This is a genomic window from Pseudomonas sp. PS01301, assembly GCF_029960215.1.
GTDB lineage: Bacteria > Pseudomonadota > Gammaproteobacteria > Pseudomonadales > Pseudomonadaceae > Aquipseudomonas > Aquipseudomonas coleopterorum.
In genome coordinates, this window is sequence record NZ_JASCPM010000028.1 from 1 (window position 1) to 55,711 (window position 55,711).

Consider the following 55,711-nt stretch of genomic DNA (forward strand, 5'->3'; position numbering starts at 1 on the left):
CGAGCGCCGCGTTCCTGTAGCAGCGGCGCAAGCCGCGTCCGGCCTCACCGCGATACCCCTGACCCACCGCAACCACCGCCGACGCGGCTCGCGCCGCTGCTACAGGAACGGCGCAAGCCGCGTCCGGTTTCACCGCGTGGCATCAGACACACCGCACCCACCGCCGGCGCAAGCCGCGTCCGGCCGCATCGCTTCAGGTCCTGAACCACACCGAACCCCGCTACGATGGCTGGGTCTACTGGATGCTGGCCAGGCCCCGTCACCCTTGCAAATTTGCAGGCATTACCTGCATTAATCTGCATTGAAAGCTGCAAACTTGCCTGTCACGATCACCTGGTCCGCTTATTTATCTCAGGAAATCAATAACAAGCAGGGATTCAGCGATGACAACTCAGGTCTTTCCACCTCCCCAGCGGTCTTCCCTGGGGCTCGATGACCAGGTACTCGGCGATGTCCGTAACCACATCGGCCACTTGACCCTCAACCGCCCCGCCGGTCTGAATGCACTCACCCTCGACATGATCCGCGCCCTACGCGGCTATCTCGACGCGTGGGCGCTGGCCCCGCACATCCATGCCGTGGTGCTGCGCGGTGCCGGCGACCGCGGCTTCTGCGCCGGCGGCGACATCCGCAACCTCTACCTCAGCTATCGCGGCCACGAAGCCCTTCATGAGGTCTTCTTCGACGAAGAATACGCTCTGGACCAGTGCCTGCATCAGTATCGCAAGCCCGTGCTGGCCCTGCTCGACGGCTATACCCTAGGCGGTGGCATGGGCCTGGCTCAGGCGGCCGAACTGCGCGTCGTCACCGAGCGCAGCAAGCTGGGCATGCCTGAAGTGGCCATCGGCTATTTCCCCGATGTCGGCGCCAGCTATTTCCTGAGCCGCATCCCCGGTGAAATCGGTACTTACCTGGGCGTCACCGGGGTCCAGATCGAGGCCGCCGATGCACTCTATTGCGGTCTGGCGGACTGGTACCTGGAAAGCGACCGTTTGACCCTGCTCGATGAGCGCCTGGACAGACTGCAATGGGGCGACAACCCTCTCAAGGACCTGCAGGGCGTCCTCGCCCGTCTCGGCGTGCAAAGCCTGCCCGACGCCCCGCTGCACCGGCTGCGGCCGGCCATCGATCACTTCTTCAGTCAGGACGACTTGACCAGCCTGGTCGAGCAACTGGAAAACGTGAACGTCGCCGACAGTCAGCAGTGGGCGCAGAACACCGCGCAGCTGATGCGCACCCGCTCGCCAGTGGCGATGGCGGTGACCCTTGAACTGCTGCGCCGCGGTCGCCACCTCAGCCTGGACGACTGCTTCGCCCTGGAGCTGCATCTCAATCGCCAGTGGTTCGAACAGGGCGACCTGATCGAAGGCGTCCGTGCTTTACTGATCGACAAAGACAAGAACCCGCGTTGGAACCCACCGACGCTAGACCGGCTCACGCCTGCGCGCATCGAGCCCTTCTTCCAAGGCCTCTGAGGCCGGAGTCTGCCATGCAAGACCTGGAACTGAGCGAAGAACAGATCATGATCCGTGACATGGCGCGCGACTTCGCCCGCGCCGAAGTTGCCCCCTATTCCCGCGCCTGGGAACAGGCCGGCTGGATCGATGACGCCCTGGTGGCGCAGATGGGCGCCCTCGGGCTGCTGGGCATGGTGGTGCCCGAGCAATGGGGCGGCAGCTACACCGACTACGTCGCCTACGCCCTGGCGGTGGAAGAAATCTCCGCCGCCGATGGCGCGCTGGGGGCGTTGATGAGCGTACACAACTCCGTTGGCTGCGGCCCCTTGCTCAACTATGGCAGCCCGGCCCAGCAGGACACCTGGCTGGCAGCGCTGGCCAGCGGCGAGGCTATCGGCTGCTTCTGCCTGACCGAACCTCAAGCAGGCTCCGAGGCGAACAACCTGCGCACCCGCGCCGTGCTCGATGGCGAACATTGGGTCATCGACGGTGCCAAGCAGTTCGTCACCAACGGTCGTCGGGCCAAGCTCGCCATCGTCTTCGCGGTCACCGACCCGGAACTGGGCAAGAAGGGCCTGTCCGCCTTTCTGGTGCCCACCGACACGCCCGGGTTCACCGTCGACCGCAGCGAGCACAAGCTCGGTATACGCGCCTCCGACACCTGCGCCATCACCCTGAGCCAGTGTCGCGTCCCTGCCGCCAACCTGCTTGGCGAGCGCGGCAAGGGCCTGAACATCGCCCTGTCCAACCTGGAAGGCGGCCGTATCGGCATCGCCGCCCAGGCACTGGGCATCGCACGCGCGGCGTTCGAAGCGGCGTTGGGTTATGCCCGCGAGCGCGTGCAGTTCGGCAAGCCGATCATCGAGCACCAAAGCGTGGCCAACCTGCTGGCCGACATGCAGGTGCAGGTCAACGCCGCGCGACTGCTGGTGCTGCATGCCGCACGCCTGCGCAGTGCAGGCCTGCCCTGCCTGTCCGAAGCCTCCCAGGCGAAGCTCTTCGCCTCGGAAATGGCCGAGCGGGTCTGCTCCAGCGCCGTGCAGATACACGGCGGCTATGGCTATCTGGAAGATTATCCGGTGGAGAAGTATTACCGCGATGCGCGCATCACCCAGATCTACGAAGGCTCCAGCGAGATCCAGCGCATGCTGATCGCCCGCGAGCTGCGCAACTACCTACTGTAACTGCGCTGTAATCACCGCATAGCGACAGGGCTGGCTATGGACCAGCCCTGTTTCGATCAATTCCCCTTGAACTGCGGCTCGCGCTTGGCGATGAACGCCGCCATCCCCTCTTTCTGATCTTCGCTGGCGAAGGCGGCGTGAAACACCCGACGCTCGAAACGAACCCCTTCTGCCAAGCTCACCTCGAACGCACGATTGACGCTTTCCTTGACCATCATCGCGATCGGCAACGATTTCGCTGCGATCTGTGCGGCAACCTCCATGGCTTCATCCAACAACCGGTCGGCGGCCACGATGCGGGCCACCAGCCCTGAGCGTTCGGCTTCTTCGGCGCCCATCAGGCGACCGGTCAGGCACAGCTCCATGGCCTTGGCCTTGCCCACCGCATGGGTCAGGCGCTGCGTCCCACCCATGCCCGGCAGCACGCCCAGCTTGATTTCCGGCTGGCCGAACTTGGCGTTGTCGGCGGCCAGGATGAAATCGCACATCAACGCCAGTTCGCACCCACCGCCCAAGGCGAAACCGGCCACGGCAGCGATGATCGGCTTGCGTCGGTTGGCGACCCGGTCGCTCTCGTGAAAGAGATCGTCGAGGTAGATCTGCGGATAGCGCAGTTCGGCCATTTCCTTGATGTCGGCACCGGCGGCGAACGCCTTGGCCGAGCCGGTGAGAACGATGCAGCCGATCTCGCGATCGCGCTCCAGAGCATCCAGGGCCTGATTCAGCTCGTCGATCAACTGAGCGTTGAGAGCGTTCAGCGCCTGCGGGCGGTTGAGCGTGATCAAACCCACGCGACCGCGGGTTTCCAAAAGGATGGTTTCAAAAGCCATGGCCTATCTCCAGGTGGAGGCATTGTCTGCCTCGATGGTTATTGTTGTAGCGATCCATGGACGGCTCCCCGGCCATGATCGTGCGTCGTGTTTGTAGCATTCTGAAACCTGATGCGGGACATTTCTCGTCGCAGCCGGGCACCACCGGGCCATGTCGGCCTCCAATAGGTGCTACGGTGCTGGCCGGCAACACCCTGCAACCGTACGTCCATCCTGCGCCACCGTCCATTCCAGGAGGTCTCCATGCTTCGCCTGTCCCTGCTGGCGCTCGCCAGTGTCTTCGCCCAGCCCCTGCTGGCCGCCGAATCCTCGCCCGCCTACGGTCCCGAACTGCAGGGCTTTGACTATCCGTACACGCTGCAACATTACGCCTTCGAGTCCCAAGGCAAAAGCCTGCAGATGGGCTACCTGGACGTTGCCGCCAATGGCAAGGCCAACGGCCGCACCGTGGTGCTGATGCATGGCAAGAACTTCTGCGCCGCCACCTGGGAAAGCTCGATCAAGGCGCTCAGCGATGCCGGCTACCGAGTGGTCGCACCGGACCAGATCGGCTTCTGCACCTCCAGCAAGCCGGAACACTACCAATACAGTTTCCAGCAGCTGGCCAACAACACTCATGACCTGCTGACCCGCATCGGGGTCAAGGAAGCGGTGATCATGGGCCACTCCACCGGCGGCATGCTGGCGACCCGCTACGCCTTGATGTTTCCCGAGGACACCGAGCGCCTGGCCATGGTCAACCCGATTGGCCTGGAAGACTGGAAAGCCCTGGGCGTGCCCTATCGCAGTGTCGACCAGTGGTTCGAGCGCGAGTCCAAGGTCACCGCCGAGGGCATCCGCAACTACGAGCGCACCACCTACTATGGCGGTCGCTGGAAGCCGGAATACGATCGCTGGGTGGACATGCTCGCCGGCCTGAACAAAGGCCCGGGACATACCTTGGTGGCATGGAACTCGGCGCTAATCTACGACATGATCTTCACCCAGCCAGTGGTCTATGAGTTCAAGGACCTGAAGGTGCCCACCCTGCTGCTGATCGGCGACGCCGACACCACGGCCATCGGCAGCGATATCGCACCGCCCGAGGTAAAGGCACGGCTGGGCAAGTACGCCGTGCTGGGCAAGCAGGCCAGCCAGATGATCCCCCACAGCACTCTGGTGGAGTTCGCAGGCCTGGGCCATGCACCGCAGATGGAAGAACCGGCACGCTTCCACAAGGCCCTGCTCGACTGGCTGGACGCTCCCCAGAAACCGCTCTGACAAGAGGCAATGCCCATGCGAATAGCCGTCATCGACGATTGGCAATCGGTGGCTGAAAACGTGGTCGACTGGACCCCGCTGCAGGCTGTCGGCCAGCTCGACTTCATCCACGATTACCCAGCCGACGGCCGCGCGCTGGCCGAGCGTCTGGCGGCCTATACCGTCATCTGCGTGATGCGTGAACGCACCTGTTTCGACGCAGCCCTGCTCCAGCAGCTGCCGCAGCTCAAACTGCTGGTGACCGGCGGCATGCGCAACGCCGCCATCGACCTGCAGTCCGCAGCCCGACTGGGCATCCAGGTCGCCGGTACCGACAGCTACAAGCATGCGGCGCCTGAGCTGACCTGGGCCCTGCTGATGGCCTTGACCCGTGACCTGCTGGGCGAAGCGAATTCGCTGCGCAGCGGTGGCTGGCAAATCGGCCTGGGTGGCGATCTGCATGGCAGCACCCTGGGCTTGCTGGGCCTGGGTAGCATAGGTGAAAAAGTAGCGCGCTTCGGCCAGGCGTTCGGCATGCGCGTGATCGCCTGGAGCCAGAACCTCACGCGGCAACGCGCCGCCGAAGTGGGCGTGGAGTACGTCGACAAACAGCAGCTGTTCGAACAGGCCGACGTGCTCAGCGTGCATCTGGTGCTCAGCGAGCGCAGCCGTGGGCTGGTCGATGCACAGGCTTTGACGTGGATGAAGCCGGGCGCACGGCTGGTGAACACTTCACGCGGCCCGATCATCGACGAGACCGCGCTGATCCAAGCCCTGCGCGAAGGCCGCCTCGCTGGCGCGGCACTGGATGTGTTCGACGAGGAGCCGCTGCCGCAAGATCATCCGTTCCGCACGCTGCCCAACGTGCTGGCGACGCCACACATCGGCTACGTTACCGGCAACAATTACCGGCTGTTCTTCAATCAGATGATCGAAGACATACTGGCCTGGCATTCCGGCCAGCCCGTGCGCCTGCTGGCCGGCCAGTAACCGCATTCAGTCGATCAATGCCGCCGCGCGCAGTGCAGCAGTCGCTTGTTGCCAGCGCGGATGCTGACGGTACTCGACATTGGCGAAGGCCCGGCCGCGCATGGCAGCGATGCGTGGCGAAGGCTGCACGCCCATGCGCTGGGTAGCGCTCAAGGCCAGTTCGGCCGCAGCGCGGTCGTTGCACACCAGGCCCATATCGCAGCCCGCGCTCAGGGCCGCTTCGATCCGACTGGCAGCGTCACCCACGACGTGAGCGCCGGCCATCGACAGGTCATCGCTGAAAATCACCCCTTCGAAACCCAGTTCGCCGCGCAGAATGTCCTGCAGCCAGCGACGCGAGAAGCCTGCCGGGTTGCCGTCGACCTGCGGGTAGATGACGTGGGCCGGCATGACCGCCGCCAGCTGGCCGGCCAACCGCGCGAAGGGCACCAGATCGCACGCGCGAATCTGTTCCAGGGAACGCTCGTCGGTGGGAATCGCCACGTGGGAGTCGGCTTCGGCCCAGCCATGGCCGGGAAAATGCTTGCCGCACGCTGCCATGCCCGCGGCATTCATGCCTCGGATGAACGCCCCGGCGAGCGCCGTCGCGCGCTCGGGATCACCCTCGAAGGCACGGGTACCGACCACGGCGCTGTGGCCATGATCGAGGTCCAGCACCGGCGCGAAGCTCAGGTCCAGGCCCACAGCTAGCACTTCGGCGGCCATCAACCAGCCACAATGCTCGGCCAGGCCGACCGCGTCGGCATGACGCGCCAGCTCGCGCATGGCCGGCAGACGCACGAAGCCCTGACGCAGACGTTGCACGCGTCCCCCCTCCTGATCCACGGCCAGGATCAGCTCGGGCCGCACGGCGCGGATAGCCGCGGTCAGCTCGCGTACCTGGCGTGGATGCTCGATGTTGCGCGCGAAGATGATCAGTCCGGCGACTTCGGGTTGGCGCAACAGATGTCGGTCCTCGGCGGTTAGCCAAGTGCCGGCGACGTCGACCATCAGGGAGCCTTGCAGACGAGCGATCATGAGGTTTCCTTGTAGAGGGGGATCGGGAGGTTGGCCGTGCAGGCCTCAGGCCTTCACGGCGGCCGGCGTGCTCTTGCTGCGCGGGCGCAGCTGGGCCGCAGCCATGGCCGGGTCGGTCACCGCACTCTGCGCGCGCATGCCCGCCGCTAGGAACGGCACCATCAGGCGCATGACCTGCTCGATCGAGGTGTCCACGCCAAAGTCGGTTTCGGCGATGGCACGCAGCGCCTTGATCCCGGACATGCTGAACGCGGCGGCGCCGAGCATGAAATGCACGCGCCAGAACAGCTCGATGGGCGGAATGCGCGGCGCTGCCTCATTGACCAGCAGCATATAGCGGCGGAATACCTTGCCGTACATGTCTTCGAGGTAACGACGTAGGTGACCCTGGCTCTGGCTGAAGGCCAGGCCCAGCAGGCGCATGAAGATGGACAGGTCGTTGCCACTGCGCGGTTGCACCACCAGGGCCTGCTCGACGAGAATCTCGAGCAGCTCCTCGAGGCTGGCCTTGGGCATCGCACTGGCCTGACGCCGCTCCAGCTCGCGGTCGAGGCTGGCACAGAAAGGCCCGAGGAATCGCGAGAACACCGCCTGGATAAGCGCCTTCTTAGAGCCGAAATGGTAGTTCACCGCCGCCAGATTGACCCCGGCCTTGCTGGTGATCAGGCGCAGCGACGTTTCCGCGAAGCCTTTTTCCGCAAAAAGCTGTTCCGCGGCATCGAGGATGCGTTCAACGGTTTCCGACTGGGCCATGGCAACTCCGCCTGACAAACACTTGTTTGAAACATACGTTTCAAAGCGCCCGACTGTCAAGTCCGAGCAGGCTGTTCGTGGCCATGGGGTCACGTATTAAAGCATACAAATTCATCGCCTTAGCGCAGCATGCGAACATCCACCGATCTCTGCTCCAGAAAACGATGTTGCCAAGCGCAATCCACTGTATATAATCCCAGTCACTGTACAAAAAGACAGAGCCATCCAAATGTTGAAATTGACGCCACGCCAAGCTGAAATTCTCGCCTTCATCAAGCGCTGCCTTGACGACAATGGCTTCCCACCTACTCGTGCAGAAATCGCCCAGGAACTGGGCTTCAAATCCCCCAACGCCGCTGAAGAACACCTCAAGGCCCTGGCGCGCAAAGGCGCGATCGAAATGACCCCCGGCGCCTCACGCGGCATTCGTATTCCCGGCTCCGAGGCGCGCAACGACGATTCCAGTCTTCCAGTGGTCGGCCGCGTTGCAGCGGGCGCGCCCATTCTGGCGCAGGAACACATCGAGGAGTCCTGCAAGATCAACCCGGGCTTCTTTCATCCACGCGCCGATTATCTGTTGCGGGTACAGGGCATGAGCATGCGCGATGTCGGCATCCTCGACGGCGACCTGCTCGCCGTGCACACCTGCCGTGAAGTGCGCAATGGCCAGATCGTCGTGGCCCGTATCGGCGATGAAGTGACGGTCAAGCGGTTCCAGCGCGAGGGCAACAAGGTTTTCCTGGTTGCGGAAAACCCCGACTTCGCACCCATTGAAGTCAACCTCAAGGATCAGGATCTGGTCATTGAAGGTCTGAGCGTCGGCGTCATTCGTCGATAAGGAGGCGTCATGCAGTTTCCCCTTTCATCCCAACAAGCACAGATGTCGCTGTTCGAAGCTTTCATGTCTGCACCGGTGGCGCCGCGATTCAAGGAGGCCGTCGAGTCGCCCTGGACCGTTGCCGAGCCGGATGTATTCAGCGAGATGTCGCTGCGCGGTGCTGCGGGGAACTGCCTGAACCTGCTGGCCCCCATGCTGCGCGAACTGAGCGAGGAGCAGGACGCGCGCTGGATGACCTTGATCGCGCCACCGGCGAGCCTGACCCAGGCCTGGCTGCGCGATGCCGGGCTCAATCGCGAACGGATACTGCTGTTGCAGCCACGGGGCACGCAGAGCGCACAGCAACTGGCGTGCGAAGCGCTGCGTCTGGGTCGTAGTCATACTGTGGTGAGCTGGCTCAATCCGTTGCCGGCCGTGGCCAGGCAACAATTGATCACGGCCGCACGCCAAGGCGGCGCGCAGAGCTTGAACATTCGATTGGGATAGCCAAGAAACACACTGGGTACTGTCCGCCCAGGCAAGCGCGAGGCGCTCGCTGAGCGGCAGCATCAGTGCAGGACGCGCGGCCCGTCGTCCTTGTCGATTTCACCTTCCACCAGTTTGCCGGCCATCTGTACGCCGACACTGAGCATGGCCTTGGCCACTTCCACGTGCTGGCCCTGCAGAAATGCCTTGGCATCTTCGGAAAAATTCAGCGTCACCAGCGAACCTTCGTCCTCGGCACGACGCAACTCGATGCGGCCGTCAGGCAGCTCGACAATCTCAAGAAAGGACGTAGGCATAAGGACATGTTCTCCACGAAAGGCGAGCATTGTAGCAGCGCCACGCTGAATCAGCACTCACTCAACCCTTCTCTGAAGCGAACGGTCAAGCCCCTGAGCTGCTGACGCCAGCTTTCAAGCACCTCGCGACTCAGCTCCGGCTCTTCCACCTCGTCCAGATTGACCGCCTGTATCAACGGCTGGGTCACATCTCCCTTGGGCTTCTTGGGCGCCCTTGGCGGTACGAACAGCGCGCCATGGGCGGCAAGCAACTGCGCCAGCCAGGTATGCGGATGCTGGGCCAGCTCCACCAGTTCACCGAGTTCGGGAATCGATGCGCCATCCAGCGCCTGCGGCGTCAGCAGGGTTTCGGCGCGCGCCGTGCCGGCCTGTGGCAGGCGGTAGTAACCGGCGATCTCATGGCACAGCCCAAGCAAAGCGCCGTAGAGGTGGAACAGCGCCGACTCGCGCTGCGCCTGCAACTGCGCCTGGGCATTGATCGCCTGGCCCTGCTCGGCCTTGCCCATGGCTTCCAGCGCCAGCCCGGCAAAATAGATTTTCTGGTTGGTACGGGTGTAGAGCTCATAGGCCATGGTGGCGGTCTCCGCAATGAACACTGATCGCCTACAGTGTCGGGAACCCGCAGAGCCTGTGCAAGCCACAAATGAAAAAGGCCGCACGGTCCTGGCGGACGGTGCGGCCTGTGTGCAACCAGCGACTCAGCGCTTGTCTTCGACCTTCCAGGTCTTGCCGTCGTAGAAAGCCTTCCAACCGGTCGGCTTGCCCTCGACCTCGCTCTGCACGTACTGCTCCTTGGTCTTGCGGCTGTAGCGGATCACGGTCGGGCGTCCGTCCGGGTCCTTGATCGGCGCATCGAACAGGAAGCTGTACTTGGGATCGATCTCGTCCTTGTGCGGAATGATCTCCAGTACCAGCGGCGCGCGGGTCTCACGGTTCTTGGGGAACTGGCTGGCGGCCAGGAACAGACCCGAAGCGCCGTCGCGCAGCACGTAGGTGTCGTTGACCTTTTCGCACTTGAGCTCGGGCATCTTCACCGCGTCCATTTTCGGCGGCGCCGCTTCGCCGCTCTTGAGCAGCTTGCGGGTGTTCTTGCATTCGGGATTGGTGCAACCGAAGAACTTGCCGAAACGGCCAGTCTTGAGTTGCATCTCGCTGCCGCACTTGTCGCATTCCAGGCTCGGGCCTTCGTAGCCCTTGATGCGGTAGTTGCCTTCTTCGATCTCGTAGCCTGGGCAGTCGGGGTTATTGCCGCAGATGTGCAGCTTGCGCTTCTCGTCGACCAGATAGGCATCCATGGCCGTTGCACAGATCGGGCAGCGATGCTTGCCGCGCAGGATCTGCGACTCGGACTCGCCCTCGTCGTCGGCCGCGATCTCATCGCCCGGAATCAGGTTGATGGTCGACTTGCAGCGTTCCTTGGGCGGCAACGCGTAGCCCGAGCAGCCCAGGAACACCCCGGTGGAAGCGGTGCGGATCATCATCGGACGGCCGCACTCGCGGCAGGCGATGTTGGTGAGGGTCGGCAGGTTGGCGCGCATGCCGCTGTCGGCAGCGCCTGCAACATCGAGCTTGCCCTTGAAGTCGCCGTAGAACTCGTCGAGCACGTTCTTCCAGTCGCGCTCGCCGTGAGCCACGTCATCGAGGTTCTCTTCCATGCCGGCGGTGAAGCCGTAGTCCATCAGGTTGGAGAAGCTCTCGGACAAGCGCTCGGTAACGATGTCGCCCATCTTTTCCGAGTAGAAGCGACGGTTGTGCAGCGCCACGTAGCCGCGGTCCTGGATGGTGGAGATGATCGCCGCGTAGGTCGACGGTCGACCGATGCCGCGTTTTTCCATCTCTTTCACTAGGCTGGCTTCGGAATAGCGCGCAGGCGGCTTGGTGAAGTGCTGGGTCGGGTCAAGGTGCAACAGCTTGAGCTGTTCGCCCTGGTTCATGTCCGGCAGCACATCGTCGTCGCCCGGTTTGCTCATCTGCGGCAGCACACGGGTGTAACCGTCGAACCTGAGGATGCGGCCCTTGGCGCGCAGCTCGAAATCGCCGGCCGCCACGGTGACCGTGGTGGACAGGTACTGGGCAGGCGGCATCTGGCAAGCCAGGAACTGACGCCAGATCAATTCGTACAGACGCTCGGCGTCACGCTCCATGCCGGCCAGCTTGCTGGGATGGGTGTTCACATCCGAGGGGCGAATGGCTTCGTGCGCCTCCTGGGCGCCTTCCTTGCTGCCGTAGACCATCGGCGCTTCGGGCAGGTACTTCTTGCCGAACTCGCTCTCGATGTAGGCACGCGCCATCTGCACGGCGTCCACCGACAGGTTGGTGGAGTCGGTACGCATGTAGGTGATGTAGCCGGCCTCGTACAAGCGCTGCGCCATCATCATGGTCTTCTTCACGCCGTAACCCAGGCGGTTGCTTGCGGCCTGCTGCAAGGTCGAGGTGATGAAGGGCGCCGAAGGCTTGCTGCTGGTCGGCTTGTCCTCGCGCTTGACGATGCTGTAGCTGGCGTCCTTGAGCTTGGCCAGCGCGGCCATGGCCTGGGCTTCGTTCAAGGGCTTGAAGGCCTCGCCGTTCTCGCGGGCGACTTCGAAACGCACCTTGGCGGCCTTGGCCGACGCCAGGTCGGCGTGCACTTCCCAGTACTCTTCGGGGTTGAACGCACGGATCTCGCGTTCACGCTCGACGACCAGCTTCACCGCCACCGACTGCACGCGGCCTGCCGACAGCCCACGGGCGATCTTCTGCCACAGCAGGGGCGAGACCATGTAGCCGACCACGCGGTCTAGGAAACGTCGCGCCTGCTGCGCATTGACGCGGTCGATGTCCAGCTCGCCAGGACGCGAGAACGCCTCCTGGATGGCTTTCTTGGTGATCTCGTTGAACACCACGCGCTTGTAGCGGCTGTCGTCACCACCGATGGCTTCGCGCAGGTGCCAGGCAATGGCTTCCCCCTCGCGGTCCAAGTCCGTCGCCAGATAGATGGTGTCGGCATCCTTGGCCAACCGGCGCAGCTCCTCGATGACCTTTTCCTTGCCGGGAAGAATCTCGTACTTGGCCTTCCAGCCCTGGTCCGGATCCACGCCCATGCGCGCCACCAATTGCTTGCGGGCCTTTTCCTTGGGCGAAAGCGCCGGCGCGTCGCTGGCGGCAGCCTTGCCGCGCTTGGCGGCCGGCTCCTTGCTGGCGCTCGCCGAACCGCTGGTGGGCAAGTCTCGGATATGGCCGATACTCGACTTCACCACGTACTGGTCACCCAGATACTTGTTGATGGTCTTGGCCTTAGCCGGGGATTCCACAATGACCAGCGATTTGCCCATGGATCGGAAAATTCCTGAATTCTTGAAATGAAAGGCATGCGGCGCCTTGCGAGGCCCCGCTATATATAGTGGTGAGAACCTGAGGTCAAGCGCCGGGGCTCAAGCGGTCGGCGCCTGCGGAACTGAAAACAGGCTGGGTTCGGCTTCGATCAAAGCAAAGCGCGGGACGCTCTCGCCGTCAACCTCGACCGACTCCAGAAACATGCTCAGCGGCCGAACCCAGAGGCCGTATTCGCCGTAGAGCGCCTGATAGAACACGACTTCCTGCTCGTCCTCGGAACTGCGCGCGACGCCGTAGACACGATACTCGGGGCCTTTGTAGTGACGATAGAGCCCTGGCTGTAACTGCATGGTGCGCCTCGCTTGAAATACGTGTTGAAAAACTTTTTGAGTAAACCGGAAAAAAGCAAAACCGGGACACTGGGCCCCGGTTCGCTCGACTCCACGCGTCTGGACTAGACGCGTTCGAAAACCGTGGTGATGCCCTGCCCCAGGCCTACGCACATGGTAGACAGACCGAACGTACCACCGTTCTGCTTCATGACGTTGAGCAGCGTGCCGGAAATTCGCGCACCTGAGCAACCGAAAGGATGCCCTAGGGCTATAGCGCCGCCATGCAGGTTAACCTTCTCGTTCATCTTGTCGAGCACTTTCAGATCCTTGAGCACGGGCAGGGCCTGTGCCGCGAAGGCTTCGTTGAGCTCGATGAAGTCGATGTCGGCAATGCCCAGACCTGCGCGCTTGAGCGCTTTCTGGGTCGCCGGCACCGGTCCGTAACCCATGATCGCAGGGTCGACGCCGGCAACGGCCATCGAACGGATCACCGCCAATGGCGTGATGCCCAGATCCTGGGCGCGCTGCGCCGACATCACGATCATGCACGACGCACCGTCGGTGATCTGCGACGAGGTACCGGCCGTGACCGTGCCGCCCTTGGGGTTGAACGCAGGCTTGAGCGCAGCGAGGCTTTCCAGGGTGGTGTCGGGACGAATGGTTTCATCGTAGTCGAACACCTTGATGAAGCCGTTTTCGTCACAGCCCTGCATCGGGATGATCTCATCCTTGAACTTGCCCTGCACCGTGGCCTGGTGCGCCAACTGGTGCGAGCGCACACCGAAGGCGTCCTGTTGTTCACGGGTGATGCCGTGCATTTTCCCGAGCATCTCGGCGGTAAGGCCCATCATGCCCGATGCCTTGGCGGCGTACAGCGACATGTGCGGGTTCGGATCGACGCCGTGCATCATGCCGACGTGGCCCATGTGCTCGACGCCACCGACCACGAACACGTCGCCGTTGCCGGTCATGATGGCCTGGGCCGCGGTGTGCAGTGCGCTCATGGACGAGCCGCACAGACGGCTGACGGTCTGGCCGGCGGCGGTGTGCGGGATCTGCGTCATCAGCGAGGCCATGCGCGCGATGTTCCAGCCCTGCTCCAGGGTCTGGTTGACGCAGCCCCAGATCACGTCCTCGACTTCGGCCGGGTCGACCTTGGCATTGCGTTCCAGCAGCTTGCTGATCAGGTGCGCCGACATGTCTTCGGCGCGGGTGTTGCGGTGCATGCCGCCCTTGGAACGGCCCATCGGGGTGCGACCGAAGTCGACGATCACCACGTCTCTAGGATTCAAGCTCATAAGTCATTCACCCTTGTTCTGTACGTTGGCCGCTTGCCCGAAGAATGTCTGCCCGGCACGCGCCATTTCACGAAGCTTCTGGGTAGGCTGGTACAGCGGACCCAGTTCGGCGTAGCGGTCGGCCAAGGCGACGAATTCGGCAACGCCCAGCGAATCGATGTAACGCAGCGCACCGCCGCGGAAGGGAGGGAAGCCGATGCCGTAGACCAGGCCCATGTCGGCCTCGGCTGCGGTTTCGACGATGCCGTCTTCCAGGCAGCGTACGGTTTCCAGGCACAGCGGGATCATCATCCAGTTGACGATGTCCTCGTCGCTGACTTCGCGCTGTTCGTAGATGACCGGCTTGAGCACATCCAGAACCGCAGGATCGGCGACCTTCTTCGGCTTGCCGCGCTTGTCGGTCTCGTAGGCGTAGAAGCCCTTGCCGTTCTTCTGCCCCAGCCGGTTGGCTTCGTACAACGCGTCGATGGCCGAGCGACGCTCGTCCTTCATGCGGTCCGGGAACCCTTCGGCCATCACGTCGCGGCCATGGTGACCGGTGTCGATGCCGACCACGTCCATCAGGTAGGCCGGGCCCATGGGCCAGCCGAACTTTTCCATGACCTTGTCGATGCGCACGAAATCGACACCGGCGCTGACCAGTCGGGCAAAGCCGCCGAAATACGGGAACAGCACACGGTTCACCAGGAAGCCAGGGCAGTCGTTGACCACGATCGGGTTCTTGCCCATCTTGCGGGCGTAGGCGACGGTGGTCGCGACGGCGACTTCACTGGACTTCGCGCCACGAATCACTTCGACCAGCGGCATCATGTGCACCGGGTTGAAGAAGTGCATACCGACGAAGTTCTCCGGGCGCTTGAGCGCCTGGGCCAGCAGGTTGATGGAAATGGTCGAGGTGTTGGACGCCAGGATGGTGTCGTCCTTCACCTGCGCTTCGACCTCGGCCAGTACCGCCTGCTTGACCTTGGGGTTTTCCACCACGGCTTCGACGACGATGTCGACATGGCCGAAATCGCCATAGGACAGCGTCGGCCGAATGTCGTTGAGCGCTTCGGCCATCTTCGCTGCGGTCAGACGCCCTTTTTCGACACGGCCGCCCAGCAGTTTGGAGGCTTCGGCCAGGCCCTGCTCGATGCCTTTCTCGTTGATGTCCTTCATCAGGATCAGCGTGCCCTTGAGCGCCGACTGATAGGCGATGCCGCCACCCATGATGCCGGCACCGAGCACGGCAGCCTGGCTCACGTCGCGTGCCACCTTGTCGTAGCCACGGGCCTTGCGCTTGAGCTCCTGATCGTTGAGGAACAGACCGATGAGGCTTTGTGCGGCCGAGGTCTTGGCCATCTTGGCGAAACCGGCGGCTTCGATTTCCAGGGCTTTTTCGCGACCGAAGCTGGCAGCCTTCTGGATGGTCTTGATCGCTTCGACCGGCGCCGGGTAGTTGGGCCCGGCCTGGCCGGCAACGAAACCCTTGGCGGTTTCGAACGCCATCATCTGCTCGATGGCGTTGAGCTTGAGCTTGGCCAGCTTGGGCTGGCGCTTGGCCTTGAAATCGAACTCGCCGCTGATGGCGCGCTTGATCAGGTCGAGCGCCGCGGCTTCGAGCTTGTCAGCCGCCACGACCGCATCGACCGCACCCACCTTGAGCGCATCATCGGCGCCGTTTTCCTTGCCGGAGGCGATCCACTCGATGGCATTGTCGGCGCCGATGATGCGCGGCAGGCGCACCGTGCCACCGAAACCCGGGTAGATGCCCAGCTTGACTTCGGGCAGGCCGATCTTGGCTTCGCTGGACATGACCCGGTAGTCGGCGGCCAGGCACATTTCCAGGCCGCCGCCCAGGGCGATGCCGTTGATGGCGGCAACCGTGGGAACCTCGAGGTCTTCGAAGTCGCTGAAGATACGGTTGGCCTGCAGGTTGCCCGCAACCAGTTCGGCCTCGGGCAATTTGAAATTCTCGACGAATTCGGTGATGTCCGCACCGACGATGAAGACGTCCTTGCCGCTGGTGACGATCACGCCCTGGACCGAAGCGTCGGCCTTGATCGCCGCGATCGCTTCGCGCAGCTCTTCGAGCGTGAGACGGTTGAACTTGTTGACGGACTCGCCCTTGAGGTCGAACCGCAGTTCGACGATGCCGCTTTCAAGAGCCTTCACCGAGATGGCTTTACCTTCGTAAATCATCCACTGATCTCCACGATATGGAAGCTGAACAGTACACGCCGGACGCTGGGTAAAAAGGGGGCGGTACATGGCCGCCGCTCTCTGTAGCCAGGCATACCCGTCAGCGCGGTAGTCGGGATAGTGCTGGAGCGCGAGAGAAAAACGCTCGATTCATACGCCCGTTTGATTGGGGTGCGTGTACATTCACGGAAATGCGGGCGATTGTCAAATGCCGCGCAAGGCCTTTGAAAACGCGACTTTGCGGTCATTTCTGGAATGGGGAAGAACACGCACCTGCGACAGCCTGCCGCAGGCATATGACGATAGCTGGAGATCGGGATCAAGCCAGCGCTTGAAGGACCTTGGCAATATCCTGAAGCACCTTTTCATCACCCTTCTCGCCCCAGTACAGGGCCAACATCTGCGGACCGGCTTCGAGCATGTAGACATCGGGCGGCAGGGTCGCCAGGTGCGGCAGCAGATGCGGATCGACACAGGTTTCGCGCCATTGGTTGCACCACACGCCCGGTTCCGTTTGCCAGTAGCTCCAACTGTCGACCCGGCCCTTGCGGCGTGGTCGATGGTATTGCGCGCACGGGTCGGGCGGCTCGACGCTCAACCAGTGTGGCCACTGCTGCGGCGCCAGCTGCATCGCCAGACCCATGCGACGGGCCTGCATGCGCACGGCCATGCGCCCGCTCTGGCTGCGCGAGGGCCGCAGCCATACCATGGGGCTGAGAATCAGCGCAAGGATTGACACGACTATCCACACCGTCATAAAGAGTACACCCGCTAAGCGTTTCAAATAGGTCGGCGAGGGATGTTCATGTCGCACCTCGTCCAAACAGTTCATACTCAAGCTATCGCAATCGTCAGGAGTGCTTCTCATGCCCTACCAACACATTCTGGTCGCCGTCGACCTCACCGAAGAGTGTGACCCGGTCATCAAACGGGCCAGGGAACTGGCGGTCAGCAATGGCGCCAAGCTCTCGCTGGTGCACATTGTAGAACCGATGGCCATGGCATTCGGCGGGGATGTGCCGATGGATCTCTCGCAATTGCAACAGCAGCAGTTCGACCAGGCCAAGGAGCGCCTGGAAACGCTGAAGCTCAAGTACCCGGACCTGGTAGTGGGCGACTGCCATCTGACCTATGGCCAGCCGCGCCAGGAAATTCACAACCTGGCGAAGAAGTCCGAGTGCGATCTGGTCGTGGTTGGCAGCCATGGCCGTCACGGCCTGGCGCTGCTGCTGGGCTCCACGGCCAACGACGTGCTGCACGGTGCGCCGTGCGACGTGCTGGCTGTACGCTTGGTCAAGCGCGCCGAGTAAGGATCATCAGCGGGGCCGAGCGGCAGCTGCGGCCTCGCTGAAGATTCCGGTGTCGTGCCTCAGGCGTCGAGCTCGGCCCAACGCTCGACCATGGCTTCCAGCTCGGCCTGCGAAGCTTCCAGTTTGGCTATCACGGCGGCGGTCTGCTCGGCAGGTCGCTGATAGAACCCGGCATCGGCCATCTCGGCCTCCAGCGCCGCGATTTCTTGCTCCTTCGCATCGATCTGGCCCGGCAGGGCTTCCAGCTCGCGCTGGAGCTTGTAGCTGAGCTTCTTCTTCGCTGGCGCCGGTGCTTCGGCTGGTGCGGGCTCCGGGGCCTTGACCACGGCGCTGTTGAGCTCGGCCTTGCCCGACTTGTTCTCGGTCACGCCCAGCAGCTTGGGCGAGCCGCCCTGGCGGATCCAGTCCTGATAACCGCCCACGTATTCACGCACCTTGCCCTCGCCTTCGAACACCAGGGTGCTGGTCACGACGTTGTCGAGGAATGCCCGGTCGTGGCTGACCATCAGCACGGTGCCCTTGAAGCCGGACAGCACTTCTTCGAGCAGTTCGAGGGTCTCGACGTCGAGGTCGTTGGTCGGTTCGTCCAGTACCAGCAGGTTGGCCGGCTTGCTGAACAGCTTGGCCAGCAGCAGGCGCGCACGCTCACCGCCCGACAGTGCCTTGACCGGCGTACGGGCACGCTGGGGGCTGAACAGGAAGTCACCCAGGTAGCTCAGCACGTGGCGGCTCTGGCCGTCGATGTCGATGAAGTCGCGGCCTTCGGCGACGTTGTCGATGACCGTCTTCTCCAAGTCCAACTGGTGGCGCAACTGGTCGAAGTAGGCGACGTCCAGGCGCGTGCCGACGTCGACCGAACCACTGGTGGGCTGCAGGTTGTCGAGCATCAGCTTGAGCAGGGTGGTCTTGCCGGTACCGTTGGCGCCCAGCAGGCCAATACGGTCCTCGCGTTGCAGGACCATGGAGAAATCCTTGATCAGCATCGGCCCACCCGGATGGGCGAAGCTGACGTTGTCGAGCACCATGACCTGCTTGCCGGACTTGTCGGCGGTATCGAGCTGGATGTTGGCCTTGCCGGTGCGTTCGCGACGCTCGCCACGTTCCACACGCAGCGCCTTGAGCGCACGCACACGGCCTTCGTTGCGGGTACGCCGGGCCTTGATGCCCTGACGGATCCATACCTCTTCCTGGGCCAGGCGCTTGTCGAACAGCGCGTTGGCGGTTTCCTCGGCGGCCAGCATGGCTTCCTTGTGCACCAGGAAGCTGGCGTAGTCGCCATTCCAGTCGATCAGGCCCCCGCGGTCCAGTTCGAGAATGCGGGTGGCCAGGTTCTGCAGGAAGGAACGGTCGTGGGTGATGAACAGTACCGCGCCCTGGAAATCCTTGAGGGCTTCTTCGAGCCAGGCGATGGCGCCGATGTCCAGGTGGTTGGTCGGCTCGTCGAGCAGCAGCAGATCCGGCTCGGACACCAGCGCCTGGGCCAACAGCACGCGACGGCGCCAGCCACCGGAGAGTTGCTTGAGGGTCTTGTCGGCTGGCAGCTGCAAACGGCTCAGGGTGCTGTCGACCAACTGCTGCAGGCGCCAGCCGTCACGGGCTTCGAGGTCCTGCTGGACATGCATGAGCTTGTTCAGGTCTTCGTCGGTGACGATGTTCTGGCTCAGGTGGTGGTATTCGGCCAGCAATGCGCCGACGCCGTCCAAGCCTTCGGCAACCACGTCGAACACGGTCCGTTCGTCGGCCACCGGCAGTTCCTGGGGCAATTCGCCGATTTTCAGCCCGGGCGCGCGCCAGACGGCGCCGTCATCGGGTTTCTGCACGCCCTTGACCAGCTTCAGCATGCTGGATTTGCCAGTGCCGTTGCGGCCGATGATGCACACCCGCTCACCACGGGCGATCTGCCAGGACACCTTGTCCAACAACGGCATCGCGCCGAATGCAAGGGACACATCGCTGAATTTGAGCAGGGTCATGAGCTTCTCCAAAAACCGGGCGCGCATTCTAACCGACTTTTGCCCTGGCTGACCGAAGGCGGCAATAAAATGAATGATCCTGAACGCTTTCATCGCGCCTGCTCTAGAGGCTAAGCTAGGCTCACTTCTTTAGTGCTGGCACTGCCGACACTTGTCACGTCCTCTCTGCCTGGAAGTCTCATGCGCAGTCGCCTGTTCAGCCTGTTTTCCTGCCTTATCATGTCTGCTTCCAGTGTCGCCACTGTTCAGGCCGCCGACCTAGCCACCCAGCGCCAGTACTACGACGAAGCCAAGCGCGCCCTGGCCAAGGGCGACAGCGGGCCGTACATGCGCTACGCCGCCGAGTTGCAGGATTACCCTCTGGAGGCGTACCTGGCCTACGACGAGCTCACGCCGCGCCTGCGCAGCGCGAGCAACGCCGAAATCGAGGGCTTCCTGGCCAAGCATGGCGACCTGCCCCAGGCCAACTGGATGAAACTGCGCTGGCTGCGGCAATTGGCCGAGCGCGGCGAGTGGGCACCGTTCGTCAAATACTACGACCCCAAGCTCAACTTCAAGGAGCTCGACTGTCTGTACGGCCAGTACCAGTTGAGCAACAGCCAGCTGCGCGCCGAAGGCTATGCCAACGCCGACAAGCTGTGGCTAACCGGCAAAACGCTCCCCACGGCCTGTGACGGCCTGTTCCAGCGCTGGGCCAGTGAAGGCCAGCTCACCGAGAACAAGCGCTGGCAGCGCGCCAAGCTTGCCGCCCAGGCGCGCAACTATCCATTGGCGACCAGCCTGGTGCAGGGTCTGACCACGCTGTCGAGCCAGGGTCGCCTGTTGCTCGATGTTGCGCAGAAGCCCGAATTGCTCGACCAGCCTTCGCGCTTCATGCCGGTGGACGAAGCCATGTCCGACGTGGTCGGGCTGGGTCTGCGCCGCCTGGCTCGGCAGGATCCGGACAAGGCCATGCTCATGCTCGACAGCTATGCCAGCAGCATGCGCTTTTCGGCCGAGGAGAAAGTCGCCATCGCCCGCGAGATCGGCCTGACCCTGGCCCGCCGCTACGACCCGCGCGCGCTGGAGCTGATGACCCGCTACGACCCGGATCTGCGCGACGACACCGTCACCGAGTGGCGCCTGCGCCTGCTGCTGCGACTGGGCCGCTGGCAGGACGCCTACGACCTGACCACCCGCCTGCCCAAGGACCTGGCGCAGACCAACCGCTGGCAATACTGGCAGGCACGCAGCCTGGAGCTGGCCCAGCCGCAGAGCGCCAAGGTGCCGCAGCTGTACAAGGCCGTCGCCAAGGAACGTGACTTCTACGGATTCCTGGCGGCCGACCGCCTGCAGGCGCCCTACTCGCTCAACAACAAGCCGCTGGTGATGAGCCAGGCGCTGGTCAACAAGGTGCGCAACACCGCCGGCATCCGTCGTTCGCTGGAGCTGTATGCGCGCGGCCAGATCGTCGATGCACGGCGCGAGTGGTATCACGTCAGCCGTCATTTCGATCGCGATGAGATGGTCGCCCAGGCCAAGCTGGCCTACGACATGCGCTGGTATTTCCCGGCCATTCGCACGATCAGTCAGGCACAGTACTGGGACGATCTGGACATCCGTTTCCCGATGGCCCACCGCGACACCTTGATCCGCGAAGCCAACGTGCGCGGTCTGCACACCAGTTGGGTGTTTGCCATCACCCGTCAGGAAAGCGCGTTCATGGACGACGCCCGTTCCGGCGCCGGCGCCATGGGGCTGATGCAACTGATGCCGGGCACTGCCAAGGAGACCTCGCGCAAGTTCAGCATTCCGCTGTCGTCACCGCAGCAAGTCCTGGACCCCGACACCAACATCCAACTGGGCGCGGCCTACCTGAGCCAGGTGCACAGCCAGTTCAACGGTAACCGAGTGCTGGCCTCGGCAGCGTACAACGCAGGTCCGGGCCGTGTTCGGCAGTGGCTCAGAGGTGCGAACCACCTGAGCTTCGACGTCTGGGTGGAGTCCATTCCGTTCGACGAGACACGCCAATACGTGCAGAACGTATTGTCCTACGCGGTCATCTACGGTGAGAAGCTCAACGCGCCGCAGCCGGTGGTGGATTGGCACGAGCGTTTCTTCGACGACCAATGAGCCAGTGGCGGCAGCTGCACAGCTGCCGCCCGCTCACTCCAGAACAGTGATGGGCATGCCCACTTCGAGCACGCCGGCACGATCACAGACCAGGTTCTGGCCGAACATGGCATGGCCGTCCTGAAGCCGGTAGGACTTGAGTGTGGCCAAAGGCTCGCGATCAGGGCTGCGCTCGCCGGTCTGCGGATCCAGGGTAGTGAGAATGCAACGCGCGCACGGCTTGAGCACGCGGAAATCCACGTCACCGATACGAATGCGTTTCCAGTCATCCTCGGCAAATGCCGGGCTGCCCTGCACCACCAGGTTGGGGCGAAACCGGATCATTTCCAGCGAGCGGCCGACCCGTGCAGACAGATCGTCCAGCGAACCCTGGCCGATCAGCAGCAGCGGAAAACCGTCGGCGAAAGCCACCTTGTCGCCGTTCTTGCCATAGTCGGCACTGACCGTCCGGGCGCGTTCGGCGGGCATATACACCAGCCGCGTGGGTTTGCCGAGGAAATTGCTGACCCATTGCGCGGCAGCGTCGCCTGCGTCAGGCGCCTCGAAGCTGTCGTACCAGACCTTGATCTGGCGCAAGTCACCTGAAACGGGCACCGGTACATGCAGATCAGGGAAATCCATTGCACTCAATATCAAGTCACCCTCGGCTGTAACTTGCGTGTGCAACTGTGTCAGGCGTGGCACCGAGCGTTGCGAGAGAAACAGCCCGCGCTCCGCGTCGACCAGCATCCAGCGTCGATCACCCACCAGCCCCAGACCGTCGACGGCCGACTGCTGCAGGGACTGACCCAAGGCTGATTTGAGCGGATAACGATACAACGCGGCAAGGCTCGACATGGCCAAGTTCCTTTGAGCAAAAGAACCGAGTCTAGCGGAACCGCCAAGGCCATGACGAATCGGGATCAGTGTCGATCCATTTCCAGACGCTGGCGGACCACGTCGACCAGCTTGTCGGGCTGAAACTTTGACAGGAAATTGTCGCAGCCGACCTTTTTCACCATCGATTCGTTGAAGCTGCCGGACAGCGAAGTGTGCAGCACCACGTATAGCTCGCGCAGCCGTGGGTCGTTGCGGATTTCGGTGGTCAGGCGGTAGCCGTCCATTTCCGGCATTTCGGCATCGGTGAACACCATGAGCAGCTTGTCGGTCATGCGCTCGCCGGTGTCGGCCCAGGCCTTGAGCTTGTTCAGCGCCTTCAGGCCATCGCTGGCCACATGCATCTTGATGTCCAGCTGCGACAGCGTATCGCGCAGCTGCGCCAGAGCCACCGAGGAGTCGTCCACCAGCAGCACTTCACGGCCACGTGCGCGCGCCAGGATCGGATCGTCGAGTTTGTCCCGGGAAACACGGGCGTTGTAGGGAACGATTTCGGCGAGCACTTTTTCCACGTCGATGATCTCGACCAGTTGCTCGTCGACTCGGCTGATTGCGGTGAGGTAGTGCTGGCGCCCGGCACTGGCCGGAGGCGGCAGGATCGATTCCCAGTTCATGTTGACGATGCGGTCGACACCGCCGACCAGAAAAGCCTGAATCGAGCGGTTGTACTCGGTCACGATGATGGTGCTGCTGGGCCCTGGCACCAGCGGGCGCATGCCGATGGCCTGGGAAAGATCGATCACCGGCAGGGTCTGCCCGCGCAGGTTGATCACGCCGCAGACGAAGGGGTGACGCTGCGGCATCAGCGTCAGCTTGGGCAACTGCAGGACTTCCTGGACCTTGAACACGTTGATCGCGAACAGTTGCCTGCCAGCCAGGCGAAACATGAGCAGTTCCAGCCGGTTTTCGCCCACCAGCTGCGTACGTTGGTCAACCGTGTCGAGAATGCCGGCCATGTGAAGCTCCAAAGCCCAAGTGAAAGTAGAGGTACCGGGCTATCGGCGCTGACGGGAATATCTTGACTGCGGTCGCTGATCTTTATTGGATCAATCGGCGGCTGAGCAGTGGCGAGCCAGCGGGCAAATGGACCTTCAATGCCTTGGGCATGGCACTGAAGCGCAGATTCTCGCCGCGCAGCGGTTCGCCATCGAGGTTGATGTCGAGGTTTTCCTTGCTGTTGATTTCAACCCAGGGCAGCCGTGCACGGACGAACAGGGTTTCCAGCCCACCGCCGCCGAGCAGGCTTTTCAAGGTGCCGACCACTTCGGTGGGTGCCGGCAGGATGCTGATCTCCAGCAGCCCATCGTCGACCACGGCTTCGGGGCAGAGCTCGTGCCCACCGCCGGCCTGACGACCGTTGCCGATGCCCAGTGCCAACAGGTCGCCTTCCCAGTGGAAGTCCGGACCGCTGAGCGACGCGGAGGCGGCGCGCAGTTCGCTGAACCGCGATAGACCGGTGAACAGGTAGGCCGCGCCACCGAGCACTTTTTTCAGGTCTTCGGAGGTGTTGGCCGTGACCTGGCTGCCGAAGCCGCCGGTGGCCATGTTGAGGAACACCTGTCCACCCACCTCGCCCAGGTCGATCGCCTGAGGTTCGCGGGCAAGCAGCGCCAGCGCAGGTTCGGGTTCCAAGGGCACCCCGGCGGCACGGGCGAAATCGTTGGCCGTGCCCAGGGGCATCAGGACCAGGCTGGCATCGGTCTTGGCCAATGCCATGGCTTCGGCGACATCGCGCAGGGTGCCGTCGCCACCGCCGGCGATGATGTGGGTATACCCCGCTTGCAACGCCTCCTCGACCAGACGCTGGGCATCACCGCCTTCCCAGGTCAGACGCACGGCCAGGTCATTGCCCTGCTCCCGGTAGCGCTCGACCGCAGCGCGTACCTCTTCGTTGGAAGCTTGTTTGCCGTGCAAAATCAGGATTGCCTTGCGCTCGCTCATGCTGCATGTCTCCGGTGACCAATGAGTTGAACTCTGCCTGATGTGACCACAGCCGCAGCAAAAAAAGCCCGGACGAAAAGTTTTTAACCATTCGTGCATTTACCACTCGCCAACGGTTCTCGTTTAGGCTTTACTGCGACGCAACTGGCCATCATCGAAGTGGCCGTTACCCCTCCGATTCCTGCACGTCCGGCCCGTCTCCGGCTGGCGGTAGCATTGTCGAATCGCTGATTCCTTCGTTCTGCCCTTTTTTCCATCGACCCTTTCATGCATCCAGCCTGGCTGGTCGTGTACGCCTGCCCATGCAGGTGCCGCCCGCCTTCTCCAACTCGAGGCTCGACCTATGACGACTCTGATTCCCTGCATCATCGCCGGGGGCTCCGGCACCCGCCTGTGGCCCGTATCGCGCGAAGCCATGCCCAAGCCCTTCATGCGCCTGCCGGACGGCGAAAGCCTGCTGCAGAAGACCTTCACCCGTGCCTCGCAACTGCCGGGCGTGGATCGCGTGCTGACCGTGACCAACCGCGAGGTGTTCTTCCGCACGCTGGACGACTACCGCCAACTGAACGATCGCAACGCCCTGCTCGATTTCATTCTCGAGCCTGCCGGCCGCAACACCGCACCGGCCATCGCCAGCGCCGCCCTGCACGCGGCCAAGCACTACGGCGCCTCGGCGCAGTTGCTGGTGCTGCCGGCCGACCACCTGATTCGCGACATCGACGCGTTCCAGGCAGCGGTCAGCGCGGCACGCAAGAAAGCCGACGAGGGCTGGCTGGTCACCTTCGGCCTGGTGCCGCAAACGCCGGAAACCGGCTTTGGCTACATCGAGCGCGGCGCCGATCTGGGCGACGGCAGCTACCAGGTAGCACGGTTCCGCGAGAAGCCGGATCAGGTCACCGCCCAGGCCTACCTGGACAGCGGTGACTACCTGTGGAACGCCGGCATGTTCTGCATGCGCGTCGACGTGCTCCTGGGCGAGCTGGAAAAGCACGCACCGGACGTGCTGCTGGCCGCCACCACCTGCCTGCAGGTCAGCGACATCAAACAGGGCAACCGTGAGCTGCAGGTCGAACTGGACAGCAGCACCTTTGCCCTGGCGCCGGACATCTCGATCGACTATGCCTTGCTCGAACGCTCCGACAAGGTCGCAGTGATTCCCTGCCAGATGGGCTGGAGCGACATTGGTTCGTGGCAAGCGGTGCGCGAGCTGACTCCGGCCGACGCACAGGGCAACCAGTGCAACGGCGAGACCGTATTGCACGACGTGAGCAACTGCTACATCGACTCGCCCCGTCGCTTGGTCGGCGCGGTCGGCGTGGACAATCTGGTGGTGATCGACACCCCGGACGCGCTGTTGATCGCCGACGGCAGCCGCACCCAGGACGTCAAGCTGCTCGCCCAGCAACTCAAGCGCCAGGGCCACGACGCCTTCCGCCTGCACCGCACGGTCACCCGCCCATGGGGCACCTACACCATTCTTGAGGAAGGCAAGCGCTTCAAGATCAAGCGAATCGTGGTCAAGCCCGGTGGCACGCTGTCGTTGCAGATGCACCACCACCGCAGCGAGCACTGGATCGTGGTCAGCGGCATGGCTCGGGTCACCAACGGTGACAACGAATTCCTGCTCGACACCAACGAATCGACCTTCATCAAGCAGGGCCACGTGCACCGCCTGGTCAACTCCGGCGTGATAGACCTGGTCATGATCGAAGTGCAGAGCGGCGAATACCTGGGCGAAGACGACATCGTGCGCTTCACCGACATCTACGGCCGCGCACCGGCAGCCGTGGAGTCGGACAAGAGCAAGGTCTAGAACAGCTCGCTGAACGGGATGAAGGTGACCAGGTCGCCTTCAGCCACCGTGCAACCTTCACCGATCTCGACCAGTCCATGGGCCCAGGCTGCGCTGAGCAGCACGCCTGAGCTCTGATTGGGGTAGATCACCGCCCGGCCCTGTTCGACACGCCCGCGCAGGTACTCGCGACGGGTGCCGGCGCGAGGCCAGGCAAATCCGGCTGGCAGCTGGAAGCGCAGCGGCGCAACGTCCTGTACACCCAGGCGGCGCAGCAGGTAAGGCCGTGCCAGAAGGGTGAAGGTCACCAGTGTAGAAGCGGGATTGCCCGGCAGGCCGATGACCGGCACGCCCCGAAAGTGGCCGAAGGTCAGCGGCTTGCCGGGTTTGATCGCCAGTTTCCAGAGGGCCAGTTGACCCTCCTCGCGCAGGGCGATGCCGAGAAAATCGGCTTCGCCCACCGAGACGCCCCCCGTGGACAGAATCAGGTCCACATCACCCAACGCCGCCAGGCGCTGGCGTGTCTGTTGCAGATCGTCGGGCAGAATGCCGGCGTCCACCACTTCGCAGCCCAACCCACTCAAGGCACTGCACAGCACCTGACGATTGCTGTTGTAGATCTGTCCGGGCCCCAGCGGCTGGCCGGGTTCAACCAATTCATCGCCTGTCGACAGTACCGCCACCCGTGGTCGGCGAACCACGTCGATATGGGCCCGCCCCATGGACGCCAGCAACCCCAGCTCGATCGCGCCCAGGCGGCTGCCCGCCGTCAGCAGGCGGTCGCCGATACGGGTTTCCTGCCCTTGCGGACGGATGTTCTGGCCAACTCTCAAAGTCTGGTTGAAGCTCACCCGCTCATCATCTTCGATGCGAGCGTTTTCCTGCATTTCCACGCAGTCGGCGCCGTCCGGCATCGGGGCGCCGGTGAAGATGCGTGCGCAGGTGCCGGGCTCCAGCGGCTCGGGCACGGCGCCGGCGAAGATACGCTGGCTGACGCGCAGGGGTTCACCCTGCCAGTCGTCTCGGCGCAGCGCGTAGCCGTCCATGGCGCTATTGGGCCAGGGTGGCAGGTCGAGGGTGGCGATCAGGTCATCGGCGAGCACCCGACCGCCGCCTTGGGCCAGGGCGATCTGCTCACGCTCGCGGATGGGCGCGGCATCGGCCATGGCCAGCAGTTGCGCCAGCGCCTGCTCGACCGGTAGCAGCGGCTGCGCCGCCGGCAACTCAGCCACGGCTGACGCAGGGCTCGGCCTGCTTGAGGTGCACGACGAAGTTGCAGGGCCGGTGACGCACGTCCAGCTGCTCGGCAAGAATGCCGTCCCAGCCGGTGCGGCAGGCATTGGTCGAGCCCGGCAGGCAGCACACCAAAGTGCCGTTGGCGAGCCCGGCCAGGGCGCGGGACTGCACGGTCGAAGTGCCGATGTCGGCCACGGAGATCTGCCGGAACAGCTCGCCGAACCCGTCGACCTGCTTGTCCAGCAGGCAGCTGACGGCTTCCGGGGTACTGTCGCGACCGGTGAAGCCGGTGCCGCCGGTGATCAGCACCACCTGGCATTGATCGTCGGCGATCCACTGCGCCACCTGGGCGCGGATCTTGTACAGGTCGTCCTTGAGCAGCGCTCGGGCATAGAGGCCGTGGCCGGCTGCACTGAGGCGATCGACGAACAACTGACCGGAGGTGTCGGTTTCCACGGTGCGGGTGTCGCTCACCGTCAAGACGGCAATGTTGAGGGGCACGAAGGGTACATCTGCCTTGGCTTTCATTGGCGAGGTCCGGTTGTCTGATGGAATGGGCGGTGTTATATCACAGCCCCCAGCCACTGTCCGAGCGCCCGAATGAACGCTGCCGATACCCTGCCCCTCTGCTCTGTCCTGCTCCTGGCAGGTGGCCGCGGCCAACGCATGGGGGGCCGTGACAAAGGCCTGATCGACTGGCGTGGCCAGCCGTTGATCCAGCATCTGCAGCGTTGTGTACGGCCAATGACCGATGACCTGATCATCTCCTGCAACCGCAACCACGAGCACTACGCCGCCTTTGCCGATCGGTTGGTGCACGACCAGAGCAGCGACTTCCCGGGACCGATGGCCGGGATGATCGCCGGGCTGGAGGCTGCGCGGCACCCGTTGCTGCTGGTGCTGCCCTGCGACGTGCCAGGGGTGGACTCTGCGTTGCTCGCTGCCATGCGCCAGACCCAGCAAAGGCACCCGGAACAGCCACTGATGGTCCGCCAGGGCGAGTTCTGGGAACCGCTGCTGTGCATCGTGCCGAAGGCCCATCTGACCGCGATGCGTCAGGCCTGGGATGCCGGCGAACGCAGTCCGCGGCGGGTGCTCCTGGCACTCGGCGCACAGGCACTGCAATGCGCCGAGGATGATGCACGCCTGGCCAATCTCAACACGCCGCAATTGCTGGGTCGCTGACAGCGTTCTCAGGCGCTAGACTGTGACGGTCGGACCAACGGAACTTTGCTGGCACAAATACCGTCTCACCCCCGTATACGCCAGTACCCTTTTTTGTTTTGTGGAGAAACATAATGACTCACCGGATCCTTCCCGCCTTCATGCTCGCGCTGGGCCTGGCATCGCTCGCCGGTTGCGCATCGCCTACCGTGATCACCCTCAATGACGGTCGTGAAATCCAGGCAGTGGATACCCCCTCCTACGACGAAGACGCTGGCTTCTACGAATTCAAGCAGCTGGACGGCAAGACCACCCGGGTCAACAAGGACCAGGTGCGGACCGTCAAGGAGCTGTGATGGCCGGGCGCTGTTTGCGGTGACATCACCGCAGCGCGCCCTGCAGCACGTTTGAAGATCACGGAGTGTAGCGCAGCCAGGTAGCGCGTCTCGTTCGGGACGAGAAGGCCGCAGGTTCGAATCCTGCCTCTCCGACCATCTGCAACAAAAAGCCAGCCATTTGGCGGGCTTTTTGTTGCAAAGGACATCGCAGGTATAACCGCTGGGATGGGCTCGACCAACGAATTCAGTCAATCATCGAGCGCCTGTGAGTCGTCCGGCCTCCATTCCAGCGCGCCCGGAAACGTCGCCACGAAACAGGTGCCTGCCTCAGGTGTCGAGCTTACGGTGAGCGTCCCTTTGTGCCCCTTCACGATCTGGGAAGCGATATACAGGCCCAACCCGAGCCCTTCCCCACGTCCACCGTCCGCCGAACGTGTGAATGGCTCGAAAAGCCGCGGCAGTAAAGTCTCGGGTATGCAGGTACCTTGGTTGGCCACTGACAAAACAATGAAGTTTTCCTGCATTGTTGCGGTGACTTCAATGGGGTGCAGGGCAGAGCCGTGCGTCACAGCGTTGCCCAACAGATTGGAAAGCAACTGCCCCATTCTGCCCGCATCACAGAAGATTCCTGGGGAAATAGAGATCGTGTGACGGATTCGTACGCCAGGATTGCCTGCGATAACCTCGCTGATAACTGCAGCGAAAACGGCATCCAGATCATCATGCAAGGCGAGTTTGATTGGAATGCCGCCACCCAATTTCCCACGTGAAAAATCAAGGACATCTTCGATCAGCGCACCCATGCGCTGGGAGCTTTGTCTGATCGCCGAAGTCAAGCCGCGCTCACGCACGCCGGTGAGCTTTGCCTCCAGTAAATCAGCACTCATACGGATAGCGCTCAAGGGCGAACGCAAGTCATGGCCCAGAACGGCGATGAACTGTTCCCGGAGGCCGCCCGCTTCCGCGGCGTCGAGCAATGCATTGTCCTTGTTCAAGAGCTCCTCCTGAACATCCAGCTGTAAGGCGATAAGTTGGGCAAAAAGCGTGAGCGTTTTACATACCGCATCTTCATCGAACTGCGCAGGGGATTGGTCTATCGCGCAAAGTGTGCCGAAGAAGTCCCCATTGGTTCTGGTAATGGGGATGGAAACGTAGCTTTCCAAATGATAGGTGTGAGGGGTGTGGTGGGTGGAATAAACCGGATGCTGGCTGGCATGAGTGAAAATCACCGGTTGCCGGTGCTGCCGTATTTCGTGACAGATTGTCGTTTCCAGCACCAACTCGCCACCGGGTACGAGTCCGAAATCGATTGAGTCATCCACCGCACATGCGACCCACTTCGTCTCGGTTACTCGTGCAACTGCTGCGAACCTCATCCCTGTTACGTGCTTGACCATAGTGAGAATGAGCGGAACGGCATCAATGTTGGCGATGACACTGATGTCACGGGAAAAGTCAGACGGTTCGGACATCAGTATCGCCCTATCAGACGAGAAATAGCACAGATGGAGGTCGAAAATCCGACCTCTTGCCAGGAAGCAGATCGGCACGGCCGTACGCACCCAATACAGGGTGCGGGTGAATTTTCAATATTCAGGATATTGCCGCGTTCCCTAGACAGTGCTGAATCTGCTTATCAAGTTGAGCGATGGAAAATGGCTTGCTTAGAATCGGACAGCCGCTGAATTCTGCATCCAGCCCTGCGGGGCCATATCCGCTGGCGAACAGGAACGGGATACCCCGACCTGCCAACGTGTGCGCGATGGGAAAAGAGGTCTGACCGTTCAGGTTGATATCCAGCAGTGCGAAATCACAGTGAAGGCTCTGCGCGGTCAGCAATGCCTCGTCCAATGACTTGGCCATGGCAACGACTTCGTGGCCGAGCTCTGTCACCATGTCTTCGATCAACATGGCTACAAGCGCCTCGTCCTCGACTATATAGACTTTGCCCATGTCACTGCTCCTGAACCAGAGGTGCACGGATGACACATTCAACTCCATCAGAGTGAAACCTGAGAGTTGCTTCTCCGTTTAGTTCGGCTGCGAGGCCACGCTGGATCAATCGAGTGCCGAACCCTGGCGGATTGGTGCGGGTAATTTCAGGACCCTGCAGCTCGACCCAGGTCAATTCCATCCATCGTTCTTCTGAAAATTCGGCAACAGACCAGCAAACTCGAATGTATCCATGCTCATTGGAAAGCGCGCCATATTTGATGGCATTGGTCGTCAATTCGTGGGTCGCCATCGCAATGGATAATGCCTGCTTCGGATTGAGCAATACACGAGGGCCCTCCAACTGAACACGTGCTACCAATTCAGGCGCCTGTGCTTTGAAAGCTTGGAGCAAGACGTCCTGCAAGCTGGCATTCTCCCAGTTTTCCGTATTGAGCAGGTCGTGAGCTTCTGCCAACGCAACAAGGCGTCCAGTGAATGCCTCGCGCACTGACGAATCTACGTTCGCGCCTCGGAGCGTCTGATAAGCAAGAGATTGCACAATGGCCAATGTATTTTTCACGCGATGATTGAGTTCGTTGATAAGCAGTCGCTGGTGGCGTTGTCCCACTTCCAGATCTGCAAGCGCCCGCCTCAAGGCCTCTCGGTCATCGTGTTCGTTCCGCAATTGCACAAGCTCTTTGTGCAAGTTGCTGCCCAAGCTCGCTTTCGCGGCATCGGAACCGTTCAACAGAAGGTTGGACAACCGCTCTTGTGCACCGAGCAAGGCGACCATGTCGCTTTCGAATGCAAGCTCCGGATGCGTCAACGTCCAATAGTGTGCGGTACGGATGAAGGCAAGAAATGCGGTGATGATTTCGAAATTCGCTCCACCCACCGAGTGGCGCAAGGCAGTCGCGGCCTGGGATGAGCGCGCCGGGCTGACGAACATGACCGAGGCGGCGATGAAAACGTCATATTCCTCCCGAGAATCCATGGCCGGCATCTGGGGCAAATGACAGGCTTTAAGCCGCTGGAAAACCGAGGTCAGTTCTTCCTCTGCCAGTACAGCCGGCTTCGATAGAAGTGTCACTGCCTGTTCGACCGTATGAGGCGCCGCAAGAGGATCACCTGCAGGATTGCCGTGGCCGATCAAAATCCCACATGTCGAACGATGCAGTAGCGCACTTCGCAAAAGCGAGAAAGATGGACAAACAACCGCTCTTTGAAAATGGATGGAAGTGGGTTGTCCAGATAGCCCGACTTCGCAAAACCCCACAACTCCTGAATGAGCCCTGGCGCATCCTGAGCGGTCTGGAAGAAGTTAGGTACTAGCCCGAAACGGGATGCAACCTCGTGCTCGAATCGCGACTTAGCGGTATCGGCAGCTACAGAAACAGCCAGATTCTCAGGCATTTCACATCCCTAGGAAGGCCCGATGCCCTGAGCGAGGGACGAAATCTCATGATTACGCCTCCTCAATTTACCTCAATGCCTGAGCGCCGGGCAATCGTCCAACCGGCCAACACCGCTGGCAGGCATCGTTCGCCTCGACCAGCTTTGTGTTCTATAAACCGAGCCTCAACTGCGTTTCGAAGCTGCGCAGTCGCCCGTCGAGCGGATCCTGGAACTGCAGCGACCGAGCCAGCAGCTTCAAGGGCCGGGCATAGTCGTCCACCTCGGTGTCGATCAACTGCGGGTAGAACGGATCGTTGCAGATACTGGCGCCCAGTGCGGTCATGTGTACCCGCAACTGATGGGTCTTGCCCGTCACCGGGTTGAGCACATAGCGCCACAGGTGCTCGCCTTTCTCGGCGACCTCGATGCGGGTTTCGCTGTTGCTCTGCCCCGGCGCCTCGCGCATGCGGAAGAACGGTTCGCCGTGTTCCAGGCGGCTCCGGTGCACGAGGGGAAATTGCAGCTCGGGCAGGGCGGGAGCGATGGCTTCGTAGCGCTTTTCGATCTGGCGGGTGGGAAACAGTTGCTGATAGGCACTGCGCGTCTGCGGGTTGGCCGAGAACAGCACCAGGCCGGCGGTGTGTCGATCGATGCGGTGCAGCGGCACCAGATGCGGGTTGTCGAGACGACGGATGAGGCGGCGCAGCAGCGTGTGCTCGACATATTCGCCCGTCGGGGTCACCGGCAGAAAGTGCGGCTTGTCGGCGACCACCAGGTGTTCGTCGACGTGCAGCACCTGCTCTTGCGCGGCGATCGGCCGCTCGTTCGGCACTTCACGGAAATAGTGGATGCGCAGACCCTGCTTGTAGGCGTGGGCGGGACCGATGGGCACGCCCTCGGCATCCAGCACCCGGTCTCGGGCCATGCGGCTCAACCACTGGGCGCGGTCGATGGCCTGGAAATGTGCGCAAAGGCAGTCCAGCACGGTCGCCCAGTTACCAGGGGGCAGGCACAGGGTACTGGCCTGGTGAGCCGCGGGGTCGAACTTGGGTGAAGACATGCCTTGATTCCACGATCGTTTCAGACCGCGATTATCGCCCACGGCGACACGGCTGTCATCGCGCGTGGACGGCCTGCGCCGCGTCGGTGAACTCCTTGAGCCAGCGCAGGACGTCCACTGCATCCCAGCGGGTGGGATCGTACAAGGCGTACAGCAGGCCGTTGTAGCCGACCACGTCCAACGGACGGTGATAACCGGCACGCTGGAAAAGTGCCTCGACTTCGGCGAAGCAGGTGTTGAAGTGCAGCTTGCTGAAGGGCGTCTTGCCTTCGGTGACCAGGCCGTCGAGACGCAGCTCGAGCACCGCTTCCCGGACTACATCCGGACTCATGCGGTTGACGCTGTACTTGAGTTGTTCGACGTTGAGCATGGGTGACGAGTTATCCATATACTGTATCTTTATACAGCATAAGCGAGCTGCCAATGGCCAGTCAATTGCACCCACACAGGTGATTTTGGGCTATACAGGAGAAAGCCCCGCGTAATGGCACTGAACCTTCGGGATCACCCCTACTCGAAACATCCAGACGCCACCCATATGGAGATCAACATGGCCACCCCGACCACCAAAGCAGCTCAAGAAGTTCTCAAAGCGGATTTTCAAGCACTGGTCCGTGACACCGAAAAACTGCTCGAGCACACCGCGAGCATCGCCGGTACCCAGGCTGAAGAGCTGCGTGCGCAGATCAACGAAAGCCTGCTCAAGGCTCGCGAATCCCTGCAGCAGACCAAGGAAACCGCAGCCGAGCGCAGCCAGGAGGCCGTAGTCGCGGCCGAAGGCTACGTGCAGGAAAATCCTTGGCAGTCCGTCGGCATCGCTGCCGGTGTAGGTTTCCTTCTGGGCCTGCTGGCTACAAGGCACTGATATGTCCCTCCTCGACTCCGATACCACAGACAACAGCACCGGCTCCACGTCCCGGCGCCTGGGTGCTGCCATGCTCGGCCTGCTGCGCAGTCATGTCGAACTGTTCGGCATCGAGTTGCAGGAGCAGAAATCACGAACCGTCAGCCTGTTGCTTTTCGCAGGGCTGGCCCTGGTCTTCGCGCTGCTGGCACTGGTCGCGTTGTCCGGTCTCATCCTGATTCTGCTGTGGGACAATTACCGCATGGCCGGCATGGTCGGCCTGGCGGTGTTCTACGTCTTGGCCGGTATCTTCTGCGCCTTCCGCCTCAAGGCGGCGGTGTTCGATGAATCCTCGCCGTTCAGTGGAACACTGGAAGAACTGGCCAACGACAGGGAGCGACTGCTGCCATGAGCCGAACCGAACCCACCAGCGCGCAATCGCGGCGCGACATGCGCAAATCGTTGATTCGCCTGCGCATGGAGATGCATCGTCAGGAGCTGCGGCATGAGTCGCGGCAACTGGTCAACCCGCTCAACCGCCTGCGCGGTCTGGGTCAGTCGGTGCAGACCGGCATGGGCATCAAGCATGCTTCGCTCTGGGGTATTGCCGGGGTCACACTGATGGGCTTCCTGACTGGGCGCGGGGCTGGCAACAGCGTCCGTGCCCCGGTGGTCGCTCCGGTGCGTGCCCCTGGTCGCCTGTCTCGACTAGCGAAAGTCGGCGCCACCCTGTTGCCGCTGATCAAGCTCGCCATGCAGGGCACCGCGCGCAGACGCTAGCACTGCAGCACAAGGCAACCCGGATGCGGTCTTCACTGCGTCCGGGTTGCTTTTTTTTGCTCGACGTTCAGGCCCGCAATGCACTTTTCGATACGTTCACGGCCCGCTGCCAGCCTTGCCAGCCGGCCTGCGCAGGCCGACACTGCAGGCTCGATTGGCTCCCGGAGGAATCGCCTTGGATTGGCACACACTGCTTACACGCGAACGCTTGGGCAAGCCCCTGCACAGCCCTGAAGAACTGGGCCGCAGCCCGTTCCACAAGGATCACGACCGCATCATCTTTTCCGGTGCCTTCCGCCGACTGGGGCGCAAGACCCAGGTGCATCCTGTTTCCAGCAACGACCACATCCACACGCGCCTGACCCATTCGCTGGAAGTCAGTTGTGTCGGCCGCTCCCTGGGCATGCGCGTGGGCGAAACCCTGCGCGATCAATTGCCGCAATGGTGCGAGCCCAGCGACCTGGGCATGGTGGTGCAGTCGGCCTGCCTGGCCCATGACATCGGTAACCCGCCCTTCGGCCATTCCGGGGAAGACGCGATTCGCCACTGGTTCCGCCAGGCGGCAGGACGCGGCTGGCTCGATGCGATGAGCGAAGTGGAGCGCGACGACTTCCTCAACTTCGAGGGCAATGCCCAAGGCTTTCGTGTGCTCACCCAACTGGAGTATCACCAGTTCGACGGCGGCACCCGGCTGACCTATGCCACCTTGGGTACCTACCTCAAGTATCCCTGGACCGCGCGCCATGCCGACGCCCTGGGCTACAAGAAGCACAAGTTCGGTTGCTATCAGAGCGAGCTGCCGCTGCTGGAGCAGATTGCCGGCAAGCTGGACCTGCCGCTGCTCGAAGAACAGCGCTGGGCCAGGCACCCACTGGTGTACCTGATGGAGGCGGCGGATGACATCTGCTATGGCCTGATAGATCTGGAAGACGGCCTGGAAATGGAGTTGCTCGACTATGCGGAAGTCGAAGCCTTGCTGCTCGATCTGGTGGGCGACGACATCCCCGACACCTACCGCCAACTGGGGCCGCTGGACTCGCGCCGACGCAAGCTGGCAATCCTGCGGGGCAAGGCCATCGAGCACCTGACCAATGCGGCGGCACGCGCGTTCGTCGAACAGCAAGAGGCGTTGTTGGCCGGCCGGCTGAGTGGCGATCTGGTCGAGCACATGCATGGCCCGGCCAAGCGCTGCGTGCTCGATGCCAAGGACATGGCGCGCAAGAAGATCTTCCAGGACAAGCGCAAGACCCTGCACGAGATCGGCGCCTACACCACGCTCGAAGTCTTGCTCAACGCCTTCTGCGGCGCGGCGCTGGAGCAGCACACCACCGGTAAGCTGTCCTTCAAGCACCAGCGCATTCTCGATCTGCTCGGTCACAACGCACCGCAACCGGATTGGCCGCTGCACAAGTCGTTTCTGCGCATGATCGACTTCATCGCGGGCATGACCGACAGCTATGCCGCGGAGATGGCCGGCGAAATGACCGGGCGCTCCAGCTCGTTCTAGTAGAGCGTATTGAAATAAACGAATACAAACGATAGTTGACTCTTTTGAATCAAACTATCTTTGTATTCCGTTACGCTTAATTCTGTAGGAAGTTTCCTAGAATCATACTTTGCTGGGTCCGTTCGTATGCCCTTTTGAGCAACTGGGCTAAGGTGCGCGCTTTTACTGGATCGTTCAGGAGAGGCTGCATGCGTAATGTATTCATCATCGATGATCACCCTGTCATTCGGCTGGCCGTCAGAATGATTCTGGAAAACGAAGGCTACTGCGTTGTCGGCGAAAGCGACAACGGGGTGGATGCGATGCAGATGGTGCGCGAGTGCCAACCCGATCTTCTTATTCTCGATATCAGTATTCCCAAGCTCGACGGGCTGGAAGTCCTGACCCGGTTCCATGGCATGAACGTGCCGTTCAAGATCCTGGTATTGACCGCGCAGGCTCCGGCCTTGTTCGCCATACGCTGCATGCAGTCGGGCGCCGCCGGTTTCGTCTGCAAGCAGGAGGCACTCAGCGAGTTGATCAGCGCCGTGCGCGCGGTGTTTTCCGGTTATAACTATTTTCCCAGCCAGGCGTTGATCCCCTCACGAGAAGACGATGGGCAACTTAAAGAACTTGAATTGTTCAAGGCCATCAATGACCGCGAGTTGATGGTCCTGCAATTGTTTGCCCAAGGCCGCAGCAACAAGGAAATAGCCACTGGCATGTTTCTGAGCAACAAAACCGTCAGCACCTACAAGAAGCGCCTCATGCAGAAACTTCAGGCCAATTCGCTGGTGGAACTTATCGAAATGGCCAAGCGCAATGCATTGGTGTGATTGAGCGCATGAACACGATCGACCAACTTCAAGCCCTGACCGGGGGCAACAGGGCATTGACTCGGCGACTGCTCGAAGAAGTGCTGCGCAGTTGCACGGACGACGGTCAGCAATTGCTCGCCATTGCACACGATGACCACCCACGGATGGTGGACATTGCCCACAAGATCCATGGCGCCGCCCGGATCGTTCAGGCACGTGCCGTGTATGAAGCGTGTGAGGCACTGGAAGCGAGCGCGGCACAGGACGACCTGCGGCCCTTGCGCGAAGCCCTGCACACGGCCCTGACGCAATTGCAGGCCGAACTGGGGCAGACCCTGGCCGAGTTGGACCCGTGATTGCCAGGGTCAGACTGGCAGTGGTTCATTTTGTCACTGAATCGGGCAGGCGCTCGGCTTAACTGGTAGACTGCGCCGCGATATTACCTAAGAGGATTGTTCCATGGCCACTAACCGCTCCCGTCGTCTGCGCAAAAAACTGTGCGTCGATGAATTCCAGGAATTGGGTTTCGAATTGAACCTGGACTTCAAGGAGGATTTGGGTGACGAGGCAATCGACGCATTCCTCGACGCATTCCTGACCGAGGCGATGGATGCCAACGGCCTGGACTATGTTGGCGGCGACGACTTCGGTCTGGTGTGCTCGGCCAAGCGTGGTTCGGTCACCGAAGAGCAGCGCAGCACCGTCGAAGCGTGGCTCAAGGGCCGCGACGAACTGACCCGCGTCGAAGTCAGCGAATTGCTGGACGCCTGGTACCCAGAGAAGCCGATCAACCCGGCTGCTTGATGTACCCCTGAAAAAGGCCATCTGCGGATGGCCTTTTTTGTGGGCGCGATTTGCTAGCGCGCCCCGGTAGCGCCAATCCGGGCGCGTGCCACGCGCGACGCGCTCTGCCGACCCAGCGCGAGCATGATCGCCTGGCCGGCCTGGACGACTCGCTCCAGGTCCACACCGGTCGAAATGCCCAGCCCGTGCAGCAGATAGAGGACATCCTCGGTCGCCACATTGCCGCTGGCGCCGGGCGCATAGGGACAACCGCCCAGCCCTGCCACGGAACTGTCGAACACCTGGACGCCCTCTAGCAGGCAAGCGTAGATATTGGCCACCGCCTGGCCATAGGTGTCATGAAAGTGCCCGGCCAGTTGCCCTCGTGGCACCCGCTGCGCGACGGTGTCGATCAATCGTCTTGCCGCACCAGGCGTACCGATGCCCAGGGTGTCGCCCAACGACAGTTCGTAGCAGCCCATCTGCAGCATGGCATCGCCCACGTCGCGCACCCGCTCCGGCGCGATGTCGCCCTCGTACGGACAGCCCAGCACGCAGGACACATAGCCGCGCACCTTGATGCCGTGGGCGACGGCAGCGGCCAGCACCGGTTCGAAGCGTTGCAGGCTCTGCGCGATGGAACAGTTGATGTTGCGCTGGGAGAAGGACTCGGACGCGGCGGCGAACACTGCCACCTCGGACGCGCCAGCGGCGATGGCCGCTTCGAAGCCTTGCAGGTTCGGCGTCAGCGCAGCATAGGTCACACCCGGCGCGCGCGCGATGGCGGCGAAGACCGCCGCGCTGTCGGCCATCTGCGGCACCCAACGCGGCGATACGAAGCTGCCGACCTCTACATGCCTGAGGCCCGCCGCGACCAAGGCGTCGACCAGCGCCACCTTGTCCTCGGCACGCACTTGGCCCTGTTCGTTCTGCAAGCCGTCACGCGGGCCCACTTCGACGATCCGTACCTGCTCAGGCAGCATGATCGGCCTCCTGCATTTCGATCAGCACGGTGCCTTCACTGACCATCTGGCCTTCTTCGCAGCACAGCGTCTGGATCACGCCGGCCCGGTTGGCGCGCACGGTGTGCTCCATTTTCATGGCCTCCAGCACCACCAGACCATCGCCCTGCTCGACCACCTGACCTGGGCCGACCAGCAGGCGGACGATGCTGCCGTTCATGGGCGCCGCCAGCGAACCCTCCAACGCCGCGCCTGCGGTACCCGTAGACAGGGCGTCGACCTGGCTGACCTCGTAGGGGTCGCCTCGCCACTGCAGGTAAACGACGTCCCCACGCCGGCCGACCAGCCGTGGTTCATCCAGATCGGCGGGCGACGTTGCCAGGTTGACGGTGCACAATTGGGAGTGCGCGCCACAGCGCAGATCCAGCGTGGCTTGCGCAGGGGCCAGCAGGCGCCAGCCCGTCGGTGCGCTCCAGGGTGAATGCCGGTCCTGCTCGCACACACTCTTCGGGGTCGAGCGCAGGTACGCCCGCGCGGCGCTATCCCAGAAGGCCTGGGTCAACGTCGGGGGGGTGGGCAACAGCGCTGCGGTGTGCCGTTCGATGAAACCCGTGTCGACTTCGCCCTGAGCGAAGGTCGGCGTGGCAAGGATGCGTTGCAGCAGCGCCAGATTGCTCTTGATTCCGCCGACCGCGGTTTCGCCCAGCATGGCCAGCAGGCGCAATCGGGCCTCTTCGCGGGTTTCACCCCAGGCAATCAGTTTGGCGATCATCGGGTCATAGAACGGCGAAATGGTATCGCCTTCGCGCACCGCGCTGTCCACCCGCCGGCCAGGCCCGGCTGCCGGCTCGCGGTACAGCGCCAGTTGCCCGCTGGCAGGCAGGAAGCCGCCCGCAGGGTCCTCGGCGTACAGACGCACTTCGATGGCATGGCCGATCAAGGGCACCTGTTCCTGAGTCAGCGGCAAGGCTTCGCCGCGGGCGACACGTATCTGCCAGGCCACCAGGTCCAGCCCGGTGATGGCTTCGGTCACCGGATGCTCGACCTGCAAGCGGGTATTCATCTCCATGAAGTAGAAACGAGCGTCGCTATCGAGCAGGAATTCGACGGTGCCCGCGCCGACGTAGCCAATGGCCTGGGCGGCGCGCACGGCGGCTTCGCCCATGGCTCGGCGCAAGGACGCATCGAGCCCCGGCGCCGGTGCCTCCTCCAGCACTTTCTGATGCCGGCGCTGGATGGAGCAATCACGTTCATGCAAATAGAGACAGCTTCCGTGCTTATCGGCGAAGACCTGAATCTCGACGTGCCGCGGGGCCGCCAGGTATTTTTCCACCAGCATGTGCCCGTCGCCGAAGGCGGCCAGCGCCTCGCGTCGTGCGGAGTCCAGGGCAGGCCCCAGCTCGGCGGCCGATTCGGCCACCTTCATGCCTTTGCCGCCGCCGCCCGCCGCGGCCTTCAGCAGCACCGGGTAACCAATGCGCTGGGCGGCGTCGACAAACGTCTGCAGGTCCTGGGCACTGTCGTGATAGCCCGGCACCAGCGGCACCCCGGCCTGCTCCATCAAGGCCTTGGCCGCGGACTTGCTGCCCATGGCTTCGATGGCCTCGGCGGGCGGGCCGAGAAACAGGATGCCCTCGTGCGCCAGGCGCCGGGCGAAGGCGGCGTTTTCCGAGAGAAAACCGTAGCCGGGATGAACCGCATCCGCCCCACAGGCCAGCGCCGCAGCGACCACTTTGTCGATCTGCAGGTAACTGTCGGCAGGTTTGCTGCCACCCAGGGGGATGGCAAGATCGGCCTCGTGCACATGGCGAGCATCGGCGTCGGCTTCGCTGTAGATCGCTACGCTGCGGATGCCCATGGCTCTGGCGGTACGAATGATGCGACAGGCGATCTCGCCGCGATTGGCGATCAGCAGGGTTCCGAGGCTCTGGGTGGACGGTTTCATGGCAACACCTCGGCCCAGGCGGGCGCGCGTTTTTCGAAAAAGGCTTGCATGCCTTCCTGACCCTCGGCGCTGGTACGCAGGCGAGCAATCAGGGCTTGCGCGCAGGCTTGGCGTGGCGCCGTGGCCTGGCCATCACCGATCTCCAGCAGCAGCGCCTTGCAGGCACGCATGGCTTCGGGACCGTTGCCGAGCAGGCGGCGCGTCCAGTCCTGCACCGCCTGTTCCAGCTCGGCACGTGGATACACTTCATCGAGCAGCCCCAATTCCCTGGCCCGCAGGGCATCGAAACGCTCGGCGGTCAGGGCGTAGCGGCGCGCGGCGCGCGGCCCCATGGCCTGGACCACGTAGGGACTGATCACTGCCGGCGCCAGACCCAGGCGCACCTCGCTCAGGCTGAACAGCGCATCGTCGGCGGCGATGGCCATGTCGCAACAACTGACCAAGCCCATCGCCCCGGCGAATGCAGCCCCTTGCACCACCGCGATCGTCGGCAGTGGCAGGCGCTGCAGTTGCTCCATGAGCTGGCCCAAACGCGCGGCTTCAGCGAGGTTTTCCGCGTAGCTCAGGCGAGCGCTGGCCTGCATCCAGGCCAGATCGGCGCCCGCGCTGAAGTGGCGGCCGTGGCCGCGCAGGAACATGAAGCGCAATGCCGGCTGTTGGCTGATCCGATCGAAGGCTTCATGCAGCTCCTCCAGCATGAGCGCATTGAAAGCATTGTTCTTCTCCGGCCGATTGAGCCAGACGCTGGCGACCTGGTCGGCGCTGATGTGCAGCTGTACCGTGGAAAATTCGTGCATACCCTGTTCCCCGATTCCTGATGAGTGCATGGGCTACATGCGAAAGACGCCGAAGCGGGTTTCGGCCACCGGCGCGTTCAGCGCCGCCGAAAGCCCGAGTGCCAGCACCGTTCGGGTCTGCGCCGGATCGATCACCCCGTCATCCCACAGCCGCGCCGAGGAATAGAACGCGTGGGCCTGCTGCTCGTACTGCGCCACCAGGGGTTCAGCCAGTTGCCGCGCCTGTTCGTCGCTGAACGCCTGTCCCTGGCGCTGCGCCTGCTCCTGCTTGACCTGCACCAACACGCCAGCCGCTTGTTGAGCGCCCATCACGCCGATCTTCGCGTTCGGCCACATCCACAGGAAACGCGGATCATAGGCGCGCCCGCACATGCCGTAATTGCCCGCGCCGTAGCTGGCGCCGATGATCATGGTGAACTTGGGCACCTGCGCGCAGGCCACTGCTGTGACCAGCTTGGCGCCGTGCTTGGCAATGCCGCCGGCCTCGTATTTCTGGCCGACCATGAACCCGGTGATGTTCTGCAGGAACACCAGGGGAATGCCGCGCTGGCAGGCCAGCTCGATGAAATGCGCGCCCTTCTGCGCAGCTTCGGCGAACAGCACGCCATTGTTCGCCAGAATCGCCACGGGGTAGCCGTGGATGTGGGCGAAACCACAGACCAGGGTCGGCCCAAACAGCGCCTTGAACTCGTCGAAGGCCGAGTCGTCGACGATGCGCGCGATGATTTCGTAGATCGGCAAGGGCTGCTTCGGGTCGGTGGGCACCAGGCCGTAGAGCTCATCCGCCGCATGGCGTGGCGGCAAGGGTTCGACGCAGGCCAGCCACCCTTGCTTGCGCCAGTTCAGGCGGGCAACGCAGCGACGGGCGATGGCCAGCGCATGCTGATCGTTTTCCGCGTAGTGATCGGCGACCCCCGACTGCCGGCAGTGCAGGTCGGCGCCGCCCAGCGCCTGAGCGCTGACCACCTCCCCGGTGGCCGCCTTGACCAGGGGGGGACCTGCGAGAAAGATGGTTGCCTGATCGCGGACCATGATGGTTTCGTCGCTCATGGCCGGCACATAGGCGCCCCCGGCCGTGCACGAGCCCAGGACCACGGCGATCTGGGCGATGCCCTGGGCGCTGAGGGTGGCCTGATTGAAGAAGATCCGCCCGAAGTGCTCGCGGTCCGGGAACACTTCGTCCTGGCGCGGCAGGTTGGCGCCGCCGGAATCGACCAGGTACAGGCAGGGCAAGCGGTTGTGCTGGGCGATTTCCTGGGCGCGCAGATGCTTCTTCACGGTCAGCGGGTAATAGCTGCCGCCTTTGACCGTGGCATCGTTGGCGATGATCATGCATTCGACGCCGGACACCCGGCCGATGCCGGTGATCAGTCCGGCGGCCGCGACCTGTTCGCCGTACACCTCGTGAGCGGCCAGCAGCCCGACTTCAAGGAACGCCGAGCCGGGATCGAGCAGCACATCGATGCGCTGGCGTGGCAGGAGTTTGCCGCGGGCGACATGGCGCGCCTGGGCAGCTTCGCCACCGCCCTGATGGATCTGCGCTGCGCACCGCTGCAGCGTATCGAGTTGCTGCAGCATCGCCTCGCGGTTGGCGAAGAAGTCGGCTGAACGTGTGTTGACCTGACTGTGGAGAATGGCCATGGGCATTTCCTGTGCGGGTACGGCACCGATGGGAGGGGCAGCGAAAAACGTCAGCGCGTCTGCTCGAACAGTTCACGACCGATCAGCATGCGGCGTATCTCGCTGGTGCCTGCGCCGATCTCGTAGAGCTTGGCGTCGCGCCACAGGCGCCCGGCAGGAAACTCGTTGATGTAGCCGTTGCCGCCGAGGATCTGAATGGCCTCGCCGGCCAGCCAGGTGGCTTTTTCGGCGGCATACAGGATGACCCCGGCGCAGTCCTTGCGGACCTGACGGATCGGCGCTTGGCCCAGCCCATCCAGGTGCCGACCGACCGCATAGAGGTAGGCGCGGCACGCCTCTTGGGTAGTGTACATGTCGGCGAGCTTGCCCTGGATGAGCTGGAATTCGCCGATGCTCTGGCCGAACTGCTGCCGATCGTGAACATAGGGCAGCACGAGGTCCATGGCCGCTTGCATCAAGCCCAATGGCCCCGCGCTGAGCACGGCGCGCTCGTAGTCCAGACCACTCATGAGCACGCCCACCCCCTGCCCCGGCTGGCCGAGCACGTTCTCCACCGGCACCTCGACGTCCTGAAACACCAGTTCACCGGTGTGCGAACCGCGCATGCCCAGCTTGTCGAGCTTTTGCGCGACGCTGAAGCCCGGCGCGCCTTTCTCCACGATGAACGCGGTGATGCCCTTGGCGCCGGCCGCCATGTCGGTCTTGGCGTAGACCACCAGCACGTCGCAGTCCGGGCCGTTGGTGATCCACATCTTGGTGCCGTTGAGCACGTAGCGGTCGCCCCTGAGGTCGGCACGCAGGCGCATCGAAACCACATCGGAACCGGCGTTCGGCTCGCTCATGGCGAGGGCGCCGATGTGCTCCCCGCTGATCAACCTGGGCAGGAAACGCGCCTTCTGCTCGGCGCTGCCGTTGCGGTTGATCTGGTTGACGCACAGATTGGAATGGGCCGCGTAGGACAGGCCGATGCCGCCCGAGCCGCGGGAGATTTCCTCCATGGCAACCATGTGCGCCAGATAGCCCATGCCCGTCCCGCCCCACTCTTCAGGCACGGTCAAGCCCAGCAAGCCCATGTCGCCGAACTTGCGCCACAGGTCGGCTGGAAACTGGTCGCTGCGATCGGCTTCAGCGGCGCGCGGGGTGATCTCGCGCGCCACGAAGGCCGCCACCGAATCGCGCAGCATGTCGATGTCTTCGCCAAGGAAGAAATCCAGTCCCGGTACTGAAATCATGTTCATCACTCGCTTTTTTTGTATTTATCAAGGAGATCAAGAAGGTCGAGAAGATCGCAGGGAATGCCTAGCAGCGATCAGGTCTGCAAGGCCACGCGGCACCGCTCCTCGGCGGTGTCGAGTTCCACCTGCATCTGTTCGATGTCGAGCATCTGCTGCTGCAGTTGCGCCCTGCGCTCGGCGATTTTCTCCAGGAACCGGTCGAGCTGCTTGCGGTTGCCCGAGGGGTCGTACATGTCGATGAGCTCCTTGCATTCGGCCAGGGAGAACCCGATGCGCTTGCCCCGCAGGATCAACTTCATGGCCACCAGATCGCGCGCCGAGTAGACCCGTTCCTGCCCCCGACGCGTGGGCGCCACCATGCCTTGCTCCTCGTAGAAGCGCAGCGTTCTGGGCGTGACGTCCAGCAGTTGGGATATTTCGGAGATGCTGTAGAGAGTGCTCACGTGGATCTGTTCCAGATGCTTTACGTTAACGTAAACGTCAAGATGCAGTGTGTCAACACGCGGACTGGCATGACGCGCAGATCATGTGTGTATTGAAGGAGGGATAGTCAGAAGCGGCGCAACGAATGCGCCGCACAGGCGCGGTCAGGCGAAGGCAGGAACGCCGCTGTGGAAACGAAATTCCGGATCGGGACTTTCGATCAATTCGGCTTCGGCCACACGGACCTTGTCGGCGGTGCGGGCAATGTCGGCGGCATCGCCGTATTGATGGGCCAGTTTCAGATAGCCCTGGTAGTGCCGCGCCTCGCTCATCAGCAGGCCGTTGTAGAAGGTGCCCAGTTCTTCGTCCAGATGCGGAACCAGCGCCGCGAAGCGCTCGCAGCTGCGCGCCTCGATGAAGGCGCCGACCACCAGGGTGTCGACCAGCTTGACCGGCTCGTGATTGCGCACCTGCTTGCGCAGCGCAGAAGCATAGCGGCCTGCCGACAGCGGTTGCAGCTCGATCTTGCGGCGTTTCATCAGGCGCAGAACCTGCTCGTGATGGACCAGCTCTTCGCGCGCCAGGCGCGACATCATGTTGATGAGATCGACGTGGGTGCAGTACTTGGCGATCAGGCTCAGGGCCGTGGACGCTGCCTTGAATTCGCAGTTCTTGTGGTCGATCAGCAAGGTGTGCTGGTCGGCCAGCGCGGCCTGGACCCAGGCATCGGGCGTGGGGCAGCCGAGAAAGGCGTGAATTTCAGACAACATGGCCAGGCACCTGGAAAAAAGGGGGCGATTATACCCAGCTCGCCTGCAACTGGGTATGTGTGCCGCACACGGGCCGGGCTGGGACGATCAGTCGCTTTTCTTGCGGATCCAATAGAGGTAGGTACCGCCCTCCTCCTCTTGCTGCACCAGCTCGTGGCCCAGGAAGACGCAGAACTTGGGAATGTCGCGGCGAGTCGAGGGGTCGGTGGCGATGACTTTGAGCAGGCCACCGGCAGGCAGGTCGCGCACGTGCTGGTGCAGCATCATCACCGGCTCCGGACAGCTCAGGCCAGTCGCATCCAGGGTGTGGTCGGCAGACAGGGTTTGGGTCATGAAAAACTCCAGATCAAGCGGGCATTCAGGCAGACGGTCGAGACGGACAGTGTAGCGGCGCAGCACAGGCCCGACGCACAGTGCGACCCCTCGCCGCGGCGCATCGGGGGTCAGCGTCGGACGCTGTCGAGTCGGCGCAGGTGGCAGGTGACTTCCTCGCGATCATGGTACAGCTGCTTGCAGCCGATCTGGACCTTGATGCCACGGGCCTTGAAGCCATCCTCGATACGGTCGAGCAACCGGCGCACTTCGGCATAGCGCTGCTTCATCGGCAACTTCAGATTGACCACCGCTTCGCGGCAGAGGTTCTCGCCCAACCAGGTTTCCAGCAGGGCAGCGTTGCGCGCGGGCTTCTCGACGATGTCGCAGACCATCCAGTCCACGGTCTGCCTTGGCTTGTAGGTGAAGCCATCGGCCATCAGATGAGTGACTAGGCCGGTGTCCATCAGGCTCTGCGCCATTGGCCCGTTGTCGATGGCGGTGACCAGCATGCCGCGGCGGACCAGTTGATAGGTCCAGCCACCCGGCGCGGCGCCCAGGTCCACGCCGGTCATGTCGCCGTGCAGGCGCTCGTCCCACTGCTCGCGGGGAATGAAGTGGTGCCACGCCTCCTCCAGCTTCAGGGTCGAGCGGCTGGGCGCTTCGCGGGGGAATTTCAACCGCGGGATGCCCATCGGCCACATGGCGAAGTTGCCCGCCTCGGCCACCCCGAGAAAGACTTCGCGGCCGCTCTTGAAGGTGAGCAGCAGGCGCGGCAGGTGGGGATCATCCACCAGACGGCCAGCACCGAGCAGGGCCTTGCGCAGCGGGGCCTCGAACTTCTTGCAGAAGTTCGACAGCTCCTTGCCATCGTTGGTGTCGAGCACTTCCAGCCACAGGCTCCCGCAGACTGGATAGGACGACAGCTGTTCGAGCAGCACGCTGATGCGATCGGTCTCGGGCAGCTGCACGAAGTCGCCACGCGCCCACTGCCGGGGAAATATCAAGTCACTAAACCGCAACTCGCTCATCAGCCGTGCCGGACCGGCCGGTTCGTGGCAGATGAGTTCGGCGCAGGCGGTCTGCGGCTTGGCCTTGGCATAGCCGGCAACCCCCAGCCGTGCGGCGTGTTCAGCGATCTCCGAGCAGACCTCGCCTTCGAAGCCGGGGCGGCAATGCATAAACAACGTATTCATAAAGAGACTTTCACTGCCTGGGGCCGAAATCGGCGCATGATAAAGGAAATCGGAACCCCCGGCATGTACCGGAAGTCCCTCACTGAAAGAACCTGATTATTCAGCCCGTGCCGTGCGGGCCCGAAAAGGAGCTGACAGATGCCTTCCCTCGATAGCCTGAAAACCCTCAACACCCTGGACGTTGCCGGCACGTCCTATCACTACTTCAGCCTGCCCGAAGCCGCCAAGAGCCTGGGCGATCTGCAACGACTGCCGATGTCGCTCAAGGTGCTGCTGGAAAACCTGCTGCGCTGGGAAGACGGCAAGACCGTCACCGGTGATGACCTGCGCGCCCTCGCCGACTGGCTGCATGAGCGCCGCTCCGACCGCGAGATCCAGTACCGCCCGGCGCGCGTACTGATGCAGGACTTCACCGGGGTGCCGGCCGTGGTCGACCTGGCTGCCATGCGCGCCGCAGTGGCCAAGGCCGGTGGCGATCCACAGCGGATCAATCCGCTGTCGCCGGTGGATCTGGTGATCGACCACTCGGTGATGGTCGACCGTTATGCCAGCGAACAGGCGTTCGAAGAAAACGTCGACATCGAAATGCAGCGCAACGGTGAGCGCTATGCGTTCCTGCGCTGGGGCCAGAGCGCGTTCGACAACTTCAGCGTGGTGCCACCGGGTACCGGCATCTGCCACCAGGTCAACCTGGAGTACCTGGGCCGTACGGTCTGGACCAAGGATGAGGACGGCCGCACCTACGCTTTCCCCGACACCCTGGTGGGGACCGACTCGCACACCACCATGATCAACGGCCTGGGCGTGCTGGGCTGGGGCGTCGGCGGCATCGAAGCCGAAGCGGCCATGCTCGGCCAGCCGGTGTCGATGCTGATCCCCGAAGTGATCGGCTTCAAACTCACTGGCAAGCTCAAGGAAGGCATCACCGCCACCGACCTGGTGCTGACCGTGACGCAGATGCTGCGCAAGAAAGGCGTGGTCGGCAAGTTCGTCGAATTCTACGGTGACGGCCTGGCCGATCTGCCTCTGGCCGACCGCGCGACCATTGCCAACATGGCGCCAGAGTACGGTGCGACCTGCGGCTTCTTCCCGGTGGACGACGTGACCCTGAGCTATCTGCGCCTGTCTGGTCGGCCGGATGCGACGGTGCAGTTGGTCGAGGCCTACTGCAAGGCCCAGGGCATGTGGCGCCTGCCCGGCCAGGAGCCGGTATTCAGCGATACCCTGGCGCTGGACATGGGCGAGGTCGAGGCCAGCCTGGCGGGCCCCAAGCGTCCCCAGGACCGCGTGGCACTGCCCAAGGTCAGCGCAGCGTTCAACGATTTCATCGGTCTGCAGCTCAAACCGACCAGCAAGGAAGAAGGCCGCCTGGAAAGCGAAGGTGGCGGTGGCGTGGCCGTGGGCAATGCCGACCAGACCGAAGGCACGCCCTACACCTGGCGTGGCCAGACGCACAATCTGCAACACGGGGCGGTGGTCATCGCCGCCATTACCTCGTGCACCAACACCTCCAATCCCAGCGTGATGATGGCTGCCGGGCTGGTGGCCAAGAAAGCGGTCGAAAAAGGCCTGACCACCAAACCCTGGGTCAAGACGTCGCTGGCTCCGGGCTCCAAGGTGGTGACCGACTACTACAAGGCAGCCGGCCTGACCCAATACCTGGACACCTTGGGCTTCGACTTGGTGGGTTACGGCTGCACCACCTGCATCGGCAACTCGGGGCCGCTGGACGAGCCCATCGAGCAGGCGATCCAGAGCGCCGATCTGACCGTCGCTTCGGTGCTCTCGGGCAACCGCAACTTCGAGGGCCGGGTGCATCCGCTGGTGAAGACCAACTGGCTGGCTTCGCCGCCACTGGTGGTGGCCTATGCCCTGGCCGGCAGTGTGCGCACCGACATCAGCAGCGAACCGCTGGGCACCGGCATCGATGGTCAGCCGGTCTACCTGCGCGACATCTGGCCGACTCAGCAGGAGATCGCCGACGCCGTGGCCAAGGTCGATACGGCCATGTTCCACAAGGAGTACGCCGAAGTCTTCGCTGGTGATGCACAGTGGCAGGCCATCGAGGTGTCACAAGAGCCCACCTATGTATGGCAGGCGGATTCGACCTACATCCAGCACCCGCCTTTCTTCGAGGACATTGCCGGTCCGGCCCCGGTCATCGCCGACGTGAAGGACGCCCGCACTCTGGCATTGCTGGGGGATTCGGTGACCACTGACCACATCTCCCCCGCCGGCAACATCAAGGCCGACAGTCCCGCTGGACGTTACCTGCGCGAAAAGGGCGTGGAACCGCGAGACTTCAACTCCTATGGCTCGCGCCGTGGCAACCATGAAGTGATGATGCGCGGCACGTTCGCCAACATCCGCATCCGCAACGAAATGCTCGGGGGAGAAGAAGGCGGCAATACCCTGTTCATTCCGACGGGCGAAAAACTGCCGATCTACGATGCAGCCATGCGCTACCAGGCAGCGGGAACACCGCTGGTGGTCGTTGCCGGTCAGGAGTACGGGACCGGTTCCAGCCGCGACTGGGCGGCCAAGGGGACCAACCTGCTCGGCGTCAAGGCCGTGGTGGCCGAGAGCTTCGAGCGCATCCACCGCTCCAACCTGGTCGGCATGGGTGTGCTGCCGCTGCAATTCACCAACGGCCAGAGCCGCAAGAGCCTGGGGCTGACCGGGCAGGAGACGCTGGATATCGTTGGTTTGACGGGTGCGCATCTGCAGCCCCACATGCGTCTGGACCTGCTCATCCGTCGCGAAGGTGGCCAGGAAGAAACCGTGGAGCTGCTGTGCCGGATCGACACACTCAATGAGGTGGAGTATTTCCGCTCCGGTGGGATCCTGCATTATGTGCTGCGTCAGTTGATTGGTAATCCGGTGGTGTGATTAAGCCACGGGTTGGTTATGTACGTGGCGAATCTGCGACACCGCATGTGACGCTGACGCGGCTTGCGCCGCTGCTACAGGGATCTCAAGTTTCTGTAGCAGCGGCGCAAGCCGCGTCCGGGGGCCTCAACCTGATTGAAACATTCGGTTTCAAATAAACGCGCCTCATATTCATTTGGTTCTTGTTCTCATTCTTGTTTATCCAGTGCAATAGCGGCCTTCCAAATCGGTGGCCACCTGTTCGCAGGAACCGCAGCCTGCCCGCGCGGCTGTCGGTGTCGTGAATCGAGAACGTTTTCCCATGTCCAAGAAATCCCGCTCGAAAATCTGGTTTCTGGTGCACAGCTGGTTGGCCCTGCCGATCTGGTTCTTCGTGCTGATCGTTTGTGTCACCGGCACGCTGGCGGTGGTCAGCACCGAAATCATGTGGCTGATCAACCCGGAAATGCGCGCCAACAAGCCGTCCGATGACGCCCAGCCCTTGAACTACGACCAGTTGATGAGCGCCATCCAGCGCGATCACCCCGAACTGCGCGTCAGTAACCTCACCCATCCGGACGGCGACTACTTCGCGGTCAACGCCAGCGTGACCTACCCGGACGGCCGTTCACCCACGGTCTACGTGAACCCCTACACCGGCGCGCTGCAAGGCGTCAGTCCGGCATTCGATTTCCCGGCCTTCACCCGCGCCCTGCATGGCTGGTGGCTGGTGCCCTTCACCAACGGTTTCTCCTGGGGCTGGTACCTGGTGTCGTTCCTCGGGCTGCCGTTGCTGGTGTCGCTGATCACCGGGCTGGTGGTCTACAAGAAGTTCTGGAAGGGCTTCCTCAAGCCCACCCTGCGCCTGAACCAGGGCGCCCGGGTGTTCTGGGGCGATTTCCACCGCCTCAGTGGCATCTGGTCGATCTGGTTCATCGCCGTGATCGCGATCACCGGCGTGTGGTTCCTGATTCGCGCCATCCTCTACGACAACCAGATCAGCATCTCCAGCTATTCACCGGTGACTTCGGTGATCGCGCGGGCCGACGTACCGCTGGTGGCCAATGGCACCCCGGCACCGATGATTCCGGTCGAACAGGCGATTGCCGTGGTCAAGCAGCAGGTGCCCGACCTGGATGCCAGCTACGTGTCCCTGCCGCTCAATGCCTACAGCCCGATGGAAGTCGGCGGTCGCAGCTGGTACCCGCTGATGTTCCAAACCGCCACCATCAACCCCTACACGGGGCAGTTGATCAGCTCGCACCTGCTGGGCGACCGCAACCCGCTGGAATTCGTCACCGAATCCATGCGCCCGCTGCACACCGGTGACTTCGGGGGCCTGTGGATCAAACTCATCTGGGCCTTCTTCGGCCTGCTGCTGAGCATGATGGTGCTCAGCGGCCTGATGATCTGGAGCAAGCGCACGGCCCTGGCGACCGCACAGGCGTTCAAGCGCAGCAATCGCCAGGAAGCCGCGCAGATGCCCGTCGGCGACCTGCGTCCAATGGCCCATACCACCGCGGAGCGCAGCCTGTGAGCCGAGTCGTCACTGCCCCTTCGCCCTCGCCGCTGTCGCGTTTCTGGCGCAAGTGGCGCTTCCACATCAACGTGTTGCTGGTGCTGATTCCACTCGGCTTCATGCCGCACTACTTCGCCGAAAACGCTATGGATCGCGGTGACAGCGGCCTGGGCGAACGCACCGTCGGCGACATCGCCGTCGGGCCCTGGAGCCTGACCCTGGCCGAGCGCCGCATCGAAGGCCCGACTGCCGAAAGCGGTCAGGACATCAAGTACTTCACCGCTGCCCTGTGCAAGTCCTGCATCGATCAGGTCAAGGCTACCTACCTGCGCATCGGCAAGCCGCGCAGCCTGAGGGCTGCGGGCGTGATCTTCTTCGGCAGCGGCTACCGCATGTTCGCCGGCCTGCCGGTGCCGAGCAAAACCGAGACCGATGCGCAGCTGTGGATCACCATGGAAGGCTGGGACGGCTCCATGCATCAGACCTCCATTCCCTTGAGCCAGGCGTCGCCCGCAACGGTGGCCTGGCTGAAGAACCGCCAAGGAATCCAACCATGATCCGCGTTTCATTCACCCGCTGGCCCGCCCTCATGCTCGGGCTGCTCGCCGCCGCCTGCAGCGGTGTTGCCCTGGCCCACAACCCCATGTGCGAATGCAAGCAGATCGACGATCAGCAGATTCGCTGCACAGGGGGGTTCTCCGATGGCAGCGGCGCGCCGGGGGTGACCCTGGACGTGGTCGGCTATGACGAAAGCATTCTGGTGCCCGGCAAGCTGGGCAGCGATTCGACGGTGACCTTCAAGCGTCCCGATGCCGAATTCTATGTGCTGTTCGATGCCGGTCCCGGCCATGTCGTGGAAATCGACCAAGCCGACATCCAAGCACCATGAGTACGCCGGTCACCCAGATCGTCCGCCCTGCCGGGGCGGGTCATGAAACCCTCTACGTCGGCCTGCTCTGCCTGTTCATCCTGCTGGCCGCAGCCGGCGTGGTGGCCTGGCACGGTGTCAGCCACGAGCCCGTGGCGGTGCCGGCCCATCAGCTCGACGCACGGCGCGACCTGACGCCTGCCGAACAGGGCATCTACGCCGACTTGCGGGTGACCCTGGACGAGGTGCGCCTGCTCGCCGAGGAACAGCCCGAACCGGTGACGCCTGCGCAGTTGGCCAGCGAAGGCTTCGCACCCTTCGCCCAGGACGCCAGCTCGGTCAGCCGGGGTAGTCATGCGTGGGAAATGGTTCAGAGCTCCTATGTGGGCCTGAGCCAGGCACCCGAGGTGGCCGGTTCGTTCCTGCTACGAGTGAACGGGCCCGACGCGGATGTCTGGATCAATCGCGCTTCTTCGGCCAGCACACCTTCGCAGATGGATGACAAGACGCTCGCCGCCGCCGGCTGGCAACAGGTGATCGCCCAGTTCGACACCGGTGTCACCCGCCAGCACCGCCATTGAATACGCCCTCTTCCCCAGGATTTTTCATGCCCCGATCTATCGCCCGCCGTCCGTTGCTGCGACTCCTGTCCGTCGCAGTCCTGGGCACCCTGCTCAACAGCACCGCCTGGGCCGCCGACGGCAAACCGCTGCGCATCGGCATCACCCTGCACCCCTACTACAGTTATGTGGCGAACATCGTCGGCGACAAGGCCGAGGTGGTGCCGTTGATCCCGGCCGGGTTCAACCCCCATGCATACGAGCCTCGAGCCGAGGACATCAAGCGCATCGGCAGCCTGGACGTGGTCGTGCTCAATGGCGTCGGCCATGACGACTTCGCCGACCGCATGATCGAAGCCAGCGAAAAGCCCGACATCGCCGTGATCGAGGCCAATGCCGACGTGCCGCTGCTGGCCGCCACCGGGACCATGGCCCGCGGCGCCGGCAAGGTGGTCAACCCGCACACCTTTCTGTCCATCAGCGCGTCCATTGCTCAGGTCAACAACATTGCCCGCGAACTGGGCAAGCTCGATCCGGACAACGCCAGGTTCTATACCGCCAATGCACGTGCCTACGGCAAGCGCCTGCGCACGCTGCGTGCCGATGCCCTGGCCAAGCTGACTCAGGCACCCAACGCCGAGCTGCGGGTCGCCACGGTGCACGCGGCCTATGACTACCTGTTGCGCGAGTTCGGTCTGGAAGTCACTGCCGTGGTCGAGCCGGCCCATGGCATCGAACCCAGCCCCAGCCAGTTGAAGAAGACCATCGACCAGTTGCGGGCACTGGACGTCAAGGTGATCTTCTCGGAGATGGATTTCCCCTCGACCTACGTCGAAACCATCCAGCGCGAATCGGGCGTCAAGATGTACCCGCTCTCGCACATTTCCTATGGCCAATACAGCGCCGACAAGTACGAGAAGGAAATGGGCGGCAACCTCGACACCGTGGTACGGGCGATTCAGGAGGCCGGCGCATGACCGCGGCCGAACCCTTCGCTCTGGCTCACTGCGGACCAGCCATCGATTTCGATCAGGTCGGCCTGGTGCTGGGCCGTACGCAGATTCTCGACGATGTCAGCTTCCGCGTGGCCAGCGGCAGCGTACATGCGCTGGTCGGGCCCAACGGCGGTGGCAAGAGCTCGCTGATCAAGACCCTGCTGGGGCAGATGCCCCACCGCGGGCAACTGAGTCTGCAATGGCCGGGCAGTCCCGGTGTGATCGGCTACGTGCCGCAGGCGCTGGAATTCGACCGTGGCCTGCCGATGACGGTCGACGACTTCATGGCCGCCATGTGCCAGCGTCGGCCGGCGTTTCTCGGCCTCTCCCGGCACTATGCCGGCGCCATTGGCGAAGCGCTCGAACGCGTGGGCATGCAGGACAAGCGCAAACGTCGCATGGGCGCGCTGTCGGGCGGTGAACGCCAACGCGTGCTGCTGGCGCAAGGCCTGATCCCGGCGCCGCAGTTGCTGATTCTCGACGAACCCATGTCTGCCCTCGACGAGGCTGGTATCCAGGTGTTCGAGCGGTTGCTGCTGGACTGGCAGCAGGCCGGCATCACGGTGATGTGGATCGAGCACGACCTGGAAGCGGTCAAGCGCCTGGCCGACCGGGTCACCGGGCTCAACCGCCGCGTGCTGTTCGACGCCACACCGGCCGAGGCACTCACGCCGGGCCGACTGTTGACGCTGTTCTCCACCCATCCCCGCGCCGGAGGCCTCGCCTGATGGACTACGAACAGTTTCGTCTGGCCATCCAGGGCCTGGCCTCGGACGGTTACCTGCCCGCTGCGCTGGCCTACGGGTTCGTGGTCAACGCCTTGATCGCCGGCCTGCTGATCGGTCCGGCCCTGGGCGGCCTGGGCACCCTGGTGGTGGTCAAGCGCTTCGCGTTCTTCTCCGAAGCGGTAGGCCATGCCGCACTGACGGGCGTGGCCATCGGCATCCTGCTCGGCGAACCCTACACCGGCCCTTACGGCAGCCTGTTCGGCTACTGCCTGTTGTTCGGCATCGTGCTCAACTACCTGCGCAACCGCACCGGCCTGGCGCCGGATACCCTGATCGGCGTATTCCTCTCGGTATCCCTGGCCCTGGGAGCCAGCCTGCTGCTGACCCTGGCCGGCAAGATCAACGTGCACATTCTCGAGAACGTGCTGTTCGGTTCGGTGCTGACGGTGAACGGCAACGACCTGCTGGTACTGGCCGTGGTCGGCGCGCTGGTGCTGAGCCTGAGCCTGCCGCTGTACAACCGCATCATGCTGGCCAGCTTCAACCCGCAACTGGCCGCCGTACGCGGCGTGGCGGTAAAAGCGCTGGATTACCTGTTCGTGATTCTGGTGACGCTGATCACCGTGGCGGCGGTCAAGGTCATCGGCGCGATCCTGGTCGGTGCGCTGCTGGTGATACCGGCAGCGGCGGCGCGGCTCTTGAGCCAGTCGCTGAAGGGGTTCTTCTGGATCTCGGTGATCATCGCCACGCTGAGCACGCTGTGCGGGATCCTGCTGCCGATCCTCTTCGATCTGCCGGTACCCTCCGGCGCCGCCATCATTCTGGTCGCAGGCGTG

General features: G+C 62.9%; 57 protein-coding genes and 1 tRNA gene (1 of these 58 cut by a window edge). 27 read left to right on the plus strand and 31 right to left on the minus strand.

Going from position 1 to position 55,711, the window contains the following annotated elements:
• Positions 1-383 precede the first annotated feature (383 nt).
• Together QMX89_RS15110 and QMX89_RS15115 are read left to right on the plus strand one after the other, a co-directional pair.
• Complete coding sequence (locus QMX89_RS15110; RefSeq protein WP_282348812.1) at positions 384-1,475, plus strand: enoyl-CoA hydratase/isomerase family protein; 1,092 nt, start codon at positions 384-386, stop codon at positions 1,473-1,475.
• A gap of 14 nt (positions 1,476-1,489) precedes the next feature.
• The gene (locus QMX89_RS15115; RefSeq protein WP_282348813.1) at positions 1,490-2,641 is read left to right on the plus strand and encodes an acyl-CoA dehydrogenase family protein; all 1,152 of its coding nucleotides are present in this window, start codon (positions 1,490-1,492) and stop codon (positions 2,639-2,641) included.
• 56 nt (positions 2,642-2,697) lie between these two features.
• On the opposite strand, the gene QMX89_RS15120 is transcribed toward QMX89_RS15115, so the two are convergent.
• On the minus strand, positions 2,698-3,471 hold the full coding sequence (locus QMX89_RS15120) for an enoyl-CoA hydratase (RefSeq protein WP_282348814.1): 774 nt from the start codon (positions 3,469-3,471) through the stop codon (positions 2,698-2,700).
• A gap of 243 nt (positions 3,472-3,714) precedes the next feature.
• On the opposite strand from QMX89_RS15120, the gene QMX89_RS15125 reads away from it, so the two are divergent.
• Positions 3,715-4,731 carry an alpha/beta hydrolase gene (locus tag QMX89_RS15125; protein WP_191999857.1) on the plus strand — a complete coding sequence of 339 codons (1,017 nt, stop codon included), beginning with the start codon at positions 3,715-3,717 and terminating at the stop codon, positions 4,729-4,731.
• A gap of 9 nt (positions 4,732-4,740) precedes the next feature.
• On the plus strand, positions 4,741-5,700 hold the full coding sequence (locus tag QMX89_RS15130) for a D-2-hydroxyacid dehydrogenase family protein (RefSeq protein ID WP_282348817.1): 960 nt from the start codon (positions 4,741-4,743) through the stop codon (positions 5,698-5,700).
• 6 nt (positions 5,701-5,706) lie between these two features.
• Here QMX89_RS15130 and nagZ read toward each other — a convergent pair whose 3' ends face one another.
• Positions 5,707-6,705 (minus strand): beta-N-acetylhexosaminidase, encoded by a 999-nt coding sequence (gene nagZ, locus QMX89_RS15135; protein ID WP_282348864.1) that lies wholly within the window; start codon positions 6,703-6,705, stop codon positions 5,707-5,709.
• 57 nt (positions 6,706-6,762) lie between these two features.
• The gene (locus QMX89_RS15140) at positions 6,763-7,470 is read right to left on the minus strand and encodes a TetR/AcrR family transcriptional regulator (protein WP_282348818.1); all 708 of its coding nucleotides are present in this window, start codon (positions 7,468-7,470) and stop codon (positions 6,763-6,765) included.
• Positions 7,471-7,699: 229 nt separating this feature from the next.
• Here QMX89_RS15140 and lexA point away from each other — a divergent pair, with 229 nt between their 5' ends.
• Complete coding sequence (lexA, locus tag QMX89_RS15145; RefSeq protein ID WP_049859132.1) at positions 7,700-8,308, plus strand: transcriptional repressor LexA; 609 nt, start codon at positions 7,700-7,702, stop codon at positions 8,306-8,308.
• A gap of 9 nt (positions 8,309-8,317) precedes the next feature.
• Positions 8,318-8,794 carry an SOS-induced cell division inhibitor SulA gene (gene sulA / locus QMX89_RS15150; protein ID WP_049859131.1) on the plus strand — a complete coding sequence of 159 codons (477 nt, stop codon included), beginning with the start codon at positions 8,318-8,320 and terminating at the stop codon, positions 8,792-8,794.
• Between the two features lie 62 nt (positions 8,795-8,856).
• Here sulA and QMX89_RS15155 read toward each other — a convergent pair whose 3' ends face one another.
• The 7 genes from QMX89_RS15155 to QMX89_RS15185 form a co-directional block, all read right to left on the minus strand.
• Positions 8,857-9,090 carry a hypothetical protein gene (locus tag QMX89_RS15155; protein ID WP_049859130.1) on the minus strand — a complete coding sequence of 78 codons (234 nt, stop codon included), beginning with the start codon at positions 9,088-9,090 and terminating at the stop codon, positions 8,857-8,859.
• Between the two features lie 50 nt (positions 9,091-9,140).
• A complete protein-coding gene (locus QMX89_RS15160) occupies positions 9,141-9,662 on the minus strand; it encodes a DUF6586 family protein (RefSeq protein WP_282348819.1) in 522 nt (173 codons plus the stop codon).
• A 126-nt stretch (positions 9,663-9,788) separates the two neighbouring features.
• Entirely contained in the window at positions 9,789-12,401 is a 2,613-nt protein-coding gene (topA, locus tag QMX89_RS15165; RefSeq protein WP_282348820.1) for a type I DNA topoisomerase, read from the minus strand.
• A gap of 99 nt (positions 12,402-12,500) precedes the next feature.
• A complete protein-coding gene (locus tag QMX89_RS15170; protein WP_049859128.1) occupies positions 12,501-12,752 on the minus strand; it encodes a DUF1653 domain-containing protein in 252 nt (83 codons plus the stop codon).
• Positions 12,753-12,856: 104 nt separating this feature from the next.
• Positions 12,857-14,032 (minus strand): acetyl-CoA C-acyltransferase FadA, encoded by a 1,176-nt coding sequence (gene fadA / locus QMX89_RS15175; RefSeq protein ID WP_043188265.1) that lies wholly within the window; start codon positions 14,030-14,032, stop codon positions 12,857-12,859.
• 3 nt (positions 14,033-14,035) lie between these two features.
• Positions 14,036-16,213: a fatty acid oxidation complex subunit alpha FadB gene (gene fadB, locus QMX89_RS15180; protein ID WP_282348821.1), complete on the minus strand. Its 2,178-nt coding sequence runs from the start codon at positions 16,211-16,213 to the stop codon at positions 14,036-14,038.
• A gap of 319 nt (positions 16,214-16,532) precedes the next feature.
• Positions 16,533-16,970 carry a hypothetical protein gene (locus tag QMX89_RS15185; protein WP_282348822.1) on the minus strand — a complete coding sequence of 146 codons (438 nt, stop codon included), beginning with the start codon at positions 16,968-16,970 and terminating at the stop codon, positions 16,533-16,535.
• Positions 16,971-17,079: 109 nt separating this feature from the next.
• Here QMX89_RS15185 and QMX89_RS15190 point away from each other — a divergent pair, with 109 nt between their 5' ends.
• A complete protein-coding gene (locus tag QMX89_RS15190; RefSeq protein ID WP_049859124.1) occupies positions 17,080-17,523 on the plus strand; it encodes a universal stress protein in 444 nt (147 codons plus the stop codon).
• 59 nt (positions 17,524-17,582) lie between these two features.
• Here the strand turns inward: QMX89_RS15190 and QMX89_RS15195 are convergent, their stop codons facing one another.
• Positions 17,583-19,496, minus strand: a complete 1,914-nt coding sequence (locus QMX89_RS15195) for an ATP-binding cassette domain-containing protein (protein WP_282348823.1) — start codon at positions 19,494-19,496, stop codon at positions 17,583-17,585.
• 180 nt (positions 19,497-19,676) lie between these two features.
• Here QMX89_RS15195 and QMX89_RS15200 point away from each other — a divergent pair, with 180 nt between their 5' ends.
• Positions 19,677-21,608, plus strand: coding sequence for a transglycosylase SLT domain-containing protein (locus QMX89_RS15200; RefSeq protein WP_282348824.1), 1,932 nt, complete (start codon positions 19,677-19,679; stop codon positions 21,606-21,608).
• 33 nt (positions 21,609-21,641) lie between these two features.
• Here QMX89_RS15200 and QMX89_RS15205 read toward each other — a convergent pair whose 3' ends face one another.
• From QMX89_RS15205 to yegS, 3 genes are all read right to left on the minus strand, one after another.
• Complete coding sequence (locus QMX89_RS15205) at positions 21,642-22,445, minus strand: MOSC domain-containing protein (protein WP_282348826.1); 804 nt, start codon at positions 22,443-22,445, stop codon at positions 21,642-21,644.
• A 65-nt stretch (positions 22,446-22,510) separates the two neighbouring features.
• Positions 22,511-23,440, minus strand: coding sequence for a chemotaxis protein CheV (locus QMX89_RS15210; protein ID WP_049859120.1), 930 nt, complete (start codon positions 23,438-23,440; stop codon positions 22,511-22,513).
• A gap of 82 nt (positions 23,441-23,522) precedes the next feature.
• Complete coding sequence (gene yegS, locus QMX89_RS15215; RefSeq protein ID WP_282348827.1) at positions 23,523-24,425, minus strand: lipid kinase YegS; 903 nt, start codon at positions 24,423-24,425, stop codon at positions 23,523-23,525.
• 343 nt (positions 24,426-24,768) lie between these two features.
• Here yegS and QMX89_RS15220 point away from each other — a divergent pair, with 343 nt between their 5' ends.
• Positions 24,769-26,238, plus strand: coding sequence for a mannose-1-phosphate guanylyltransferase/mannose-6-phosphate isomerase (locus tag QMX89_RS15220; RefSeq protein WP_282348828.1), 1,470 nt, complete (start codon positions 24,769-24,771; stop codon positions 26,236-26,238).
• On the opposite strand, the gene glp is transcribed toward QMX89_RS15220, so the two are convergent.
• Together glp and moaB are read right to left on the minus strand one after the other, a co-directional pair.
• Positions 26,235-27,449, minus strand: a complete 1,215-nt coding sequence (glp, locus tag QMX89_RS15225; RefSeq protein ID WP_282348829.1) for a gephyrin-like molybdotransferase Glp — start codon at positions 27,447-27,449, stop codon at positions 26,235-26,237. The genes QMX89_RS15220 and glp overlap by 4 nt on opposite strands.
• A complete protein-coding gene (gene moaB, locus QMX89_RS15230) occupies positions 27,442-27,981 on the minus strand; it encodes a molybdenum cofactor biosynthesis protein B (RefSeq protein ID WP_049859116.1) in 540 nt (179 codons plus the stop codon). The genes glp and moaB overlap by 8 nt, the downstream gene beginning before the upstream one ends.
• A gap of 72 nt (positions 27,982-28,053) precedes the next feature.
• Between moaB and mobA the strand changes: the two genes are divergently transcribed.
• From mobA to QMX89_RS15245, 3 genes are all read left to right on the plus strand, one after another.
• Positions 28,054-28,638 carry a molybdenum cofactor guanylyltransferase MobA gene (gene mobA, locus QMX89_RS15235; protein WP_282348830.1) on the plus strand — a complete coding sequence of 195 codons (585 nt, stop codon included), beginning with the start codon at positions 28,054-28,056 and terminating at the stop codon, positions 28,636-28,638.
• Positions 28,639-28,751: 113 nt separating this feature from the next.
• On the plus strand, positions 28,752-28,973 hold the full coding sequence (locus QMX89_RS15240) for a YgdI/YgdR family lipoprotein (protein WP_049859114.1): 222 nt from the start codon (positions 28,752-28,754) through the stop codon (positions 28,971-28,973).
• 61 nt (positions 28,974-29,034) lie between these two features.
• Positions 29,035-29,111 (plus strand) — tRNA-Pro (locus QMX89_RS15245).
• A gap of 92 nt (positions 29,112-29,203) precedes the next feature.
• Here QMX89_RS15245 and QMX89_RS15250 read toward each other — a convergent pair.
• The 6 genes from QMX89_RS15250 to QMX89_RS15275 form a co-directional block, all read right to left on the minus strand.
• On the minus strand, positions 29,204-30,427 hold the full coding sequence (locus QMX89_RS15250; RefSeq protein WP_282348831.1) for a GAF domain-containing sensor histidine kinase: 1,224 nt from the start codon (positions 30,425-30,427) through the stop codon (positions 29,204-29,206).
• Between the two features lie 121 nt (positions 30,428-30,548).
• Positions 30,549-30,908, minus strand: coding sequence for a response regulator (locus QMX89_RS15255; RefSeq protein WP_282348833.1), 360 nt, complete (start codon positions 30,906-30,908; stop codon positions 30,549-30,551).
• Between the two features lies 1 nt (position 30,909).
• Positions 30,910-32,043 carry a sensor histidine kinase gene (locus QMX89_RS15260; protein WP_282348834.1) on the minus strand — a complete coding sequence of 378 codons (1,134 nt, stop codon included), beginning with the start codon at positions 32,041-32,043 and terminating at the stop codon, positions 30,910-30,912.
• Positions 32,040-32,303: a hypothetical protein gene (locus QMX89_RS15265; protein ID WP_282348835.1), complete on the minus strand. Its 264-nt coding sequence runs from the start codon at positions 32,301-32,303 to the stop codon at positions 32,040-32,042. The genes QMX89_RS15260 and QMX89_RS15265 overlap by 4 nt, the downstream gene beginning before the upstream one ends.
• A 151-nt stretch (positions 32,304-32,454) precedes the next feature.
• Complete coding sequence (locus QMX89_RS15270; RefSeq protein WP_282348836.1) at positions 32,455-33,345, minus strand: pseudouridine synthase; 891 nt, start codon at positions 33,343-33,345, stop codon at positions 32,455-32,457.
• Positions 33,346-33,400: 55 nt separating this feature from the next.
• Positions 33,401-33,715, minus strand: a complete 315-nt coding sequence (locus tag QMX89_RS15275; RefSeq protein WP_056843092.1) for a hypothetical protein — start codon at positions 33,713-33,715, stop codon at positions 33,401-33,403.
• A gap of 180 nt (positions 33,716-33,895) precedes the next feature.
• Between QMX89_RS15275 and QMX89_RS15280 the strand changes: the two genes are divergently transcribed.
• The 7 genes from QMX89_RS15280 (at position 33,896) to QMX89_RS15310 (ending at position 38,077) form a co-directional block, all read left to right on the plus strand.
• Complete coding sequence (locus QMX89_RS15280; RefSeq protein ID WP_049859771.1) at positions 33,896-34,210, plus strand: DUF883 family protein; 315 nt, start codon at positions 33,896-33,898, stop codon at positions 34,208-34,210.
• A gap of 1 nt (position 34,211) precedes the next feature.
• Entirely contained in the window at positions 34,212-34,601 is a 390-nt protein-coding gene (locus tag QMX89_RS15285) for a phage holin family protein (RefSeq protein WP_049859111.1), read from the plus strand.
• Entirely contained in the window at positions 34,598-34,969 is a 372-nt protein-coding gene (locus QMX89_RS15290) for a hypothetical protein (protein WP_049859110.1), read from the plus strand. Before QMX89_RS15285 ends, QMX89_RS15290 begins: the two co-directional genes overlap by 4 nt.
• Before the next feature lie 175 nt (positions 34,970-35,144).
• A complete protein-coding gene (locus QMX89_RS15295; protein WP_282348838.1) occupies positions 35,145-36,476 on the plus strand; it encodes a deoxyguanosinetriphosphate triphosphohydrolase in 1,332 nt (443 codons plus the stop codon).
• 188 nt (positions 36,477-36,664) lie between these two features.
• Positions 36,665-37,291 (plus strand): response regulator transcription factor, encoded by a 627-nt coding sequence (locus QMX89_RS15300; protein WP_282348839.1) that lies wholly within the window; start codon positions 36,665-36,667, stop codon positions 37,289-37,291.
• Between the two features lie 8 nt (positions 37,292-37,299).
• A complete protein-coding gene (locus tag QMX89_RS15305) occupies positions 37,300-37,629 on the plus strand; it encodes an Hpt domain-containing protein (protein ID WP_282348840.1) in 330 nt (109 codons plus the stop codon).
• A 103-nt stretch (positions 37,630-37,732) separates the two neighbouring features.
• On the plus strand, positions 37,733-38,077 hold the full coding sequence (locus QMX89_RS15310) for a YggL family protein (protein WP_049859106.1): 345 nt from the start codon (positions 37,733-37,735) through the stop codon (positions 38,075-38,077).
• A 53-nt stretch (positions 38,078-38,130) separates the two neighbouring features.
• Here the strand turns inward: QMX89_RS15310 and QMX89_RS15315 are convergent, their stop codons facing one another.
• The 9 genes from QMX89_RS15315 to rlmM all read right to left on the minus strand — a co-directional run bounded on the left by QMX89_RS15315 (position 38,131) and on the right by rlmM (position 47,337).
• Entirely contained in the window at positions 38,131-39,042 is a 912-nt protein-coding gene (locus QMX89_RS15315) for a hydroxymethylglutaryl-CoA lyase (RefSeq protein ID WP_282348867.1), read from the minus strand.
• Entirely contained in the window at positions 39,029-40,963 is a 1,935-nt protein-coding gene (locus tag QMX89_RS15320) for an acetyl/propionyl/methylcrotonyl-CoA carboxylase subunit alpha (RefSeq protein ID WP_282348841.1), read from the minus strand. Before QMX89_RS15320 ends, QMX89_RS15315 begins: the two co-directional genes overlap by 14 nt.
• Complete coding sequence (locus QMX89_RS15325) at positions 40,960-41,760, minus strand: enoyl-CoA hydratase-related protein (protein ID WP_282348842.1); 801 nt, start codon at positions 41,758-41,760, stop codon at positions 40,960-40,962. The genes QMX89_RS15320 and QMX89_RS15325 overlap by 4 nt, the downstream gene beginning before the upstream one ends.
• 33 nt (positions 41,761-41,793) lie before the next feature.
• Positions 41,794-43,401: a carboxyl transferase domain-containing protein gene (locus QMX89_RS15330; protein WP_282348843.1), complete on the minus strand. Its 1,608-nt coding sequence runs from the start codon at positions 43,399-43,401 to the stop codon at positions 41,794-41,796.
• Positions 43,402-43,451: 50 nt separating this feature from the next.
• Positions 43,452-44,630 carry an isovaleryl-CoA dehydrogenase gene (locus tag QMX89_RS15335; RefSeq protein WP_282348868.1) on the minus strand — a complete coding sequence of 393 codons (1,179 nt, stop codon included), beginning with the start codon at positions 44,628-44,630 and terminating at the stop codon, positions 43,452-43,454.
• Between the two features lie 80 nt (positions 44,631-44,710).
• Positions 44,711-45,079, minus strand: a complete 369-nt coding sequence (locus QMX89_RS15340; RefSeq protein ID WP_056843100.1) for a MerR family DNA-binding transcriptional regulator — start codon at positions 45,077-45,079, stop codon at positions 44,711-44,713.
• 144 nt (positions 45,080-45,223) lie between these two features.
• Positions 45,224-45,829, minus strand: coding sequence for a tRNA isopentenyl-2-thiomethyl-A-37 hydroxylase MiaE (gene miaE / locus QMX89_RS15345; RefSeq protein ID WP_282348846.1), 606 nt, complete (start codon positions 45,827-45,829; stop codon positions 45,224-45,226).
• 87 nt (positions 45,830-45,916) lie between these two features.
• A complete protein-coding gene (gene tusA / locus QMX89_RS15350; protein WP_049859099.1) occupies positions 45,917-46,162 on the minus strand; it encodes a sulfurtransferase TusA in 246 nt (81 codons plus the stop codon).
• Positions 46,163-46,272: 110 nt separating this feature from the next.
• Complete coding sequence (gene rlmM, locus QMX89_RS15355; protein ID WP_282348847.1) at positions 46,273-47,337, minus strand: 23S rRNA (cytidine(2498)-2'-O)-methyltransferase RlmM; 1,065 nt, start codon at positions 47,335-47,337, stop codon at positions 46,273-46,275.
• Between the two features lie 138 nt (positions 47,338-47,475).
• On the opposite strand from rlmM, the gene acnA reads away from it, so the two are divergent.
• From acnA to QMX89_RS15395, 8 genes are all read left to right on the plus strand, one after another.
• On the plus strand, positions 47,476-50,226 hold the full coding sequence (gene acnA / locus QMX89_RS15360; protein ID WP_282348848.1) for an aconitate hydratase AcnA: 2,751 nt from the start codon (positions 47,476-47,478) through the stop codon (positions 50,224-50,226).
• Positions 50,227-50,527: 301 nt separating this feature from the next.
• On the plus strand, positions 50,528-51,742 hold the full coding sequence (locus QMX89_RS15365) for a PepSY domain-containing protein (protein ID WP_282348849.1): 1,215 nt from the start codon (positions 50,528-50,530) through the stop codon (positions 51,740-51,742).
• On the plus strand, positions 51,739-52,281 hold the full coding sequence (locus QMX89_RS15370; RefSeq protein ID WP_282348851.1) for a thiamine pyrophosphate-binding protein: 543 nt from the start codon (positions 51,739-51,741) through the stop codon (positions 52,279-52,281). Before QMX89_RS15365 ends, QMX89_RS15370 begins: the two co-directional genes overlap by 4 nt.
• A gap of 32 nt (positions 52,282-52,313) precedes the next feature.
• Positions 52,314-52,613, plus strand: coding sequence for a hypothetical protein (locus QMX89_RS15375; protein WP_192000009.1), 300 nt, complete (start codon positions 52,314-52,316; stop codon positions 52,611-52,613).
• The gene (locus QMX89_RS15380; protein ID WP_122741823.1) at positions 52,610-53,173 is read left to right on the plus strand and encodes a DUF6162 family protein; all 564 of its coding nucleotides are present in this window, start codon (positions 52,610-52,612) and stop codon (positions 53,171-53,173) included. Before QMX89_RS15375 ends, QMX89_RS15380 begins: the two co-directional genes overlap by 4 nt.
• A 26-nt stretch (positions 53,174-53,199) precedes the next feature.
• On the plus strand, positions 53,200-54,129 hold the full coding sequence (locus QMX89_RS15385) for a metal ABC transporter substrate-binding protein (RefSeq protein WP_049859092.1): 930 nt from the start codon (positions 53,200-53,202) through the stop codon (positions 54,127-54,129).
• Entirely contained in the window at positions 54,126-54,875 is a 750-nt protein-coding gene (locus QMX89_RS15390; protein WP_282348852.1) for a metal ABC transporter ATP-binding protein, read from the plus strand. The genes QMX89_RS15385 and QMX89_RS15390 overlap by 4 nt, the downstream gene beginning before the upstream one ends.
• On the plus strand, positions 54,872-55,711 hold the 5' portion of the coding sequence (locus QMX89_RS15395; protein ID WP_282348870.1) for a metal ABC transporter permease. It continues 63 nt past the right edge of the window; the window shows 840 of its 903 coding nt (coding positions 1-840); its start codon is at positions 54,872-54,874; its stop codon lies beyond the right edge, outside the window. Before QMX89_RS15390 ends, QMX89_RS15395 begins: the two co-directional genes overlap by 4 nt.

What these genes read in the sequence shown, in the direction of transcription:
- QMX89_RS15110 (WP_282348812.1), top strand. Translation starts at nt 384, where the DNA reads ATGACAACTCAGGTCTTTCCACCTCCCCAGCGGTCTTCCCTGGGGCTC.
- QMX89_RS15115 (WP_282348813.1), top strand. Translation starts at nt 1,490, where the DNA reads ATGCAAGACCTGGAACTGAGCGAAGAACAGATCATGATCCGTGACATG.
- QMX89_RS15120 (WP_282348814.1), bottom strand. Translation starts at nt 3,471, where the DNA reads ATGGCTTTTGAAACCATCCTTTTGGAAACCCGCGGTCGCGTGGGTTTG.
- QMX89_RS15125 (WP_191999857.1), top strand. Translation starts at nt 3,715, where the DNA reads ATGCTTCGCCTGTCCCTGCTGGCGCTCGCCAGTGTCTTCGCCCAGCCC.
- QMX89_RS15130 (WP_282348817.1), top strand. Translation starts at nt 4,741, where the DNA reads ATGCCCATGCGAATAGCCGTCATCGACGATTGGCAATCGGTGGCTGAA.
- QMX89_RS15140 (WP_282348818.1), bottom strand. Translation starts at nt 7,470, where the DNA reads ATGGCCCAGTCGGAAACCGTTGAACGCATCCTCGATGCCGCGGAACAG.
- lexA (WP_049859132.1), top strand. Translation starts at nt 7,700, where the DNA reads ATGTTGAAATTGACGCCACGCCAAGCTGAAATTCTCGCCTTCATCAAG.
- sulA (WP_049859131.1), top strand. Translation starts at nt 8,318, where the DNA reads ATGCAGTTTCCCCTTTCATCCCAACAAGCACAGATGTCGCTGTTCGAA.
- QMX89_RS15155 (WP_049859130.1), bottom strand. Translation starts at nt 9,090, where the DNA reads ATGCCTACGTCCTTTCTTGAGATTGTCGAGCTGCCTGACGGCCGCATC.
- QMX89_RS15160 (WP_282348819.1), bottom strand. Translation starts at nt 9,662, where the DNA reads ATGGCCTATGAGCTCTACACCCGTACCAACCAGAAAATCTATTTTGCC.
- topA (WP_282348820.1), bottom strand. Translation starts at nt 12,401, where the DNA reads ATGGGCAAATCGCTGGTCATTGTGGAATCCCCGGCTAAGGCCAAGACC.
- QMX89_RS15170 (WP_049859128.1), bottom strand. Translation starts at nt 12,752, where the DNA reads ATGCAGTTACAGCCAGGGCTCTATCGTCACTACAAAGGCCCCGAGTAT.
- fadA (WP_043188265.1), bottom strand. Translation starts at nt 14,032, where the DNA reads ATGAGCTTGAATCCTAGAGACGTGGTGATCGTCGACTTCGGTCGCACC.
- fadB (WP_282348821.1), bottom strand. Translation starts at nt 16,213, where the DNA reads ATGATTTACGAAGGTAAAGCCATCTCGGTGAAGGCTCTTGAAAGCGGC.
- QMX89_RS15185 (WP_282348822.1), bottom strand. Translation starts at nt 16,970, where the DNA reads ATGACGGTGTGGATAGTCGTGTCAATCCTTGCGCTGATTCTCAGCCCC.
- QMX89_RS15190 (WP_049859124.1), top strand. Translation starts at nt 17,080, where the DNA reads ATGCCCTACCAACACATTCTGGTCGCCGTCGACCTCACCGAAGAGTGT.
- QMX89_RS15195 (WP_282348823.1), bottom strand. Translation starts at nt 19,496, where the DNA reads ATGACCCTGCTCAAATTCAGCGATGTGTCCCTTGCATTCGGCGCGATG.
- QMX89_RS15200 (WP_282348824.1), top strand. Translation starts at nt 19,677, where the DNA reads ATGCGCAGTCGCCTGTTCAGCCTGTTTTCCTGCCTTATCATGTCTGCT.
- QMX89_RS15205 (WP_282348826.1), bottom strand. Translation starts at nt 22,445, where the DNA reads ATGTCGAGCCTTGCCGCGTTGTATCGTTATCCGCTCAAATCAGCCTTG.
- QMX89_RS15210 (WP_049859120.1), bottom strand. Translation starts at nt 23,440, where the DNA reads ATGGCCGGCATTCTCGACACGGTTGACCAACGTACGCAGCTGGTGGGC.
- yegS (WP_282348827.1), bottom strand. Translation starts at nt 24,425, where the DNA reads ATGAGCGAGCGCAAGGCAATCCTGATTTTGCACGGCAAACAAGCTTCC.
- QMX89_RS15220 (WP_282348828.1), top strand. Translation starts at nt 24,769, where the DNA reads ATGACGACTCTGATTCCCTGCATCATCGCCGGGGGCTCCGGCACCCGC.
- moaB (WP_049859116.1), bottom strand. Translation starts at nt 27,981, where the DNA reads ATGAAAGCCAAGGCAGATGTACCCTTCGTGCCCCTCAACATTGCCGTC.
- mobA (WP_282348830.1), top strand. Translation starts at nt 28,054, where the DNA reads ATGAACGCTGCCGATACCCTGCCCCTCTGCTCTGTCCTGCTCCTGGCA.
- QMX89_RS15240 (WP_049859114.1), top strand. Translation starts at nt 28,752, where the DNA reads ATGACTCACCGGATCCTTCCCGCCTTCATGCTCGCGCTGGGCCTGGCA.
- QMX89_RS15250 (WP_282348831.1), bottom strand. Translation starts at nt 30,427, where the DNA reads ATGTCCGAACCGTCTGACTTTTCCCGTGACATCAGTGTCATCGCCAAC.
- QMX89_RS15255 (WP_282348833.1), bottom strand. Translation starts at nt 30,908, where the DNA reads ATGGGCAAAGTCTATATAGTCGAGGACGAGGCGCTTGTAGCCATGTTG.
- QMX89_RS15265 (WP_282348835.1), bottom strand. Translation starts at nt 32,303, where the DNA reads ATGCCTGAGAATCTGGCTGTTTCTGTAGCTGCCGATACCGCTAAGTCG.
- QMX89_RS15270 (WP_282348836.1), bottom strand. Translation starts at nt 33,345, where the DNA reads ATGTCTTCACCCAAGTTCGACCCCGCGGCTCACCAGGCCAGTACCCTG.
- QMX89_RS15275 (WP_056843092.1), bottom strand. Translation starts at nt 33,715, where the DNA reads ATGCTCAACGTCGAACAACTCAAGTACAGCGTCAACCGCATGAGTCCG.
- QMX89_RS15280 (WP_049859771.1), top strand. Translation starts at nt 33,896, where the DNA reads ATGGCCACCCCGACCACCAAAGCAGCTCAAGAAGTTCTCAAAGCGGAT.
- QMX89_RS15285 (WP_049859111.1), top strand. Translation starts at nt 34,212, where the DNA reads ATGTCCCTCCTCGACTCCGATACCACAGACAACAGCACCGGCTCCACG.
- QMX89_RS15290 (WP_049859110.1), top strand. Translation starts at nt 34,598, where the DNA reads ATGAGCCGAACCGAACCCACCAGCGCGCAATCGCGGCGCGACATGCGC.
- QMX89_RS15300 (WP_282348839.1), top strand. Translation starts at nt 36,665, where the DNA reads ATGCGTAATGTATTCATCATCGATGATCACCCTGTCATTCGGCTGGCC.
- QMX89_RS15305 (WP_282348840.1), top strand. Translation starts at nt 37,300, where the DNA reads ATGAACACGATCGACCAACTTCAAGCCCTGACCGGGGGCAACAGGGCA.
- QMX89_RS15310 (WP_049859106.1), top strand. Translation starts at nt 37,733, where the DNA reads ATGGCCACTAACCGCTCCCGTCGTCTGCGCAAAAAACTGTGCGTCGAT.
- QMX89_RS15320 (WP_282348841.1), bottom strand. Translation starts at nt 40,963, where the DNA reads ATGAAACCGTCCACCCAGAGCCTCGGAACCCTGCTGATCGCCAATCGC.
- QMX89_RS15325 (WP_282348842.1), bottom strand. Translation starts at nt 41,760, where the DNA reads ATGCACGAATTTTCCACGGTACAGCTGCACATCAGCGCCGACCAGGTC.
- QMX89_RS15330 (WP_282348843.1), bottom strand. Translation starts at nt 43,401, where the DNA reads ATGGCCATTCTCCACAGTCAGGTCAACACACGTTCAGCCGACTTCTTC.
- miaE (WP_282348846.1), bottom strand. Translation starts at nt 45,829, where the DNA reads ATGTTGTCTGAAATTCACGCCTTTCTCGGCTGCCCCACGCCCGATGCC.
- tusA (WP_049859099.1), bottom strand. Translation starts at nt 46,162, where the DNA reads ATGACCCAAACCCTGTCTGCCGACCACACCCTGGATGCGACTGGCCTG.
- rlmM (WP_282348847.1), bottom strand. Translation starts at nt 47,337, where the DNA reads ATGAATACGTTGTTTATGCATTGCCGCCCCGGCTTCGAAGGCGAGGTC.
- acnA (WP_282348848.1), top strand. Translation starts at nt 47,476, where the DNA reads ATGCCTTCCCTCGATAGCCTGAAAACCCTCAACACCCTGGACGTTGCC.
- QMX89_RS15365 (WP_282348849.1), top strand. Translation starts at nt 50,528, where the DNA reads ATGTCCAAGAAATCCCGCTCGAAAATCTGGTTTCTGGTGCACAGCTGG.
- QMX89_RS15375 (WP_192000009.1), top strand. Translation starts at nt 52,314, where the DNA reads ATGCTCGGGCTGCTCGCCGCCGCCTGCAGCGGTGTTGCCCTGGCCCAC.
- QMX89_RS15380 (WP_122741823.1), top strand. Translation starts at nt 52,610, where the DNA reads ATGAGTACGCCGGTCACCCAGATCGTCCGCCCTGCCGGGGCGGGTCAT.
- QMX89_RS15385 (WP_049859092.1), top strand. Translation starts at nt 53,200, where the DNA reads ATGCCCCGATCTATCGCCCGCCGTCCGTTGCTGCGACTCCTGTCCGTC.
- QMX89_RS15390 (WP_282348852.1), top strand. Translation starts at nt 54,126, where the DNA reads ATGACCGCGGCCGAACCCTTCGCTCTGGCTCACTGCGGACCAGCCATC.